The sequence below is a fragment of the Azospirillum sp. TSH64 genome (assembly GCF_003116035.1).
In the GTDB taxonomy this organism is placed as follows: domain Bacteria; phylum Pseudomonadota; class Alphaproteobacteria; order Azospirillales; family Azospirillaceae; genus Azospirillum.
Window position 1 is genome coordinate 1,225,663 of record NZ_LGQW01000015.1, and the last position, 55,564, is coordinate 1,281,226.

A 55,564-nucleotide genomic window follows, 5' to 3' on the forward strand; every position below is an offset into this window, starting at 1 on the left:
CGTAGGACATGTTCAAGAGATGGTGGGCGCACAAGGACTCGAACCTTGGACCCGCTGATTAAGAGTCAGCTGCTCTACCAACTGAGCTATGCGCCCATCTCTTGATGCGGTGAACTTGACTGATGTCTTCGCAGAAACCAGCCGACTGTTCATCGCGCCGGCCAAGCCGTTGTCCCGGCCGGTGTGGCGCGGTTTATAACGAAGGGCTTTTGACCTGTCGATAGCAAAATCGCACCCCATGTGAATTTTTTGGCGCACGCTTTTCAGTGGCCGGACTCCGCCCCTGGCAGCTACACCGGCGCTGTCGAAACGGGGCATCGGAACGGGGGATCGGGGATGGGCGGCTGGACCGAAGGCTATGTCGGCGGCATCGACTATATCCGCGCCGTCTATCGCGACTGGTCCCCGGCCATGCTTTGCTTTGCGCTGACGCTGCGCGGCTGGCGCCCGCCGGAGGCACTGCGCCGCGGCAACTTCACCATGGCGGAGCCCGGCTGCGGCCATGGCCTGACCAGCGCCCTGCTGGCCGGCGCCCATCCGGCGGCACGGTTCGAGGCAATGGACTTCAACCCCTCCCACATCGCCGGTGTCCGCCGGCTGGTTGCCGATGCCGGGCTGGCCAATGCCGAGTTCCTTGAGGAAAGCTTTGCCGAGTACGCCCGGCACGACGGGCCGATGCTGGATGCGGTCGCGCTGCACGGCGTCTGGTCCTGGGTGAGCGCCGGGAACCGGGCGATCCTGCTGGAGGTGCTGCGCCGCCGGCTGGCGCCGGGCGGCATCGTCTTCGTCAGCTACAACGCCCTGCCCGGCACGCTGGCCCATATGCCGCTGCGCCGCCTGCTGGTGGAGCGCAGCGCCGAAGGCGACGGCCCCCTGCCCGACCGTATCGCCGCCGCGGTGGAGTTCGCCGCACGGATGGCGGCGCAGGGTGGCGGCTGGTTCGCCAACACCGACGGCGTGGTGGAGCGGATCGAACAGCTTCGCCACAAATCGCCGAACTACATCGCCCATGAATATCTGAACGGCGACTGGACCGCCTTCTACCATGCCGACGTGACGCGCGAGCTGGCCTCCGCCAAGCTGGAGTTCGCCGGTGCCGCCGTCCCGATGGAGCAGTTGGACGATCTCACCCTCTCCCCCGCCCAGCAGGCGCTGGCGGGAGAAGCTCGCGACGCCGCCCAGGCCGAAACCCTGCGCGACGTGATGACCAACCGCAGCTTCCGCCGCGACCTGTTCGTGAAGGGCGGTGAGCGTCTGGGCCGGGCCGAGCGGCGTACCCTGCTGGGAGAGACCCGTTTCGCGCTTCTGGTCGCCGCCGACGACCTGCCGGAAAGCGCCTCCACCCCCGTCGGCCGCCTTTCCTTCCCCCGGACGCTGTACCAGCCGCTGGGCGAGGCGCTGGCGGAAGGACCGAAAAGCGTGGACACGCTGCTTGCCCGCCCGGCCCTGGCGGCGCAGGGCGAGGACGCGGTGCTGCGGGCGCTGATCCTGCTGACCAGCCTGTCGCTGGCGGCACCGGCGATGCCCGAGGATGGAGGCACCGAACGGAAAGTTTCCTGTGACCGCTTCAACGCCGCGGTTCTGGAGCGCCATCGCTTCGACGACACGCCGGGTCAGCTCGCCTCGCCACTGCTGGGTGCCGGGGCGCCGGTGTCGCGGATCGAGGCGCTGTTCCTACTCGCGATGCGACTGGGCGAGGAGCCCGCCGCCTTCGCTTGGCGCCACCTGTCGGCCGACGGCATCGTGCTGGGCCGCGACGGCGAACGCTGCGAGGGGGATGAGGCCAACCGTGCGGAACTGGCACGCCGGCATGCGGCCTTCATGCAGCAGCGGCTGCCGGCGCTGGAAAGGCTTGGGGTGGCCTGACGGACAGGCGGTCTGGCGGCAGAGGTGCCGAATACAGGGCCCTCAGCGCTCCGGCGCCGTCTTCGGCAGCTTCTCGGCGATCCCATAGAGCGCCTCGCGCCGACGGATCTCCGCGAACACGTCGTCGGGATGGATGTTCAGCGTCGCCCACAGGACCGAAAGATTGTAGAGCAGGTCGGCGCTTTCGTTGATGACGCCCTGACGGTCCTCGTTCATGGCGTCCAGCGCCACTTCGACCGCCTCCTCGCCCACTTTCTTGGCGATCTTCTTCGGCCCGGCGGCGATCAGCCGCGCGGTCTTGGAATGCGCCGGGTCCATCTGCTGGCGGTCGAGGATGGCGGCATAGAGGCGGATCAGGTCGTCGGTCATCAGGGAGGTATTGTCTCGTGTGCGGGTGACGAAAGCATCGTTACGCTAACGTGATCACTCCGCAACGCAATTACCATCCCCCATAGGCGCGGTGGAGCGCCGCACAACGGCCTTATGCCATGCGGCGCTCCGCTTTCAGCGGACCGGGTCGTAGGAATGATCGGCCTTGGGACGCTCTTCGAGCAGGGTCTGGCCGGTGCTGACGAAATAGACGACCTCGGCGATGTTGGTGGCGTGGTCTCCGATGCGCTCAAGGTTCTTGGCGATCATCATCAGGTGCATGTGCGCCGTGAACTGGTCCTGCGCCGCCAGAGCCGACCGTTCCACTTCCGCAACGAGGCTGGTGTAGAGTGCATCCACCTCGTCGTCTGTGCGCCAGATCCGCAGGGCGGCCTCGCCGTCATTGTCGACATAGGCGTCGATCACGGCGCTGAGCCGTTCGCGCACCAGCCGGCCGAGCTGCGGCAGACCCGCCATCGACCCGGAGTCGGGCAGGCTGAAGATGGCGACGGCACGCTTGGCGGTGTTGGCCGCATGGTCGCCGATGCGCTCAAGGTTGCCGGCGATCTTCAAGGCCGCGATCACCTCGCGCAGATCGTCGGCGACCGGCTGGCGCAGCGCCAGCAGGCGCATGCAGTGGGCTTCGATGTCATGTTCAAAGGAGTCGAGTCGGGCATCCGACTCCACGATCTCCCGCGCAAGTTCGGGGTTGCGCTGGGCCAGGCAGGTCAGGGCCTGGTCGATCTGCGTCTCCGCAGCGCCGGCCATCTGCACGATGGCGGATTTCAGCCGCTTCAGCGCGTCCTCGAACGCGGACACGATGTGCGGAGCGGAGGTCTTCATGGTCGCCAAACCCTTCCCGGCGGTCTCGTTCCAGGCCGCCACCATAGCGCCGGGACGTTACGGTACGATGACAGCGCCTATGACCTAGGGCAGCCCGCCCTCACTTCGCGCATGCGGAAGAAACTGTCCGATTGATTTTGCGGCGCAGCATTGCGACACATGGTTTCTATCCCCCTCCCCAACGACGTGCCGAAACCTGCCATGATCGAACGCCGCTTTGAACAGATCATCTTTGCCAGCCGCTGGCTGCTCGCGCCCTTCTATCTCGGGCTGGTGGTTTCACTGGCCGCGCTGCTGGTGAAGTTCACGCAGGAGATCCTGCACATGATCCCGCATGTGCTGGAGATGAGCGAAAAGGACGTGCTCCTGGGCGTGCTGACGCTCATCGACCTGTCTTTCGCCGGCAACCTTCTGCTGATGGTGATCTTCGCGGGATACGAGAACTTCGTCTCCAAGATCGACGTCGCCAATCATGAAGACCGGCCGGACTGGATGGGTAAGGTCGATTTCGGCGGGCTGAAGCTGAAACTGATCGCCTCCATCGTCGCCATCTCGGGCATCCACCTGCTGAAAGCCTTCATGAACCTGGCCCAGACCTCGCGCGACGAGCTGATGTGGCTGGTCATCATTCATATGACCTTCGTGATTTCCGGCGTTCTGCTGGCTTGCATGGACCGGCTCGAAGGTCATCACGGCCATGCTGCCAAGCCCGAGGAGAAAGTTGGGTCGAAATCCACGGCGGATCATCACTGATAAGTCACGATGTTCCTTCGTCTCGTCTGTCAAATGTCTATTGCGGCGCAGCAACGACAGGGATAGACACTTCACCGTCACGCCGGCCAGCAGGGTTTTCAGCGGATCGGAATGGGCTTTGCCGCAGGGTTTGGGCCCGTTGACGGATTATTAACCCTAACCCGCCACTGTGCCCATCACCAGACGCCATGCCGCGGCGGTCTCCGGTTCGCCGGGGACCCTGTCCACAGCAGGCATCAGGGCTGCCGGGCGCACTCTCCGCTTGAGCGTGCGGGCGCATTCGACTATGGAACCGTTGGCGGGCATGCTATGCCAGTCCGTCGGCTCGGCCGTCTCAACCGCTTTGATAGAGTTCGTCAGCTCCATGCTCTCCAAACTGCTCGGCGTGCTGTCCGCCGACATGGCGATCGATCTGGGGACGGCCAACACCCTGGTCTATGTCAAGGGCCGCGGCATCGTCCTGAACGAACCGTCTGTCGTCGCCATCGCCAACGTGCGCGGCAAAAAGCAGGTTCTCGCCGTCGGTGACGAGGCGAAGATGATGCTTGGCCGCACCCCCGGCAACATCCAGGCCATCCGGCCGCTTCGCGACGGCGTCATCGCCGATTTCGAAGTCGCGGAGGAAATGATCAAACATTTCATCCGCAAGGTTCACAACCGCCGCAGCTTCGCCAGCCCGCAGGTCATCATCTGCGTGCCGTCGGGCTCGACCGCGGTGGAACGCCGGGCGATCCAGGAATCGGCGGAGGCCGCAGGCGCCCGCCGCGTCTTCCTGATCGAGGAGCCGATGGCCGCCGCAATCGGCGCCGGGCTGCCGGTGACCGAACCGACGGGCTCGATGGTCGTCGACATCGGCGGCGGCACCACCGAAGTGGCCGTGCTGTCGCTGGGCGGCATCGTCTATTCGCGCTCGGTGCGCGTCGGCGGCGACAAGATGGACGAGGCCATCATCGGCTACATCCGCCGCAGCCACAATCTGCTGGTCGGCGAAGGCTCCGCCGAGCGGATCAAGAAGGAAATCGGCTCCGCCTGTCCGCCCGAGGATGGCGAAGGCCGCATCCTGGAGATCAAGGGCCGCGACCTGATGAACGGCGTGCCGAAGGAGTTGATCATCTCCGAGCGCCAGATCGCCGAGTCGCTGGCAGAGCCGGTCTCCGCCATCGTCGAGGCGGTGAAGGTCGCGCTGGAGCACACCGCTCCGGAGCTGGCCGCCGACATCGTCGACAAGGGTATCGTGCTGACCGGCGGCGGCGCCCTGCTGGGCAATCTGGACTTCGTCCTGCGCCACGCCACCGGCCTGCCGGTGTCGATCGCCGACGATCCGCTCTCCTGCGTGGCGCTCGGCACCGGCCGCGCGCTGGAGGAGATGAAGACGCTGCGAAACGTCTTGGTCAGCGCCTACTGATTGGTGTATCCCTGGTTGGAAGGCCTCCGGTCCCCTGCCCACCCCTGGCGGTGAGGACCGGAGACGGACCGCGTATCTGGACGGGAATTTCCTGTGAAGCCACGCTCATCCGGCTCCGTCATCCGCCTTGCCGCCCCCTTGCGGGCTCTCGCGCAGCGATTCTCCTTCCTTCTACTCGTGCTGGCCTCCATCGCGCTGATGATGGTCGGCAAGATCGAGTCCGTCTCGGTCGACAGCGCACGCGCACGTGTGACCGATGCCTTCGCCCCCATCCTGGACGCCATCTCCCGCCCCGCCGCCACCGCGGCGCGCGTGGTCGAATCCGCGGTGGAGCTTGAGAACGCCTTCGACGAGAACCAGCGGCTGAAGGCCGAGAACGCCCGGCTTCTGCAATGGAAGCAGGCCGCGTTGCGGCTGGAGTCGGAGAACAACAGTCTGCGCAGCCTGCTGCGGGTCCGCCCGGAACCGTCGGTCAACTACATCGCCGCCCGCGTCATCGCCACCCCCGGCAGTTCCTTCGTCCGCACACTGGTGGTCACCGCCGGCAAACGCGACGGAGTGCGCAAGGGTCAGGCGGCGCTCGCCGGCGCCGGTCTGGTCGGCCGGGTGATCGAGGTGGGCGAATGGTCGTCCCGCGTCCTGCTGCTGACCGACATCAACGCCCGCATTCCGGTGATCCTGTCGAACACGCGCCAGCGCTCGATCCTCGCCGGCGACAATTCCGATCAGGCCAAGCTTCTCTATCTGCCGCCGGACTCGCCGATCCAGGTGGGCGAGCGGGTGGTGACCTCCGGCGACGGCGGCCTCCTCCCGCCCGGCCTGCCGGTGGGCGTGGTGACCGCGGTCAGCGAGCGCGGCATCCGCGTCCTGCCCAGCGCCGACCTGTCACGCGTCGAGCATCTGCGTCTGGTGGATTTCGGCCTGCCGAGCACCGATCTGGACCCGTCGCCAGATTCGAAGTGAAGTGGATGTGGAAGTGAGCTGGTTTTGGACGTGAGCCGGACGGACGGTCCGCCAACCGGGGGATTGCCGTTATGACGGCGACCTTCTGGCAGAAGGTGGACAAGACCGGGCGCAATCTGGCGCCCTTCGCCGTCACGGTGATGATGGTGCTGGTCGGCATGATCCCGCTGCCGGTCCCCGGCTATGCCCCGGTCGCACCGAACCTGACGCTGGTCTCGGTCTATTACTGGACGATCCACAGGCCTGACCTGATGCGTCCGGGGGTGGCCTTTCTCATCGGACTGCTTCAGGATTTCCTGATCGGCGGACCGCTGGGCGTCAATGCCCTGCTGCTGGTCGTCGCCCAATGGGCGGTCCTGAACCAGCGCCGGGTGTTCCTGGCCAGCACCTTCGCCCTGTTGTGGTTTGGCTTCACGCTGGTGATGGCGGGTGCCGTCCTGCTGCAATGGCTGGCTTTTTCGGTGCTCGACGCCGTCACGCTGTCGATCCTGCCGGCCCTGTTCCAGGGCCTGCTGACGGTGGCGGTGTTTCCTGCGGTGGGTTGGCTGCTGATCCGCGTCCATCGCGCGTTCCTGAACGGGTAAAGGGTCGACGGGTCTCATGAGTTCGATCGATCGCGACACCGACCGTTCCCGCCTGCTGGCGCGCCGCGCCCTGGTGCTGGGCGGTATCAAGCTGGCCGGCCTGTCCGCGCTGGTCGGTCGGCTCTATTACCTGCAGGTGGTCGAATCGGCGCGCTACACCATGCTGGCGGAGGAGAACCGCATCAGCCTGCGGCTGATCGCGCCGTCCCGCGGCAACATCGTAGACCGCTTCGGCGTGCCGCTGGCGGTCAACCAGCAGAACTACCGCGTTGTCGTCGTGTCGGAGCGCACCCACAACATCCAGGAGACGCTCGACAAGATCTCCCGCATCGTGCCGCTGACCGATGGCGACCGCCGCCGCGTGCTGCGCGAGTTGCACCGCAAGCGCCGCTTCGTTCCCGTCACCGTGCGCGAGAACCTGACCTGGGAACAGGTGGCGACGCTGGAGACCAACACCCCCGACCTGCCCGGCGTGTCCATCGAGGTGGGCGAACTGCGCTATTACCCGCAGGCGGACTGGACCGCCCATATCCTGGGCTATGTCGGCGCCGTCTCGGAGTCGGAGCTGAGCGGCAACAGCGACCCCGTCCTGTCGCTGCCCGGCTTCCGCATCGGCAAGGCCGGCATCGAGAAGTTCCACGAAAAGGTGCTGCGCGGCACCGCCGGCACCAGCCAGCTGGAGGTCAATGCGGTCGGCCGCGTCATCCGCGAATTGTCCCGCGACGAGGGCCAATCCGGTCGCGAGGTGCAGCTGACCATCGATATGGCCCTGCAACGCTTCGTTCAGGAGCGGCTGTCGCAGGAGGTCAGCGCCTCGGCCGTGGTGATGGATGTCCACACCGGCGGCATCTATGCCCTGTGCTCGCACCCCAGCTACGACCCCAACCAGTTCACCATGGGCATCAGCGCCGAACTGTGGGAGGAGCTGCTGTCCAACCAGGCGACGCCGCTGAACAACAAGGCGGTGGTCGGACAATATCCGCCGGGCTCCACCTTCAAGATGATGGCGGCGCTGGCGGCACTGGAATCGGGGGTGGTCAGCAACCGGCACACGGTGTTCTGCCCCGGCCATCTGGAGCTGGGCGACCACCGTTTCCACTGCTGGAAGCGCGGCGGGCACGGCACCATCGATTTCGTCGGCGCGCTGCGCCATTCCTGCGACGTGTTCTTCTACGACGTGTCGCGGCGGATCGGCATCGACCGCATCGCCGAGATGTCCAATCGGTTCGGCCTGGGCAGCCGCACCGGCATCGACCTGCCGCACGAGCGCGCCGGCCTGATCCCGTCCATCGCCTGGAAGAAGGCGACGCTGGGCAAGAACTGGGACATGGGCGAGACGCTGGTCGCCTCCATCGGCCAGGGCTATGTGCTGACGACGCCGCTGCAACTGGCGGTGATGACCTGCCGGCTGGCCAACGGCGGCTATGCGGTCAAACCGCACCTGACCAAACAGATCAAGACGGTCAGCGGCGAGCAGACGGCCTGGCCCAGCATCGGTGTGAAGAAGGAGAACCTCGACATCGTGCTGCGCGGCATGACCGAGGTGACCAACGCCCCCAACGGCACCGCCTTCAAGTCGCGCATCACCGAGGTCGGCTATGAGATGGCCGGCAAGACCGGCTCCGCCCAGGTCCGCCGCATCACCATGGCCGAGCGCAACACCGGCGTGAAGAAGAACGAGGATCTGCCCTGGCGTGAGCGCGACCACGCGCTGTTCGTCGCCTTCGCGCCGATCCAGGCGCCGCGCTACGCCTGCGCGGTGTTCGTCGAGCATGGCGGGGGCGGCTCCACCGCGGCGGCCCCGATTGCCCGCGACATCCTGCTGGAAACCCAGAAGCGCGACCCCGGCCGCGCCGCCGTCGCCGAAACCCCGCCGACCGGCTTCGGAGAACCGCGGGGCTGAGGAGCGGATCGGCTCAGGACCGGGAGCGGACAGGGATGGTCATCGCCGCCACCCCCAGCACGACCAAGGCACAGCCGGCAATCATGGTCGGCTCCAGCGTCTCGCCCAGCATCAGAACGCCGATTCCCACCCCGATCGGCACTCGCAGATAGGCTTGCGCGGTTGTCGGAACCGATCCGATGGTGTGGACAAGCCGGAAATAGAGAACGAAGGCCAGCGCGGTCGAGAAGACCGACAGGCCGGCAAGCGCCAGCAGCGAGTCCGGTGACGGCGACAGGGTCCAGGGGCGGTCGACCGCCAGACTGACCGACAGCAGCAGCGCAGCCCCGCACAGCAACGACCCGGTGGCCGGCATGATCGGATCCAGCCCCTTGAACACACGGCCGAAGATGGCTGCTCCAGCATAGCAGATCGTGGCGAGGACGATGGCTCCTTGTGCCAGCAGATCGTGGCCGATGCCGTCGATGGCCCCCGTCCCGATGATCAGCACCGTTCCACCGAGACCGGCGAACACGCCGATCGCCTTCCGCCAGCCCACGGCCTCGTGCCGGGTCAACAGGAGGGTGAGGAGGAAGGCGAAGATCGGTGTGGTGGCGTTGAGAATCGCTGCGGACCCGGCATCGACCGTCTGTTCGGCCCAGGCAATCAGGGTAAAAGGGAGAACGCTGTTCAGACAGGCCTGAAGGAGGAACCGCTTCCACACAGCCCCTTCCCGCGGCAGGGACAGGCCGCGCCAGCGGATGACCGCCAGCAGGATGGCTCCGGCGATCAGGGTCCGCCCAGCGATGAAGGTCAGCGGCGGGATCGTCTCGACGCCGATGCGGATGAAGCTGTAGGACGCGCCCCACAAGGTCGCGAGGGCCAGCAGCAAGGAAAGCTCGACACGCAGATTGGGCCGCGAAGCTGCGGTATCGGGGGCAGGAAGACTGGTCATGATGGCTCCATCGGTCTGCAAGGGGACCACCATGACAGCCGAGCCCTTGAGAGCCCGCCGCAAACGCTTCGGCGGCGGACGAAACGTCGGCGGCTGACGGGGCCGGCGACGGGGCCTAAACTGATGGCCATGACCAGCCCGCCCTTCCCCCTCGCCTCCGCCAACGGCATCGCCACCATCGCCGCGCTGATCGGCGATCCGGCGCGGGCGAACATCCTCTCCGCCCTGATGGGCGGGCAGGCGCTGACCGCCGGCGAATTGTCCTGGCATGCCGGTGTCGGAGCGGCGACCACGAGCGGTCACCTTGCCAAAATGAGCGAGGCGGGATTGCTGGCGATGGAACGCCAAGGCCGGCACCGCTATTACCGGCTGGCCTCCCCCGACATCGCCCAGGCGATGGAGAGCCTGATGGCGGTGGCCGCCGCCGGCCCGCGGCGCCACCGGCCGCCCGGCCCGAAGGACGAGGCACTGCGGACCGCCCGCACCTGCTACGACCATCTCGCCGGACGGCTCGGCACGAAACTGGCCGACAGGCTGAACGAGCGTGGATTCGTGATCCTTGGCGACGGCGGCGCCCTGGTCACCGACGACGGCCGCGATTTCCTGGGCGGCCTGGGTCTCGCAATTCCCGACGCCGGTGGACGCCACAGGCCCCTGTGCCGGGTCTGCCTGGACTGGAGCGAGCGGCGGCATCATCTGGCCGGGCGTCTGGGCGCAGCCTTGCTGACCTGTTCGCTAGAGCGCGGCTGGATCGCACGCAGTCCCGACAGCCGCGCCGTGACGATCACCGATGCCGGCAACAGGGAGTACGCCACGATTTTCGGCATCACGCCGGAGCATCTGGCCGCCAAATAAAAAGCGCGCCCCCGAAGGGACGCGCTTTTCATCGAACCGACAGGCTTTCGCCGGATCAGTTCTTCGACTTGTCGACCAGACGGCGCTCGGCGATCCACGGCATCATGGCGCGCAGCTTCTCGCCGACCTTCTCGATCTCGTGCTCGGCGTTGCGGCGGCGGATCGCCTTAAAGGACGGCTGGCCGGCCTTGCATTCCAGCATCCAGTCGCGGACGAAGCGGCCTTCCTGGATGTCGGTCAGGACGCGCTTCATCTCGGCCTTGGTCTCGGGCGTGATGATGCGCGGGCCGGTGCGGTAGTCGCCGTATTCGGCCGTGTTGGAGATCGAGTAGCGCATGTTGGCCATGCCGCCCTCGTACATCAGGTCGACGATCAGCTTCACTTCGTGCAGGCACTCGAAGTAGGCCATCTCAGGCGCGTAGCCCGCCTCGACCAGCGTCTCGTAGCCGGCGCGGATCAGCTCGGTCAGGCCGCCGCAGAGCACGGCCTGCTCGCCGAACAGATCGGTCTCGCACTCTTCCTTGAAGGTGGTCTCGATGATGCCGGCGCGGCCGCCGCCATTGGCCGAGGCGTATGACAGGGCGATGTCCAGCGCGTTGCCCGAGGCGTTCTGGTGAACGGCGACCAGCGACGGCACGCCGCCGCCACGCTGGTATTCGCTGCGCACGGTGTGGCCGGGGCCCTTCGGCGCGATCATGAACACGTCGAGGTCGGCGCGGGCCTCGATCAGGTTGAAGTGGATGTTCAGGCCGTGCGCGAAGGCCAGGGCGGCGCCCTGCTTCATGTTCGGGGCCAGATCGTCCTTGTACAGGTCGGCCTGCAGCTCGTCCGGGGTCAGAACCATCACGACGTCGGCCCAGGCGGCGGCTTCGGCCGGGGTCATCACCGTGAAGCCGGCAGTCTCGGCCTTCTTGATGGTGGCCGAACCCGGGCGGAGCGCAATCCGCACGTCCTTCACGCCGCTGTCACGCAGGTTGTGGGCGTGGGCGTGGCCCTGGCTGCCGTAGCCGACGATGACGACCTTCTTGCCCTTGATCAGGTTGACGTCGGCATCACGATCGTAATAGACGCGCATGGAGATGGTTCCTTGAATTCACAACGAACGAAGACAGAGTGCGTTTCCTGCGGCGGATTACTCCATTGAGCAAAGCCGCGCGTCAAGAGAAACAATCGCTCGATGGAACGGCAAAATGCAAAGCTTCCTTGCGTTTTTGCCGCCCCAATCTTTCGCAGAATGCTGTTCTGCGGGAGCGGCGCCTTAAAAGGCCGCCGGCCCCTTCGACATGGCGACCACGCCGGTGCGGCTGGCCTCCACGAGTCCGAGCTGGGTCATCAGGCCGACGAAGTCGTCGACCTGCTCGGTGGTGCCGGTCAGCTCGAAGACGAAGCTGGTGAGCGTGGCGTCCACCACCTTGGCCTTGAAGATGTCGGCGAGGCGCAGCGCCTCGATCCGCTTGTCGCCGGTGCCGGCAACCTTGACCAGCGCCAACTCGCGCTCCACCGCCGGCCCCTCGTCGGTCAGGTCATGGACGCGGTGGACCGGAACCAGCCGGCTCAGCTGCGCCTTGATCTGCTCGATGATCATCCGGGTGCCGGAGGTGACGAGCGTGATGCGCGACAGGTGGTCGGCGTTGTTCACCTCGGCCACCGTCAGGCTTTCGATGTTGTAGCCGCGGCCGGAGAACAGCCCGATGACGCGGGCGAGAACGCCCGGTTCGTTGTCCACCAGCACGGCGATGGTGTGCTTTTCGATCACGTTTTCCATGAGACCCGTCCCTCCTGTTCGTTCGTCGTCAGCCGATCAGACCAGCACCATGCCGTCTTCCGGCGTGGCGTCGGACGGGCTGTCGTCCGGACCGAACAGGATCTCGTTGTGGGCCTTGCCGCCCGGGATCATCGGGAAGCAGTTCTCCTTCGGATCGACGGCGATGTCGATGATGCAGGGGCGGTCGGTGACCGCCAGCATCTTCTCGATCACCTGATCGACCTCGGCCACCGTGGTGGCGCGCAGGCCGACGCAACCCCAGGATTCCGCCAGCTTCACGAAGTCCGGCAGGGCTTCGGAGTAGCTCTGGGAATAGCGCGATCCGTGCAGCAGTTCCTGCCACTGGCGCACCATGCCCATATACTGGTTGTTCAGGATGAAGATCTTGACCGGCGCGCGGTACTGCACGGCGGTGCCGATCTCCTGCATGTTCATCAGGAAGCTGGCTTCGCCCGACACGTCGACGACGATGGCGTCAGGGTGGGCCAACTGGGCGCCGATGGCGGCCGGCAGGCCGTAGCCCATGGTGCCGAGCCCGCCCGAGGTCATCCAGCGGTTGGGCTGGTCGAAGGGCAGGAACTGGGCGGCCCACATCTGGTGCTGGCCGACTTCCGTCGTGATGTAGTGGTCCTTGCCGCGCAGGGCCTCGCGCAGGCGCTCCAGCGCATATTGCGGCTTGATCACCGATTCGGTGCGGTTGTAGTTCAGGCAGTTGCGGGCGCGCCAGCCCTCGATCTTGCCCCACCACTCCTTCAGCGCGGCCTTGTCCGGCGACTTGGCGCGCGCCTTCCAGATGCGCAGCATGTCTTCCAACACGGCGCCGCAGTCACCGACGATCGGAATGTCGACCGCGACGTTCTTGTTGATCGAGCTGGGGTCGATGTCGACGTGAATCTTCTTCGAGCCCGGCGAGAAGGCCGAAAGCTTGCCGGTCACGCGGTCGTCGAAGCGGGCGCCGATGTTGATCATGACGTCACATTCGTACATGGCGAGATTCGCCTCGTACGTGCCGTGCATGCCAAGCATGCCCAACCACTGGTTTTCGGACGCCGGGAAGGCGCCCAGGCCCATCAGGGTGGAGGTGATCGGGAAACCGGTGGTCTTGACGAACTGGGTCAGCAGCTTGGCGGCGAAGGGGCCGGCGTTGATCACGCCGCCGCCGGTGTAGAAGACCGGCCGCTTGGCGTTGGCGATCAGCTCGATCGCCTCTTCGATGCGGGCGATCTCCGGCTTCACCTGCGGACGATAGGTCTTGTGCTTGACCTCCGTCGGCGGGACGTAGGTGCCGTCGGCGAACTGCACGTCCTTCGGGATGTCGACCAGCACCGGGCCGGGACGGCCGCTGCGCGCGACATAGAAGGCCTCGTGCAGGGTGCGGGCCAGATTGTCGACGTCCTTCACCAGGTAATTGTGCTTGGTGCAGGGACGGGTGATGCCGGTGGTGTCGGCTTCCTGGAAGGCATCGTTGCCGATCAGGTGCGTCGGCACCTGGCCCGACAGGCAGACCAGCGGGATGCTGTCGCACAGCGCGTCCAGCAGGCCGGTCACCGCGTTGGTGGCGCCGGGGCCGGAGGTCACCAGCACGCAGCCGACCTTGCCGGTCGAGCGCGCGTAACCCTCCGCCGCGTGAACCGCGGCCTGCTCGTGGCGTACAAGGACATGGCGGAGGTCGTTCTGCTGGAACAGCGCGTCGTAGATGGGAAGTACGGCGCCGCCGGGATAGCCGAAGATGATGTCAACGCCCTGATCCTTCAGGGCCTTGATGACGATCTGGGCGCCGGTCAGTTTCTGTTCGGACATCGCTCACGACCTTCTCATGTGGGCGCCTCCTCTAAGGCACCCGGTTCCTTGGACTTGTCACCGGCCGAGGCTGCTGGGCTATGCCGCCGGAACAACGGCTTAGCCCCGATGGCGGGGGCCGGGAGCGGCAAATTAGTCAAAAGCCCGGTCTCAGGTCAACCCATTTTGCGAATGTTCGCAAAGTTTTTTTGCCGCAGTTTTTCCAAATGTTGCGCATTGGCTTTGCAACATCGGCTCAGCGCCGCTTCGCTCCCACCGGATACGGAAACGGCGGCCGCACCGAAGCGCGGCCGCCGTTCCGAAGAGGCGACGATGAAAAGCCGAAGCCGTCAGGCGGCGGTCTTCAACAGCCCGCACAGGCGGCGGATGCCCTCGCGGATCTGGGCCGGCTTGGTGACGGAGAAGGCCAGCCGCAGGGTGTTCTTGCCCGACCGGTCGGCGTGGAAGGCCGAGCCGGGCACGAAGGCGACATTGGCCTCCTTGATGGCGCGGGCCAGCAGTTCGGTACCGTCGACCCCCTCCGGCGCCTCGATCCAGACGAACAGGCCACCCTCCGGCTTGGTCCAGGTGACGCCCGGCGGGGCGTATTCCTCAAGCGCCGCCAGCATGGCGTCGCGGCGCTCCTTGTACTGGGTGCGCAGCAGCTTGAGGTGGCTGTCGAAGATCTGCGAGACGACGTCGTGCATGACGATCTGATTGATCGTGCTGGCATGCAGGTCGGCGGCCTGCTTCATCAGGACCAGCCGGTTCACCACCTCGGGCGCCGCGTTGACCCAGCCGACGCGCATCGCCGGCACCATCGTCTTGGAGAAGGTGCCGCCGAAGATGACGTTGGTCAGCTTGCCGCCGTTGCGCTCGCAATCCAGCGCCGCCAGCAGCGGCAGATGCTCGCCGTCATAGCGCAGCTCGCAATAGGCGGTGTCCTCGATCACCGGCACGCCGGCCGCCTCGCAGGCGTCCAGGATGGCGTGGCGGCGGGCCAGCGTCACCGTGGTGCCGTTGGGGTTCTGGAAATCGGGGACGAGGTAGAAGAACTTCGGCTTCTGCGCCAGCGCCTCGGTCAGCGCCGTCATCTCCGGTCCCTCCTCGTCCATCGGGATCGAGAGATAGGTCGGCTCGTAGGGCGAGAAGGCCTGGAGCGCGCCGAGATAGGTCGGGCGGGTCACGACGATCTTGTCGCCGGGGCCGATCAGCAGCTTGCCGACGAACTCCAGCACCTGCTGCGAGCCGTTGGTGATGAGAACGCCGTCCAGCCCGATGTTGACGCCCTTGCCGCCCATGTAGTCGCAGATCCACTCCCGCAGCGGCGTGTAGCCTTCGGTGATGGAGTATTGCAGGGCGGCGCCGGCACCGGAGTTGGACTGGAAGATCTTCTCGTAGGCGCGGGCGATGGCCGAGCTGGGGAACAGGTCCGGATCGGGGATGCCGCCGGCGAAGGAGATGATCTCCGGACGATCGATCAGCTTCAGCAGTTCCCGGATTTCGGACGCCGTCATGCCGCCCACGCGGCCCGCGAACACATGACCCCAATCAACCGACACGGTGCTTCTCCTTCGGATCAGTAATTTAGTATCGTTCTCAGGCGGTCGAGCATTGCATTTCGTACCGCAAGCGAACAAGGCAGATCGATGGTATGGCAGCTATGCTGTCCTGTATGACTTACCAGCATATCGGGTGATTTGCCAACAATCTGATGCCGGAACCACGTGACCTGCCGTTTGGCATAGCGGCGGGTCGATTGCTGGGCCAGCGCAATGGCCTCGTCGAGCGGGATTTCGCCGTGCAGAACGCGGCGGAGTTCGGGTACTCCCAGGGCTTTCAGCACCGGCAGGTCGGGGGCGAGGGCCTGTTCGCGAGCCAGAGCGTCCAATCGCCGCACCTCCCCCAGCGCCCCCTGCTCCATCATCATATGGAAGCGCCTGTCGCACTGGGCATAAAGGTCGGCCCGCGGCGGATCGAGCACGAGAATGGTGAAGCGCAGATCGGCCGGCGCGCCCTGGGCGGTCCGGCTCTGCCAGTGCGACAATGGATGACCGGTGGCCTCCAGCACTTCCCAGGCGCGGGTCAGACGGGTGGTGTCGCCGGGGTTCAGCTTTGCCGACGCCGGGTCGCGGGCGACCAGTTCGGCGCGGAAGGTCTCGCCGCCGATGGCGGCCAACCGGGCATGGGCGGCGGCACGCACCTCGTCGGGGATAGGCGGCACTTCGCTCAACCCCTGCATCAGCGCGCGCAGATAGAGGCCGGTGCCGCCAACCACCACCGGCAGCCGGCCCTCGACCCTGGCGGCGGCGATCTCCGCCAGAGCCATGTCGCGCCAGCGCGCCGCCGATCCGCGTTCCGCCGCCGGCAGCACGCCGTAGAGCCGGTGGGGCGCCCGCGCCAGATCCTCGGCCGGCGGCCGGGCGGTCAGTACATCCAGGTCGGCGTAGAGCTGCATGCTGTCGGCATTGATGACGGTGCCGCCGAACGCCTCGGCGATGGCGAGCGCCAGCCCCGACTTTCCCGACGCGGTGGGGCCGCCGATGACGATGACGTCAGTCAGAGAGGTGGTCAAAGGGGCGGTGAGGTCGCTCATCGCCCTTGCATGGCGTTCCGGCGCCCGCTTTGCAACACCCAACCGCATGCCCCAACCGCAAGCCGACGCCGAAGCTTCGTTGGACCCGGCCCCCTTGGCTGTGGTAGGCAGCGCGCAAAGGCCCTCTTTTCCTCGGGATACCCGCCGATGAACGCCGTCGCCACGCTGATCGCCCCCCGCACCGCCACGCTCGACGAGGCCGCCGTCCAGACCGCAAAGGCGGCGCTGGTCGGGCTGGGCGCCGATGCCGGCGCACCGGACTGGCTGGCGCCGGGCACCGCCTGCGACCTGCCCTTCGGCAATCTGGCACCCGAACAGGCGGAGGCGGCGATCCGCCATGCCCTGACGGCGAATGGGACCGGCGTGGCGCTGGACATCATCGCCCAGCCGGCGGCGACGCGGCGCAAGCGGCTGCTGGTCGCCGACATGGAATCGACGATCATCGAGCAGGAGATGCTGGACGAGCTTGGCGATTATGTCGGGCTGAAGGACCACATCGCCGACATCACCGCCCGCGCCATGAACGGCGAGATCGACTTCAAGGACGCGGTGCGCGAGCGGGTCGCCCTGTTGAAGGGGTTGAGCGAGACGGTGATCGACGAGGTGTGGCAGCGCGCCACCCTGATGCCGGGTGCCGCCCAGTTGGTCGGCACCATGCGCGCCAACGGCGCCGTCTGTGTCCTGGTGTCGGGCGGCTTCCGCTGCTTCACCGGCCGGGTGCGCAACTGGATCGGCTTCGACGACGATCGCGGCAACGAGCTGGAGGTCGTCGACGGCGTGATGACCGGCAAGGTGATCGAGCCGATCCTCGACAAGGACAGCAAGCTCCAGGCGCTGATGGCCTATGCCGGCGAGCATCGCGTGCCGGTGGCGGAAACCATGGCCGTCGGCGACGGCGCCAACGACCTGCCGATGCTGTTGGCCGCTGGGCTGGGCGTGGCCTTCCATGCCAAGGCGGTGGTCGCCGCCGAGGCCCGCGCCCGCGTCGATCACGGCGATCTCACCGCCCTGCTCTACGCCCAGGGCTACCGGGCGGCGGAGTTCGTGGGGTAAGGGTCCTCTCCTCCCCCCTCACGCCCACACGCCACGCACATAGGGCGTCAGCTGCGTGTCCATCAGGATGATGTGGCGGACCAGCCAGTCGGCGGTGAATTTGTAGAGCTGCTCCGCATTCTCGTGGGTAGGGTCGATCGAAAAGCGGTTGGACAGCTCGCTGACCATCTTCACCGCGGCACGGTGCATGGCGACGTGCTCCTCGAATTTCGGGTAGTGTACGATCTGCATGATCCGCTCTTCGCGGGCGAAATGCTCCTTGGTGTATTCCAGCAGCTTGACCAGGATCTTGGCGACGCGGACCGGCTGGAACCGCTCAGCAGCCAGCGCTGCGTCGAGTTCATTCAGATACTCGATCAGATGCTTGTGATCGTCGTCGATGGACGGTTGGCCGACGCTCAACTGCCGTCGCCACGTTATGGCGCCCATGACCCTGCCGCCTCCCCCCTTGCCGGCACCCCGTTAGCCCGGATTATGGCTGGTGTCACCATTGCGCCAAAACAGCCGGCGGCGTCACACGGCAATATGACGCACCCGCCAGGAGACGGGCGGAGGGGAGGCCCGGAACGAAACAGGGCGGATGCGTCGCCGCACCCGCCCCATCATGCAATCCGATCCCCGCCGCCATCGGGCGGGGATCGGGATCTGCCATCGTCAGCCGACGATGGAATAACCGCAGTCGACATAGGTGGTGTCGCCGGTGATGCCCTTCGCACCATCGGTGGCGAGGAAGGCGGTGGTGTAGCCCACCTCCTCGATGGTGACCAGACGGCCTTCCGGCGCACGCTCGGCGGCCTTGTTCATCAGCTCGTCGAAATGGGCGATGCCGGAGGCGGCGCGGGTCTTGATCGGGCCGGGGGAGATGGCATGGACACGGATGCCCTTCGGGCCCAGCTCGGCCGCCAGATAGCGGACGCTGGCTTCCAGGGCGGCCTTGACCGGACCCATGACGCCGTAATTGTCGATGACGCGGTTGGCGCCGAAATAGGACATGGTGAACAGCGACCCACCGTCCTTCATCAGCGGCTCGGCATACTTGGCCATGCGGATGAAGGAGTGGCAGGAGACGTCCATCGCCTGCTGGAAGCCCTCGCGCGAGCAATCGACGACGCGGCCGTGCAGATCCTCCTTCGGGGCGAAGGCGATGCTGTGCAGCGCGAAGTCGAGCTTGCCCCACTTCTCGCCGATCTTGTCGAAGATGGCCTTCAGCTCGCCCTCGCCGGTGACGTCCACCGGTTCGAAGATCTCGGCCTCGAGCTGCTGAGCCAGCGGCTCGACGAACTTCTTGGCCTTGTCGTTCAGATAGCTGACCGCGAGGTCGGCACCCATCGCGCGGAAGGCGCGGGCGCAGCCCCAGGCGATCGACTGGTCGTTGGCGATGCCAAGAACGAGCCCCTTCTTGCCTTCGAGCGTGGCGGCGGCGGGAATGATCGTGGTCATGCGGACTGTCCTGCGGTCGATGTGACGGGAGGAGCGGCCGCAACCGTGGCGGCCTTTCGCCGGGTGCACAGACGCGGCGTTCCTTGTGCAGTGCACCATAAACGAACCGCCGCGGGTCCGCAACGTGCAATGGGCGCGAACCGCACATGCGTCTCAATCATTGCGCAGCATTGCCGCAGGCACGATCAGTAAAAGCCGAAGTCGTCCGAATTCTGTCTTTCATTGATCCATATCAAAAACGGCCTGCCAGCGTGGGACTGGCAGGCCGTTTCTTGATGACATTTCTGTTATGGCATCAGGCCGCTTGGCTGATTGCCCGCTTACCGCGCAACACCCGGGCTGAAGGAGGGCGGATCGCTCGCCGGGAAGGATTCCTGGGAAGCCTCGTCGACGATCTCCTCCTCGCAGCTCTCCTGATAGATGTCGCCGGGATGGCGGGAATAGGGGTCGATGCCATGCTCGACATCCTGCGCTGGAAACGCGGCCCGGTCATTGTGCGACCAGTCGGCCAGCATCGCCTTGCCGGGGCAATAGCCGGTCAGGCCGCGCGCGACCAGGGCACCGCCGGCCAGCGCCATGGCGGCGCCGGTCCAGTTGGGCCGGCGCAGGCCCAGCACCGCCAGCACCACGCCGCCGGCCAGCGACGCCAGCCGTTCATTGTGGCCGACATTGATGCCGTGGCTGCCGGTGGGTCCGGGCAAGCGGTCGGCCATGGTGTCGGCAATGCCGCGCAGGTTGCGCTGGGCCGTATCGGTGATCGAAGAGAGTTCCATGTCGGTCCTCCTGAATGCGGGTCCCGGTCAGACGGGTCCCAATCGGGGATCGTCCGCCATCGGATCGTTAACGCGTCACTGTTGGGAAACCGGCGGCTGGGGGCTGCCGTTCCCGGACGGCGTCTGCACGGCGGCATCCGGCGCCGCCTGTGGCGCACCGCCCTGCCCCATTCCGGCACCGGGCGTCGCCCCGCTGGAACCGGCGGCGCCGCGCGCCTGCTGCAATTCGCCATTCAGCCGCGCCACTTCCTGCGACAGGCGCTGCACCTCCTGGCGCAGCGGTGCCGCCGAGATATCGCCATTCCCGCCGGCGGCGCCGGCAATGGCGGCCAGCGTAGCGGAATCGCGCATCCAGTAGGGGGCGACGCCATAATAGGTGTGAACCGCCATCGCCCACTGGCGGTCGTTCATGTTCGGGCGGTTCTTGTCGTCGAAACGCGGCGCGTTGGTCAGCTTGTCCTTCGGCACATTCAGGACATAGCCCTCGCCCGACGGGGCGAACAGCGCCCACGGAACCGCGAAGTCGGCCTCGCCGATGCCAAGGAAGCCGCCCAGCTCGACCACGGCATAGGCGACGCGCCCGGTGCCGGGATCGATGATCAGTTCGGAGATGCTGCCGAGATCCTTGCCGTCCGGGCTGCGCAGCTTGGCATTCTCAAGATCGTCGGCCGCGATGGCGCGCGGACGGGCGATGGAATCCTGCAATGCCGTCGCCTCGCCCAGGATGGCTTGGCAGGCGGGGGCGTTGCCCTTCTGCGCGGCGGCCTGGGCCGCCTGCTGAAGCGCGCGCAGCTGGGCGGTTTCCTGCTGGGTCACCGGTGCGGCGGAGCCGGGGCCGGCAGCCTCGAGAGCCGCCGCCTGCTGTCCCAGCCGGTCGAGCCCGGCCGCGCAGTCGTCGGCCGCCAATGCGGGCGCGGCGAAGGACAGGGTTCCCAGCGCGGCCAGCAGCAGGGCCGTTGCAGGGGTGGGGCGCGTCATCAGGGCATCCTCCGGCTTGGATCGTCTCATGCTGCATGAACAGCATGGTCAAGCCGGAGGTTCCATCGGCCAGAGAATCCCGGGCGCCGATCTTCCCCCAGTTGTGAACGGTCAGCCCGGAAGGGGCAATCCACCGCGCTGGACGATGAAGGACTGGATGGCATCGACCCCCTCGCCCGCCTTTACGTTGGCGAAGACGAAGGGACGGTCGCCGCGCATCTTACGGGCGTCGCGGTCCATCACCTCCAGGCTGGCGCCGACCATCGGGGCGAGATCGGTCTTGTTGATGACCAGCAGGTCCGACCGGGTGATGCCCGGCCCGCCCTTGCGCGGGATCTTGTCGCCGGCCGACACGTCGATGACGTAGATGGTGATGTCCGCCAGTTCCGGCGAGAAGGTCGCCGCGAGGTTGTCGCCACCCGATTCGATGAAGATCAGGTCGAGGTTGGGGAACTTGACGTTCATCTGGTCGACGGCGGCGAGGTTGATCGAGGCGTCCTCGCGGATCGCGGTGTGCGGGCAGCCGCCGGTCTCCACCCCCATGATCCGTTCCGGCTTCAGCGCGCCGGAGCGGGTGAGGAACTCCGCGTCCTCCTTGGTATAGATGTCGTTGGTGATCGCCGCGACCTCCCAATCCTCGCGCATGCGCTTGCACAGCGCGTCGGTCAGTGCGGTCTTGCCGGAGCCGACGGGACCGCCGATGCCGACGCGAAGCGGGCCGGCGTGGCTCTTTTCGATAGCGGGGAGAGCGCTCATGAGCGGAACAGCCTCGTATATTGGGTTTCGTGGATCATCGAGGTCCAATCGACGGCCATCGCCCGGCCGCCGAGATCGTCGAGCGGGGCCGCCAGCGCCGCGTCGGCCGCCCGGTGGGTGATGGGGTCGAGGGCGGCCAGCGCCCGCTGTCCGTCGGTCTGGCCCAGCGGCACCAGCCGCACGCCGGCCGAAACGAGGTTGGCGGAGAAGGCATGCAGATAAGCGGTCAGCGCCGGCCCTTCGGCCACACCGATCAGGGATGCCGCCAGCGCCACCGCAACCGCATAGGCGACAGGCCGTCCGGTGGAAGCGATCACCGTATCCCAGCGCGCCAGCCCGTCGAGCGGCCATGCGGCGCGGATCGCCAGCAGGAAGGCCTGCCCCTGTGCCCGCGATTCCAGCCCCATCTCGGCCGACGCACGCAGGATGTCGGCCCGCTCCACCGCCCAGGCGAAACCGGCCTCGTCGCCGGCCAGCACGGCCCGGTGGGCGGCGGCGAACAGCATGCCGTCGGTCCGTCCGGCGCCATGGCGCAGGATGCCGTCGAGCCAGACGATCATCGTCGCCCGGTCGCGCACCAGCCCCTGCTCCACCGCCGCCTCGATGCCATGGCTGTAGGAAAAGCCGCCGACCGGAAAGCTGGGCGACAGCCACGCCAGCAGGCGCGTCAGGGCGTGGGTGGAGACGCCATCCACGTCAGTGCGAATGACCATGCCCGCCGCCATGCGAATGCCCGCCATAGGCGCCGCCTTCCGGCATGAAGGGTGCCGACACGTCGCGCACCTCGGCCCCCAACCCGCGCAGCATGTCCTCGATCACATGATCGCGGCGCAGCCGGATGGTGTCGCCGACGATCTGCACCGGCAGGTGGCGGTTGCCGAGATGCCAGGCGACGCGGGCGAAGGCCTCGACCGGGCCGGGGACACGGACTTCCATCAACTCCTCAGGCGCGGCGACCACGCGGAGGAAGCTGCCGTCGCCCAGTTCCAGCCCGTCACCGTCGTCCAGCGCCACCGCCCGCGGCAGGTCGAGCAGGAAGGCGCCGCCGGCATCGTCGGTCATCGCCATGCGGCGGCGGAAACGGTCGTCGAAGGCGAGCGTCACGGTGCCGGCCGCCTGCTCGACCGGCCAATGGCCGCGGGCGTGGACTCGGGTGGCACGGCGGGCGGGATCGGTCATCAGATAAGCCGTTCAAAGGGGGTCGGGTGGCCGAAGAAGCGGCCGGCCAGTTCGCTGACCAGCGCCGCGTCTCCGGTGGTGAAGAATTTCAGGCCACGCTCGGCCGGGTCAGGGCGGTATTCGGGGTGGCGGTCGAGATACTGCTCCAGCGAACGGGCGGTCAGCGTCGGCTGGCACAGCACTTCCACCCCCGGCGGCAGCGCACGGGCGAACAGGTGGCGGACCAGCGGGTAATGGGTGCAGCCCAGCACCACCGTGTCCAGCGGCTGGCTGCCCATCTTGTCCAGCAGGACGCGGACATAGTCGTTCACCGCCGGCTCGATCTCGTCGTCCGACGCGCCGCGCTCGATCAGCGGCACCAGATTGGGGCAGGCCTGCTGCACGACGCGGACGGACGGCGCCCGCTTGCCGATCTCCCGCGGGAAGGAGCCGGAGTTGACCGTCGCCGCGGTGGCGAAGATGCCGACGCTGCGCGGTTCGGCGAGATGGTCGGGCGGAACGGTGTCGATCATCCACGGCACGCGGGTGATCGCCTCCACCATCGGCACCAGCACGCCCAGCACGTTGCGGCCGGGATGGGCGGACGGCAGCCATTCCTGCTGGAGCCGGCGCAGCGCGACGGCCGCGGCGGTGTTGCAGGCGATGATGATCAGCCGGCAGCCCTGGTCGAACAGACGATCCATCCCGGCGATGGTCAGCCGGTAGATGTCGTCCTCGCTGCGCGGGCCGTAGGGAGCGGCGGCATGGTCGCCGAGATAGACGAAGGGCCGACCGGGTGCCGCATCCACCAGGGTGCGCAGCACCGTCAATCCGCCATGTCCTGAATCGAATACACCGATCAACTGCTTGAGCCCTACCGAAAACCCCTTCTCCCCCTGGGGAGAAGGTTGGGATGAGGGGGTTCGGCGCAGCCGAAAGAGTCCGGCCTGCGCATCCCCCTCACCCTAACCCTCTCCCCGGGGGGGAGAGGGGATAAAAAAATACGCTTCAGAACAGGAAATAGCGCTGGGCCATCGGCAGGATTTCCGCCGGTTCGCAGGTCAGCAGCTGTCCGTCCGCCCGCACCTCGTAGGTCTCCGGGTCCACTTCGATGTGCGGGGTGGCATCGTTGTGGATCATGTCCTTCTTGCCGACGGTGCGGGTACCCTTGACGGCGATCAGCTCGCGGTGCAGGCCAAGCTGGCGGCCGACGTCCAGCTCCAGCGCCTTGGCGCTGACGAAGGTCACGCTGCTGGCCTGCATCGCCCGGCCGAAGGCGCCGAACATCGGACGGTAATGCACCGGCTGCGGCGTCGGGATCGAGGCGTTGGGATCGCCCATCAGCGCGGCGGCGATGGTGCCGCACTTGATCACCATGTCCGGCTTCACCCCGAAGAAGGCAGGCGACCACACCACCAGATCGGCCAGCTTGCCGACCTCGACCGAGCCGACGACATGGCCGATGCCGTGCGACAGCGCCGGGTTGATGGTGTATTTGGCGATGTAGCGCTTGACCCGGAAATTGTCGTTGTCGCCGGTCTCCTGCGGCAGACGCCCGCGCTGGAGCTTCATCTTGTGCGCGGTCTGCCAGGTGCGGATCACCACCTCGCCCAGCCGGCCCATCGCCTGGCTGTCCGACGAGATCATGGAGAAGACACCCAGATCGTGCAGAATGTCCTCCGCTGCGATGGTCTCGCGCCGGATGCGGCTTTCGGCGAAGGCGACGTCTTCCGGAATGCGCGGGCTGAGGTGATGGCACACCATCAGCATGTCGAGATGCTCGTCCACCGTGTTGATGGTGAAGGGCCGCGTCGGGTTGGTCGAGCTGGGCAGCACGTTGGCAAGGCTGGCCACCCGGATGATGTCCGGCGCATGTCCACCGCCCGCCCCTTCGGTGTGGAAGGTGTGGATGGTGCGGCCCTTGAACGCCGCGATGGTGTCCTCGACGAAACCCGATTCGTTCAGCGTGTCGGTGTGGATCGCCACCTGGACGTCCAGCTGGTCGGCCACCGTCAGGCAGGTGTCGATGGAGTCGGGCGTGGTGCCCCAATCCTCGTGCAGCTTCAGGCCGCAGGCGCCGGCGGCGATCTGCTCCAGCAGCGCGTCGGGACGGCTGGTGTTGCCCTTGCCGAAGAAGCCCAGGTTGATCGGCAGGCCTTCGGCGGCCTGGAGCATCCGCTCCATGTGCCACGGCCCCGGCGTGCAGGTGGTGGCCGAGGTGCCGGCGGCCGGGCCGGTGCCGCCGCCCAGCATGGTGGTGACGCCGCTGTTCAGCGCCTCGTCCACCTGCTGCGGGCAGATGAAATGGATGTGGGCGTCGATGCCGCCGGCAGTGACGATCTTGCCTTCGCCGGCGATCACCTCGGTGCCCGGACCGATGATGATGTCGACGCCGGGCTGGATGTCGGGGTTGCCGGCCTTGCCGATGGCGGCGATGCGCCCGCCGGTGATGCCGATGTCGGCCTTGACGATGCCCCAATGGTCGATGATCAGGGCGTTGGTGATGACGGTGTCGACGGCTCCCTGGTGACGCGAGCGCTGGCTTTGTCCCATGCCGTCGCGGATCACCTTGCCGCCGCCGAACTTCACCTCCTCGCCATAGACGGTGTGGTCGCGTTCGACCTCGACGATCAGGTCGGTGTCGGCCAGCCGGATGCGGTCACCGGTGGTCGGGCCATAGAGGGCCGCATATTCGGCCCGGTCGATGCGGTGCGCCATTGTCGTTCGCCCTTCCTGTCGGCCCGTCAGAGGGCGCCGTTGACCTTGCGGTTGAAGCCGATGACTACCCGGTCGCCGTCATAGGCGACCAGCGTCACGCGCCGGGTCTGGCCGGGCTCGAAGCGCACCGCCGTCCCGGCCGGAATGTCGAGCCGGAAGCCCCTGGCCTGCTCGCGGTCGAAGGTCAGCGCGCTGTTGGTCTCGTAGAAATGGTAGTGCGAACCGACTTGGATCGGGCGGTCGCCGGCATTGGCGACGTCGAGTTCGACGGTGGCACGGCCGTCGTTCAGCACGATCTCGCCGGCCGCCGGGAAGATTTCACCGGGTTTCATCGGGCATCCCCTCTCAACGGATCGGCTGGTGGACGGTGACGAGCTTGGTACCGTCGGGGAAGGTCGCCTCGACTTGGATGTCGTGGATCATCTCGGGGATGCCCTCCATCACCTGATCGCGGGTCAGCACGGTGGCACCGTCCCGCATCAGTTCTGCCACCGTGCGGCCGTCTCGCGCACCCTCCACCACGTAATCGGTGATGAGGGCGACCGCCTCCGGGTGGTTCAGCTTGACGCCGCGCTCCAGCCGCCGCCGCGCCACCATCGCCGCCATCGCGACGAGCAGCTTGTCCTTCTCGCGCCCTGTCAGGTTCATCGGGGGATTGCCCTTTCGCCGCCCTGTTCGTTGCCGGCGATTATGCCACGCCGGGACGGCACGCCAAGTGCGTCGTATGACGTAGAGGGTTGAAAGTGCTGGCGCCAAAGCTCGGGCAGCGCCTCACACCTCCCACAGCCGCGGCAGGCGGGTGGGCAGACCCGCGGCTTCGGCGCGCAGGCCCGACCACAGCGCCGCATAGGCGCGCCGCACGGTGCGGGCATCGCCGCCGAGGATGCGGACGATCAGCAGGCCGTCCAGCGCGGTGGCGCCGATGCGGGCGCCCTCGATCGGCTCGGCCAGCGCGCGGACCGCATCGAGGTGGCGGGCGGCGTCGGGAGCGGCATGGAGAAGGGTGGCGCAGGCGGCGGCGCCACCGAAGCCGGCGGGATGGGCCAGCGCCTCGGCGATGTCGTCGTCCAGATGCAGGGCGTCGGCCCAGACCAAGCGGCCGTCGCGGGCAACCTCCCAGGCGTCGCGGATCAGGCCGCGGGTGACCGTCTCGCCGAAGGCGGCGCGGCCGAAGACCAGCATCTCGCCGGCGATGGCGCGGCCGTCGCCCGACAAATCGATCCGGGTCAGGCGGCGCAGGCGGGAGCCTTCGAAGACGATGGCTTCCTGCGGCATCCATTCCAGCCAGCCGCCCTCCTCCACCGACAGGGCGGTGTCGATGCGGCAGTCTGCGCCGGTGGAGCGATAGACCTTCTCGGCCGCCTGGGTGGTGATCAGCGCCCTGGCGCCGGCCCCGACGGACAGGGCGATGTCCATGCGGTCGCCACCGACCATTCCGCCCGAGGTTGTGGCGAGCACCGCGATGGGAAGGTCGTCCCGGCGCGGCGTCGGCATCAGCACCCGCAGCGGGTCATGGTGGTAAAGCGTCGCCAGCCGGGTCTCGCCGTGGCGATGCTCGAAGCGGACGGTGGCGGCGCCATGGACGGCGACCTTCTTTTCCTCGCGCGCCGTTTCTCCGCCCGCCGACTCTTCCGGCCTGTCGGCCACCGCCACCTGAACCAAGCGCCCGCTCCTCACTGGATCATAGGGTCGCCAGTCTGCCGGAAGCGGGGCCGTTCAGGCAATGCGGACTCTTCAGCCTTCTCCGGTGAAGCAGCCGTTGCGGGCGGCGACCACCGCCACCTGGGTGCGGTTGCGCACGCCGAGCTTCTGCATGATGGCGCGCACATGCACCTTCACCGTGCCTTCCAGCACGCCAAGGCCGCGGGCGATCTCCTTGTTGGAGTGGCCGGCCAGCAAAAGCTCGAACACGTCGCGCTGGCGGTCGGTCAGCCGGTCCAGGATGTCGTCGTTGCCGCGCGGCCCCTCGGCCAGCGCCCCGTTCAGCACGGCACGCGGCAGCGGCAGGAAGATGTCGCCGCTGAGCGCCAGCGAGATGGCATGCTCCAGCACCTCCGGCGGGCTGGTCTTCAGCACATAGCCGCGGGCGCCCATGCGGACGCTGTCGACGATGTCGGCCACCTCGTCGGAGTTGGTCAGGATCAGGACCGGTACCTCGCCCAGAGCCTCCTTCAGACGGCGCAGTCCGGCGATGGCGCCACCGCCCGCGTCATCCTCATCCACGCGCGGCGGGCCGGGGTCGTACAGGACAAGGGCCAGCTCGGGAGTCTGGCGGCCGATGTTCAGCGCTTCATCCAACGACCCGGCCTCCAGCACGCGCGTCCCAGGACAGATCTCGCCGATGGACAGCGCGAAGCCATGGCGGACCATCGGCTGCTCGTCGACCACCAGAAAAATCCGCGTGGGATTGCCCGCGCTACGCGAACCACCGCGCGCTTGAAGCTCGAACTCCATCGTGTCCCCTTATTCTCAGCGGACCGCTCCTCAGTTAGGGCCAAGAACACCAAAAAGCCCCAATGGGAAAGCGGTTCATTCGCGCCGCTCCTTGGCGCAGCTACCCCTAAATATCGAATGAATGGATCTACGATCATTTTCACCGCAAATCCGATCTATTGGCTGTGACTTTCCTGTTCTCACCTTGCGCTGTTGGTTAATGAACCGTATAAATCATCGCAGCATGAAGCGTAAAGCCCGCTGTTCCGAACAATATTGTTCTAATTTTCTATGTTCGGAGTCCGTGCGGACCGGGCCAACCGGTCCGGTCCTTTTCCTGGACCTTCAGGCACGGAACAAAAGGGGGGATCGCCGCTGCCCGGAAAAAGGGCGGCTCAGCGGAGGATGATCGATGACGACATGGACTGTAATGCTGGTCGACCACGACCGGCTGTTTTCTGCGGCACTGGCAACGCTGATCGGCGGCGGCCCCTTCCGGGTCAGCACCCACGCGGCCAGCGCCGACGACGCGCTCGACCTGATTGCCGACGGCGAGGAACCCGACCTGATCGTGCTGGCGCTGCAGGATGGCATGCCGGAGGAGATTGCCGGCATCCGGAGGTTGCGTGACGGCACCTCCGCCCGGATTGCCGTGCTGGCCGATACCATCGCCGACCGCAGCCTGTCGCAGTCGCTGAAGGCCGGCGCCGACGCCTATCTGAACAAGAGCATGTCGAGCGAGAGCCTGCTGCGCTCCCTGCGGCTGGTGATGCTGGGCGAGGTGGTCTATCCCACCCATGTCGCCGGCCTGCTGATGGCCGCCGCCAACGAACGGCCGCAGCACAACCCCATCCCGATCACCATGCCGCCCAGCGGCGACCTGTCGAAGCGTGAGGTCCAGATCCTGCGTTGCCTGCTGGCCGGCCAATCGAACAAGGCCATCGCGCGCAACCTGCACATCACCGAATCGACGGTGAAGATGCATTTCAAGAATGTGATGCGGAAGATCAACGCACAGAACCGGACGCAGGCCGCGGTGTGGGCCATCCAGAACGGCTTGTCGCCGCTGGTGACGGCGTAGGTTCTGGTTGGGGGAGGAATTCCCCCTCCCTTCCCATGTTTCGCATGGGCTCCTTCCCTCCCCCGCATCGCGGGAGAGGGATAGGCAGGGAGCAAATCTGCGCCCTTACTCCGCCGCGTGGCGATGACCGGCGTGGCGGCCTTCGCTGAACTCCTCGATCATCTTGCGGCAGAAGGCCGGAATGTCGTCCGGCTTGCGCGACGTAACCAGCCCGTGGTCGGTCACCACCTGCTCGTCCACCCAGTTGGCGCCGGCGTTGCGCAGGTCGGTCTGCAAGGACGGCCAGGAGGTCATGCGCTTGCCGCGCACGCCGCCGGCATCGATCAGCGTCCAGGGGCCGTGGCAGATCGCGGCGATGGGGCGGCCGGTCTCCACGAAGCTCTTCACGAATTCGATCGCCTTCGGCTCCAGCCGCAGCGAATCCGGGTTCATCACCCCGCCCGGCAGCAGCAGCGCGTCGTAACGTCCGGCATCGGCCTGATCGAGCGCGACGTCGACATCGACCATGTCGCCGCGGTCATGGTGATTCCAGCCCTGAATCTGCCCGCTCTTGGGGGCGACCACATGAACGGTGGCGCCGGCATCGCGCAGCGCCTTCACCGGTTCGGTCAGTTCCACCTGTTCAAAGCCGTCGGTGGCGAGCACGGCAACGGTCTTTCCATCGAGTTTCTGAGCCATCGAGGCACGTCCTTCACTGAGGGTCATGCCGCACAAACCGGATTACCCCTGGATGGTTCCCTGGGAACCGTTCCGCAATTCCCATGTTGATTGTGACATACGAGACACACATCAGCGATGGGAGCCGAAATCATGAGGTTCCAGACCCTGTTGGCCGGCCTTGCGCTGGCGGCAACCCTGCCATTCGCCCATATCGAGTCGGCTCAGGCCGCGGATCCGCGCGGCGGCGACGACCTCGTCGGGCTCGAAGTGACCGGTCTGCTCGGCGAGGAGCTGGGCCAGATCGTTTCCGTTTCGCCCAGCGCCGACGGCAAGGACACCAGCATCCTGGTCGAGGCCAGCGGCATGCTGGATGTCGGCCACCGGTTCTTCACCGTCCGCCGCTCGCAGCTGTCGGCTGGCGAGGACGAGGACACGGTGACCTACAAGAAGACCGCGCAGGATGTGATTCGCCGTCTTCACACCGACACCCAGGTGGCGGAGCGCTGAACACCTGCGCTCCGGACCAGCCGCGAAGCGGTCAGGCCGGTTCGTCGGGGTGACAGGGTTTGCAGCCGGTGGGCCAGGGCTCGCCCAGATCCTCCACCATCACGCGCCAGGACGGCGCATCCAGCCGGACGCAGCCGCCGCCGGCGAAATGCAGGGCGACACCGCCCTCCACTGTCTCCATCGACAGCAGTTCCATGATGCGGCCGCGCTCCTTCAGGTCGAAGCCGCGCAGCTTGGCACCGGTGACCCCCTCCACCCGCAGGCCGCAATGGACCCGCTCGTAGGGGGCCAGATCGTCATCATCGGCGGACGGGCCGGGGCGCGGACTGTCGGCGGCCTCCCAGCGGAAGCGGTTGACGACCATGACGAACCGCTTCTCGTCGGGCTGGAAGCACATGTCGCCGACCGGCAGGATGGCGTCCTGCAGGCAGGCGGAGACGACCTTCAGATCCTCCTCGTCTTCGGCGCGCAGGCGGATCGGGGTCATGGCTGGGGCCGTCATGTTCGGGGGCACCTCTCGGGAAAGGCCAACCTCAGGGGATGGCGGGAGGGGCGCCCCCGCCATTTACTCGTCGCCGCCGTGGATGCGCTCGATCTCCGCACCGCAGGCAGCCAGCTTCTCCTCCACCCGCTCATAGCCGCGGTCGAGGTGGTAGACGCGGTTGACCGTCGTCTCCCCCTCCGCCGCCAGCCCGGCGAGCACCAGCGACACCGAAGCGCGCAGGTCCGTCGCCATCACGGGCGCGCCGGTCAGCCGCTCCACGCCGCGCACCAGGGCCGACGAGCCGTGGACCGTGATCCGCGCGCCCATGCGGGTCAGCTCCGGCGCGTGCATGAACCGGTTCTCGAAGATCGTTTCCGTGATCATCGCGGCCCCCGTCGCCGTGCACATCAGGGCCATCATCTGGGCCTGAAGGTCGGTGGGGAAGCCGGGGAACGGCTCGGTCATCACATCGACGCCATGCAGTTCGCCGTTCGCGCGCGACACGCGGATCCCGTTCTCGATCTCCTCGAAGGCGACGCCGGCCGGAGCCAGCGCCTTGACCGCCGCTTTGATCAAATCGAGACGGGTGTTCATGATGTCAAGACGGCCACCGGTGATGGCGGCGGCCATGGCGTAGGTGCCGGTCTCGATGCGGTCGGCCACCACCATGTGGCGGGCGGCATGCAGCCGGTCGACACCCTCGATCACCAGCCGGTCGGTGCCGATGCCGGTGATCTTCGCCCCCATCTTGACCAGGCATTCGGCGAGGTCGGTCACCTCCGGCTCGCGCGCGGCGTTGACCAGGATGGTGGTGCCCTTGGCGAGCGTGGCCGCCATCAGCAGGTTCTCGGTCGCACCGACCGACACCTTGGGGAAAACGTATTCCGCACCGCGCAGACCGCCCGCCGGGGCCTTGGCGACGATGTAGCCGGCATCGATCCGGATGTCGGCGCCCATCGCCTCCAGACCCTTGATGTGCAGGTCCACCGGACGCGCGCCGATGGCGCAGCCGCCGGGCAGCGACACCTTGGCCTCGCCGCAGCGGGCCAGCAGCGGACCCAGCACCAGCACGCTGGCGCGCATCTTGCGCACCAGATCGTAGGGGGCGGTGGTGTTGGTGATGTCGCGCGCGGTGAAGTCCACGGCGCGGCCGGCGCAATCGCCGCCCGCCCCGGCCATGTGGATCGCCACGCCGTGCTGCAGCAGCAGATTGCACAGCGTGTTGATGTCGGCCAGGATCGGCAGGTTGGTCAGCGTCAGCGTCTCGTCGGTGAGAAGAGACGCCGTCATCAGCGGCAGGGCGGCGTTCTTGGCGCCACCAACGGTGATGGAGCCGTTCAGCGGGCGGCCGCCGCGGATGCGGATCTTGTCCATGGACCTGTTTCTTTCGCGGATACGCTTTTGAAGGCGTTCAGAGAGGAGTGCTCAGAGCCGGGGCAGCGTGACGCCCTTCTGCCCCATGTATTTGCCGGACTTGTCGGCGTAGGACACCTCGCACACGCTGTCGCCCTTCAGGAACAGGAACTGGCACAGTCCCTCGTTCGCATAGACCTTGGCGGGCAGCGGGGTGGTGTTGGAGATCTCCAGCGTGACGTGTCCTTCCCACTCCGGCTCCAGCGGGGTGACGTTCACGATCAGGCCGCAGCGCGCGTAAGTGCTCTTGCCCAGGCAGATGACCAGGACGTCGCGCGGGATGCGGAAATATTCCACCGTGCGGGCCAGCGCGAAGCTGTTCGGCGGGATGATGCAGACCTCGGTCTTGCGGTCGACGAAGCTCGAATCGTCGAAGCGCTTCGGGTCGACGATGGCGTTGTCGACGTTGGTGAAAATCTTGAACTCGTCGGCGACCCGGGCGTCGTAGCCGTAGGACGACACGCCGTAGGAAATCACGCCTTCGCGCTTCTGGGTCTCGACGAAGGGCTCGATCATGCCCTTGGTCTCGGCCATCTCGCGGATCCAGCTGTCCGGCATGATGCCCATCGCGGGGGTACTCCTTGGCGTATCGATTGGATGGAGGGGTCGTGAAGGCTGGTTTGTAGCCGAGCACGCGGCGGCGCTCAAGGAAAGGTGGGCCGCTTGGCGCGCATGGACGGTTCTTTATCACGGCGCTGGTCTTCGCCGCCGCGGCGTCTAAGCTCGGCATCCATGAGCCAGAACTTCATCCTGTCCGTGACGGACACCCCCGCCCCGGCCGACCTGGCCGGAATCTACGAGGGCCTGCGCGCCTACAACGAGGCGTCGCTCGGCCGCGCCTATGACCGCCGCGATCTGGTGGTTGCCGCCCGCGACACGGACGGCGCGTTGAAGGGCGGTCTGGTCGGCTACACCAACTGGGACTGGCTGTATGTCGACCTGCTGTGGGTGGACGACTCCACGCGCGGCAGCGGTCTCGGCGGCCGGTTGCTGGCCGCGGCGGAGGCGGAGGCCAAGGCCCGCGGCTGCCGCTGGTCGCGGCTCTACACCTACGATTTCCAGGCGCCCGGCTTCTACCCGAAGCAGGGCTACGAAGTCTGGGCGGAGATGGAGGGTTATCCGCCGGGGCACAGGCAGATCTGGTTCAGGAAGGATTTGGCCTGAACGGTTTGGCCTGGGCGGAATCGTCCCTCCCCCCAAGCACGGGAGAGGGACGATTCCGGGAGAGGGACTATTCCCCCCGCTGCCGCGCCTGTTCCTTGCGCTTGCGCAGGTTCTCGCGCAGGCGGGCGGCAAGGCGTTCGTCGCGGCCCGATGCCGCCGGCTTCGGCTTCACCGGGGCCGGCGGCGGGGCCGAGGTTTCGGCGGTGTCGTCCATCGGCGCGGCTCCGCCCCGGATGTCAGTGGTCGGAATGGTGCAGGATCTGGTCGCGCAGCCCGGTGTCGTACTCGACGCCGGCAGCCGTCAGGATCGCGGCGGCGGGCGTGCGCTTCACGATGCCCTTGCGCTCCAGGATGGTCCAGACCGCGTCGTTCTGCAGGCCGGTGGCGTCCTTGGCGGCGACCACGGCATGGCCGAGATGGAAATGGTTGCCGTGGGCATGCGGCAGCGAGGTGATCTGGAAACCACCCTCCTCGTCCTCGGCCGGCTTGTTCTCCAGGCGGGCGATCTCCTGCAGCAGGGTCAGGGTGCGCAGTTGCAGCGGGTTCAGGTTCAGCGGATTCTTCTTCGGGGGCATCGATCGTCCCATCGGTCCTGATGTGTCGCGGTCGCGCAGTAGACCGGCAGGGCGGATGGGCTGTCAAGCGTGCGAACCGGTCACCGGAGGCCCGTGGATGGAGGCTGGCGCGCCAACCTCCGCTGGGGCATAAGACCGACGGACTATCTTCATAAGGGTGTCGGACCATGACCATCCTCGTCACCGGGGCCGCCGGCTTCATCGGATCGCATGTCGCGGCTGCGCTGCTGGACCGCGGGGAGAGCGTTCTCGGCATCGACAACCTGAACGGCTATTACGCGGTGGCGCTGAAGGAGGCGCGGCTGGCCCGGTTGACCGGCCGCGACGGATTCCGTTTCATCAAGGCCGACATCTCCGACCGCGCGACGGTGGAGGGTCTGTGGCCGCAGCTCAATGATGTGACCGGCGTCGTCCATCTGGCAGCACAACCGGGCGTACGTTACTCCATCGAGAACCCCTATGCCTATGTCGACGCCAACGTCACCGGTCAGGTGACGCTGCTGGAGGCGGCGCGGCGCATGCCGGGCTTGCGGCATTTCGTCTATGCGTCGACCTCGTCGGTCTATGGCGCCAACCGCAAGATGCCCTTCTCGGTGGAGGACCGCGTCGACAGCCCGGTCTCGGTCTATGCCGCCACCAAGAAGGCGGCGGAAATGCTGGCCTTCACCTACAGCCATCTCTATCAGCTGCCGATGACCGGTCTGCGCTTCTTCACGGTCTACGGTCCGTGGAGCCGCCCGGACATGGCGACATGGCTGTTCGCCGACGCCATCACCGCCGGCCGGCCGATCCGCGTCTTCAACGACGGCAAGATGAAGCGCGATTTCACCTACATCGATGACATCGTCGCCGGCGTGCTGGCCGCCCTCGACCGCCCCGCCCCGGTGGATGCGGAAACCGGCGCCCCGCACCGCGTCTTCAACCTCGGCAACAACCGCTGCGAGGAATTGATGCGCTTCATCGGCGTGCTGGAGCAGGCTTTGGGCCGCGAGGCGGTGAAGGTGATGGAGCCCATGCAGGCCGGTGACGTGCACGAGACCGCCGCCGACATCGAATTGAGTCGCCAACTGCTTGGCTTCGAGCCCAAGACCCCCATTGAGATCGGCCTGCCCCGCTTCGTGGAGTGGTACAAGGGCTACCACAAGCTCTGACCGTCCCCTTTCCTCCACCATCCGAGCCACCATGACCTCCACCGCCTATTCGACCGCGCTGATCGGTGTCTTCCTGCTGTGTCTGGCCGTCGGCTGGTATCTGTCGACGCGGGTGCTGCGCTATCTCCTCGCCAGCAGCATCCTGGACATCCCGAACGAACGGTCGAGCCATCAGGCCCCCACCCCGCGCGGCGGCGGATGGGCGGTGATGCTGACCGTGGTGCCGGTCTTCGCCATCGCCGGACTCGTCCTGGGGCGGCCGCTGGAGACCGGGGCCGTTCTGCTGGGCACGCTGGCCCTGATGGGAGTGTCGTGGATGGACGACCGGCGCACCTTGTCGCCGCTGCTGCGGCTGGCGGTGCAGGCGCTGGCGGTGGCATTTGGGCTGCTGACGCTGCCTGCCGACCAACTGGTCTGGCAGGGCTGGCTGCCCTGGGGCCTGGACCGGGCGGCGACTGCCTTTCTGTGGCTGTGGTTCGTCAATCTCTACAATTTCATGGACGGCATCGACGGGCTGGCCGGCAGCGAGACCATCCTGATCGGCGGCGGCGTTGCGCTGGTGTCGCTGGTCATGGGCGATTTCGGCCTGACCGGGGTTGCCGGGGCGGCGCTGGCCGGAGCCGCGGCAGGCTTCCTGACCCACAACTGGCGGCCGGCGCGCATGTTCATGGGGGATGTCGGCAGCATCCCGCTCGGCCATATCCTCGCCTTTCTTCTCACCTCGCTGGCGGCGCGCGGCGACTGGGCGGCGGCGCTGATCCTGCCGGCCTATTACCTGACCGACGCCACCATCACGCTGCTGCGCCGCCTGCTGCGCGGCGAGAAGATCTGGCAGGCCCACCGCGAGCATTTCTATCAGAAGGCCGCCAAGGGCGTGGGCCGGCACGACCGTGTGGTGTTGACGATCATCGCCTACAGCCTCGTCCTGGTCGCCGCAGCACTGGCCGCCGGCAGCTTTGGCGCCTGGACGCTGGCACCGGGGGCGGTCGCCGTCGCACTGCTGCTGGCGACGCTGACCCGAATGGCGAAGGCGTGATCCGATGAGCAGCGCTTTCCTTGACCTGTCCGTCGTCCTCTACCATCCCGATCCGGAACTGCTGGCCCGCTCGCTCGGTACCATCGGTGCCGCCGCCGACCGGCTGGAGCAGGGGGCCGGCGTGCGGACCCGGCTGTGGATCGTCGACAATGGCGCGCCGGAGGGTAGCGACTCAGGCCCCAACCCATTCAAGGCGCTGCTCGACCGCTATGCGGAGACCGGCCGGCCGCCGGTGACGCTGATCGCCGGACACGGCAATGTCGGCTACGGCGCCGGCCACAATCTGGCGATCCGGCAGGGCGACGCGCCTTACCACCTGATCCTCAACTACGACATCCTGCTGGAGCCGGACGCGCTGCTGGCCGGCTGGCGCTACATGGAGGCGCATCCGCGCACCGTGCTGCTGACGCCCAAGGTGTTCGGCCCGTCGGGCGAGCAGGAGTTCCTGTGCAAGCGACGGCCGACCGTCCTGGATCTGGGGCTGCGCGCCTTCGCACCCGGATCCGTGAAGCGGATGTTCGCCCGGCGGCTCGACCGCTACGAGATGCGCGACATCACCCGCGACGCTGTCGTGACCGGGCTGGAGCAGGTCAGCGGCGCCTTCATGCTGTTCCGGCGCGAGGCGCTGACCCGGCTGGGCGGCTTCGACGACGGCTATTTCCTGTATTTCGAGGATTTCGACCTGTCGCGCCGGGCGATGGCGCTGGGAGAGATCGCCTATGTGCCGGATGTCCGCATGGTGCATTTCGGCGGCAAGGCGGCGCGCAAGGGCGGCGCGCACATCCGGATGTTCGCCCGCTCCGCCCTACGCTTTTTCAACACCCACGGCTGGCGGCTGGTCTGACCGGCGCGACAGCCGGCATCCCGGCCGGCCACGCGTCTTCAGCAGCAGCGGGTTCCAGGCGATCATGCGGGCAACCTGCCCAAGCGTCGCCTTGCGGTCGTGCTGGATGGCACGGCGCTTGGCGATCATCCCCGGCAGTCCGCGCAACGCGTCGCGGATGCCGCGGCCGATGGCGCCGGTGCGCCCGCTGCCCAGGCTGCGGAAGACCAGATAGACCACCAGCAGCGAATGGCCGAGGAAGGCCAGCGGCAGCAGCGGCAACGGCATGTTCTTCACCATCGTCCACACCAGGTTGCGGACGCCGTGATACTGGGCGAAGGTGCCGTACTGCTTGGACACGCCGCTGCTGACATGCTCGACCACCGCGTCGCCGACCTGCACCGCCGGTCCGCCGCTGAGCCGGATGCGGAAGCCGAGGTCGACATCCTCGCAATAGCAGAAGAAATCCTCGTCGAAACCGCCGACCGCCTCGAAATAGTCGCGCCGGTACATCGCCGCCGCGGCACAGGGCGAGAAGACCGCTCCGCTGTAATAGGGTGGCTTCAGCATGCGGCGGTAGTTGACCCGCCAGGCGAAGCCGAAGATCGAATACTGGTCGCCTTCGCCGTCGATCATCCGGGGATCGTGCGAGAAGAGCTGGGTCGAGCCGAACATCGCCACATCGGGCTGCGCATGGGCGGCGGCCTGCAGCCGCTCCATCCAGTCGCGGCGCGGAAAGGCGTCGGGGTTCAGCGTGACGATCCAGGGGACGGTGGCGCCGGCAGCACCGACATTGTTCGCCTTGGCGAAGCCGACATTCGTGTCCATCCGCACCATGCGAAAGCGCGGATCGGCGGGCAAGGCAATGCCGTCGACATCCTTTGAGGCATTGTCGACGATCACCACCTCGAAGGCGGGATCGGTCTGGTCGAGCAGACAGCCAATGACGCGATTGACGAAGTCTGCGCAATTAAAGCTGACGATGATGATCCGGCTGTGCCGATCATTTGCACCGTCGACGGTATGTGACATGTCTTGGTAGCGTCCTTATTCACGCGTCCCTCTCCAGCTTATAGCCATTCCGATCCCCGACCGAAAGCTGGAAAAGGGTCTTGGGGCTTTGTGCCGTGGCACCACCCGGCCAAACCGGATACTAAGGCATGCTTGACTGCACCAACCGAATCCAGCCCGGACCGTCCTTCCCATGCGCGTTCTCCTGACCGGCGCCACCGGCTTCGTCGGCCGCCACACCATCCCGCTGCTGGCCGCCCACGGGCACAGGGTGCGCGCCGCCCTGCGCACCCAGCAGGAGGGGCCATGGGAGCCGGCGGCGGTGGGCGACATCGGCCCCGGCACCGACTGGACCGCGGCGCTGGCCGGCATCGACGCGGTGATCCACATGGCGGCCCGCGTCCATGTGATGCGCGACAAGGCCGCCGAACCCCTGGCGGAGTTCCGCCGCGTCAACACCGCCGGCACGATCCGGCTGGCGGAGCAGGCGGCGGCGGCCGGGGTAAGGCGCTTCGTCTTCCTCAGCAGCATCAAGGCGATGGTGGATGAAAGCCGCCCCGCCCCGCTGGACGAGGCGACGATGCCCGATCCCCACAGCCCTTACGGCATCTCCAAGCTGGAGGCCGAACGCGGGCTGGCGGCGATCTCCGCCCGCACCGGCATGGAGGTGGCGGTGATCCGGCCGCCTCTGGTCTATGGCCCAGGCACGGCCGGCAACATGCGCGCCCTGGTCAAGCTGGTGGCGACCGGCCTGCCGCTGCCGCTGGGTGGCATCCACAACCGGCGCAGCCTGATCTATGTCGGCAACCTCGCCGACGCGGTGGTGACGGTGTTGGAACACCCCGACGCCGCCGGCCGGACCTTCCTGGTCCAGGATGGGGAGCCGGTTTCGACCGCCGATCTGGTGCGCGCCATCGCCGAAGCGCTCGGCCGACCGGCGCGGCTGGTCCCGGTGCCGCGCGGACTGATGGCGCTGGGAGCGGCGTTGACCGGCACCCGGGCGGTGTTCGACCGGCTGGCCGGCACGCTGACGGTGGATGACGGCCCCATCCGCGAAAGGCTCGGCTGGCGCCCGCCCCATGACCTTGCGTCCGGGTTGCGCGCCACCGCGGAATGGTTCAAAGCTTCCCGCGGCTGATTTCCGGGCTGGAACAGCCATGGCCGTTCCAGCCCGCCGGTTTCCACGGCCGAACGAATGAACAAGGTTTAGCGGCATGCGCATCCCGTCCGCACGGGCTTCCCTGGTTTTCCTGCACGATCTGGTGATGACCGGGGTCGCGTTGGTCGTCGCTCTCTACCTGCGGGTGGGCGGGTCCGCCTTCGGCCTGTATTTCGACGCCCTGACCATCGCGCTGCCGGTGCTGGTCGGCGTCTCGGCGGCGGTCTTCCTGCTGTTCGGGCTGTACCGCGGCATCTGGCGCTACGCCTCTATTCCCGATCTGATCCAGGTGGTGCGCGCCGTCACGGTGGCGGTCCTGTGCTTCGTGCTGGCGATGTTCCTGCTGACGCGCGCCGAACTGCTGCCGCGCTCCCTGCCGCCGATCCTGTGGCTGGTTCAGATGCTTCTGCTCGGCGGGCCGCGCTTCGCCTACCGTTTCCTGAAGGACCGCCGCTTCAGCTGGGCCGAGGCGGTGGAGGGCGTGCCGCGCATTCCCGTCCTGCTGCTGGGCGTCGGCGACGCGGCCGAGCTGTTCATCCGCTCGCTCGACCAGCCGGGCCAGTCGGCCTATCGCGTGGTCGGCATCCTCGACGACAAGGGACGGCGGGTCGGCCATGCCGTGCGCGGCGTGCCGGTGCTGGGCGGTCCCGACGATCTGGAGCAGGTGGTCCAGACGCTGGAGCGCAAGCACGAGCGGCCGCAGCGGCTGATCGTCACCAAGGGCAATGCCGAGCTGAAGGGATCGACCCTGCGCAGCCTGCTCGACCGGGCGGAGGCGCTGGGGCTGGTCCTGTCGCGCCTGCCCAGCCTGACCGAGTTCAAGTCGGCGCTCGGCGAGGGCAAGGGTGTCGAGGTTCGACCCATCGCGCTGGAGGACCTGCTGGGCCGGCCGCAGGCGGTGCTGGACCGCGGCGCCATTTCCGGACTGGTCGGCGGTCGGCGGGTGATCGTCACCGGCGCCGGCGGCACCATCGGCAGCGAGCTGGTCCGCCAGATCGCCGCGTTGGGGCCGGAACGGCTGATCCTGCTCGATGCCGGGGAGTTCAACCTCTACAGCATCGAGATGGAGGTGCGGGAGAGGTTCCCCGACCTCGATCCGCGCCCGGTGATCGCCGACGTGCGCGACCGCGACCGCATCATGCGCCTGTTCCAGGAGGAGCGCCCTGCCCTGGTCTTCCACGCCGCGGCGCTGAAGCATGTGCCGCTGGTGGAAGCCAACCCGTGCGAGGGCACGCTGACCAACGTCATCGGCACCCGCAACGTGGCCGATGCGGCGCGCGCCGCCGGCTGCCTCGCCATGGTGCTGATCTCCACCGACAAGGCGATCCGCCCGACCAGCGTGATGGGGGCGGCCAAGCGCTTCGCCGAGACCTATTGCCAGGCATTGGACGTGCTGCCGCCGCGCGACGGGACGGATCATGCTACCCGCTACATGACCGTGCGCTTCGGCAATGTGCTGGGTTCTTCGGGCTCGGTGGTGCCGCTGTTCACCCGGCAGTTGGCGAAGGGCGGTCCGCTGACCGTCACCCATCCCGACATGCGCCGCTATTTCATGACGGTGCGCGAAGCGGTGGAGCTGGTTCTGCAGGCCTCCGCCCATGGCGCCACCCGGGCGGAGGATCGCGGCAAGATTCTGGTGCTGGACATGGGCGAGCCGGTGAAGATCGCCGACCTTGCCCGCCAGATGATCCGGCTGGCCGGCTACCGCCCCGGAGTGGACATCGAGATCGCCTATACCGGCCTGCGTCCCGGCGAGAAGCTGTTCGAGGAAATCCTGACCGCGGCGGAGGCGCCGAGCCGCACCGAGGCCGACGGCGTCTTCCTCGCCTCCCCCCGGCTGATCGACTATGCGCTGATCAACCGCGCAGTGGGCGAGCTGGAAGCGGCTGCGCGGGCGGGAGATGGTGAACGTGTTCTGTCGATCCTCGGCACCGTCGTGCCGGATTTCCGCGCCGAAGCGGTGCTTCCGCCGGCCGCGACGCAGGCTTGATCCGGGCACTTGTTTCGGGCGCGAAAAAAAGTGAGTGGCGAAGTGATTTTAAGCGCTTGCATCCCTAAAAGGCCTGTGGCATAACCCGCGCCACTTCGGGGGGCGGTCAAGCCTGAACGCCTCACCCGGACGCATCGCCCCAGCGATGATCGGTTATCGGAGCTGCCGTAGCTCAGTGGTAGAGCACTCCCTTGGTAAGGGAGAGGTCGAGAGTTCAATCCTCTCTGGCAGCACCATTTCTCCGATCTTGCCACAAGGCGCCTGCATCTGGCGCTGCCGTAGCTCAGTGGTAGAGCACTCCCTTGGTAAGGGAGAGGTCGAGAGTTCAATCCTCTCTGGCAGCACCATTCCCCTCTTTTAAAAACCCCCTTAAAAATCAGCGCATCGCTTCCTTGACCTTGTCGCCGAAAGGCCGCAAGAAATCCGCGCAAATAGACGCTACGTCATTGATCCGCGCGGGTTCGTTTCGGGAGGATGTCACCATGGCCGGCAACAGCTTCGGCACGCTTTTCCGCTTCACCACTTGGGGCGAAAGCCACGGCCCGGCCATCGGCGTCGTCGTGGACGGCTGCCCGTCGCTGCTCGACCTCGTGGCGGAAACGGACATCCAGCCCTGGATGGACAAGCGTCGGCCCGGCCAGTCGCGCTACACCACCCAGCGCCAGGAACCCGATCAGGTGAAGATCCTGTCCGGCGTGTTCGAAGGCAAGACGACCGGCACGCCCATTTCGCTGCTGATCGAGAACACCGACCAGCGTTCCAAGGACTACAGCGACATCGCCGGCAAATTCCGCCCCGGCCATGCCGACTACACCTACTGGCAGAAATACGGCATCCGCGATTACCGCGGCGGCGGCCGCTCCTCGGCGCGGGAAACCGCCTGCCGGGTCGCTGCCGGCGCGGTGGCACGCAAGGTGCTGGGATCCGCCATCCAGGTGCGCGGTGCGCTGGTGCAGGTCGGCCCGCACAAGATCGACCACAGCCGCTGGGACTGGGCGGAGATCGACAATAACCCCTTCTTCTGCCCCGACCCGGTCGCCGCCACCCAGTGGGCCGAATATCTCGACGGCATCCGCAAGAGCGGCTCTTCGGTCGGCGCGGTGGTCGAGCTGGTGGCCTCCGGTGTGCCGGTGGGGCTGGGCGACCCGCTCTATGACAAGCTCGACAGCGACCTCGCCTGCGCGATGATGACGATCAACGCGGTCAAGGGCGTGGAGATCGGCAATGGCTTCGCCGCCGCCGAACTGACCGGCGAGGACAACGCCGACCAGATGCGCATGGGCGCCGACGGCCAGCCGCAGTTCCTGACCAACAATGCCGGAGGCATCCTGGGCGGCATCTCCACCGGGCAGGACATCGTCGTGCGTTTCGCGGTCAAGCCGACCAGCTCGATCCTGACGCCGCGCCAGACGGTGGACACCGCCGGCAACGACACCGACATCCTGACCAAGGGCCGTCACGACCCCTGCGTCGGCATCCGCGCCGTGCCGGTGGGCGAGGCGATGATGGCCTGCGTCCTGGCCGACCATCTGCTGCGCCGGCGGGCGGAACGACGGGAGTGACCATCCGATGCCCGGCCAGATGCCCGGACGCCGCCACGGACAGCGCCTGATCACAGCCCTGGCGATGTTGGCCGCCATCGCCGCTGCCGCTCCGGCGGCGATGGCGGAAGGCAAGCCGTTCCGGGAGTTCGACGAGAGCTTCAAGAGCTGGAAGCTCTACTGTCAGCTCTGGTCCGGCACACGGCAGGTCGAGTGCGAGCTGTCCGCCCGCGGCGTCAACGACCGCACCGCCCGGCTGGTCTGGCTGCGCTCGACCGAGCGCTGGCGCGAGGGGCTGCGCTTCCGCGTCTCCCCTGAATCGCTGGATTTGGACAGGCTGGTCCGCATTTGGGCCGACCGGGCGGTGTTCAAGCCCGATTCCCCCTGCAAGCCCTTCCGCTTCGAAACCAACACCTGCGCCATGACCGATCCCGACCTGAACCGCCGCATGGTGGAAAAGATCGCCCCGGCACCGGAGGTTTCCATCGTCGGCCAGTCGCCGGCCGGGGAGAAGACGGAGGTCCGCTTCCCGCTGGCGGGATTCCGCGAGGCGCTGGAGCGCAGCGACGCCATCCGGGCGATGGTCGGCCGCAGCTGGGCGACGAGCCTCGGCGGCGATTGATCCCTATATAGCCATACCTGCGACAAGAACCGACGGACCCCCCGCCCAGTGACCGACAGCCATTTCCCCAGCAAGGACGCCATCCTCGCCTTCATCCGGTCCAGCACCACCCCCGTCGGCAAGCGCGAGATCGCCCGCGCCTTCAAGCTGTCCGGATCGGCCGACCGGGAAACGCTGAAGGATCTGCTGCGGAGGCTGGAGGCGGACGGGACGGTGGAGCGCGGGCGCAACAAGCGCATGGCCCCGCCGCAGTCCCTGCCCGCCGTCGCGGTTCTGCTGGTCACCGGGGTCGATGCGGACGGCGAGCTTGCCGCCCGGCCGCTGACCTGGACCGGCGAGGGCAACCCGCCGCGCATCTTCCTTCTGCCGGAGAAGAAGTCGCGGGGAGAGGAAAAGCCGTTGGCGGTCGGCGACACGCTGCTGGCGAAGCTCGCCCGCATCAACGACCGCCTCTACGAAGCCCGCGTTATCCGCCGCATAGATGGGGAACGCGAAGGCCGCATCCTCGGCGTCTACCGGCCGAGCGCCGATGGCGGGCGCATCCTCCCGACCGACCGCCGCCACAAGACCGAGTTTTTGGTGCTGCCGCCCAACCGCGGCGATGCCGAGCCGGGCGACCTCGTCTTCGCCGACATCCTGCCGGCCGGACGCGCCGGCCAGCCGCAGGCCCGTGTGGTCGAGCGGCTGGGCTCCACCGACGAGCCGCGCGCCTTCAGCCTGATCGCCATCCACGCCCACGGCATCCCCACTGTCTTCCCGCACGCAGCCTTGCGTGAGGCGGAACTGGCGGCGGTGCCGGCGCTGATGCAGCGGGAGGATCTGCGCGACATCCCGCTGGTGACCATTGACGGCGCCGACGCCCGCGATTTCGACGATGCCGTGTGGGCGGAGGCCGACGGCGATCCGGAGAATCCGGACGGCTGGCACCTGATCGTCGCCATCGCCGACGTGTCCTATTATGTGCGCCCCGGATCGGCGCTGGACCGCACCGCCTACGAGCGCGGCAACTCCGTCTATTTCCCCGACCGCGTCGTGCCGATGCTGCCGGAGGCGCTGTCGAACGGCCTGTGTTCGCTGCGGCCGGGAGAGGATCGCGCCTGTCTGGCCTTTCACCTGTGGATCGACCGCAACGGTGTGCTGGTCCGGCATCGTCTGGTGCGCGGATTGATGCGGTCGGCGGCACGGCTGACCTATGAACAGGTGCAGGACTGCCATGATGGCCGGCCGGACGAGGTGACGGGGCCGCTCGCCGACGGCGTGATCGCCCCGCTGTTCGGCGCCTATGCCCGGCTCGCCGCCGCCCGTGCCAAGCGCGGCACACTGGAGTTGGACCTGCCCGAGCGCCGGGTCCACATCGACGAGCGCGGCCGGGTCGCCGAGATCGTCAGGCGCGAGCGCCACGATAGCCACCGGCTGATCGAGGAGTTCATGATCGCCGCCAACGTCGCGGCGGCGGAGGTGCTGGAGCGGCGCACCATGCCCGGTCTCTTCCGCATCCATGACCGGCCCTCGATGGAGAAGATGGAGGCGCTGCGTGGTTTCCTCGCCGGGATCGGCCACCCGCTGACCAAGAGCGCCGACCTGACGCCCGACCACTTCACCCGCATCCTGCGCAAGGTGGAGGGGACATCGCACGCACCGCTGGTCAGCGAGGTGGTCCTGCGCGCCCAGGCCCAGGCCGCCTACAGCCCGGACAACATCGGCCATTTCGGGCTGGCCCTGCACCGTTACGCCCATTTCACCTCGCCGATCCGCCGCTATGCCGACCTGATCGTCCACCGCGCGCTGATCCGCACGCTGGGGTTGGGCGTCGGCGGGCTGGACGACGAGACGCTGGGCCGGCTGGCGGAGATCGGGGACCATCTGTCAGGCACCGAGCGCCGCGCCGCCACCGCCGAGCGCGACGCGGTGGACCGCTACACCGCCGCCTTCCTGGCCGACCGCATCGGAGAACGCTTTAGCGGCCGCATCTCCGGCGTCAGCCGCTTCGGGCTGTTCGTGCGGCTGGACGAGAGCGGCGCCGACGGGCTGGTTCCGGCCAGCAGCCTGCCCGACGACCGGTACGACCATGACGAGGCCGCACACACCCTGGTCGGGCAGCGTACGGGGCGCACGTACCGCCTCGGCAACCCGGTCAAGGTGGTGCTGGTGGAGGCCGATCCGGTCAGCGGCAGCACGCTTTTCCGTCTGACAGACTGAAGCCTGACTTGAGGGCCATTCCAGACCCGTTGCAGAATGGCAACGCTTGAGCCGGGATGCCGTCCAGGGGGCGACTCGTGGGCAGGCCAAGGTTCCGTGGCACCCGCGCCATACAAGCGTGGCCTTGGCGACACAGGATTGGACAATCCGCAACATTGTGGTGCGGCCCGCAATTTTGTCCCGCCCGCCCTCCTGAACGAAGGTGTATCTATCACCCATCCGGGATCGGGAACATCCTCCTCCGGTCCGGCTGCAGGAAAGGGAGGCCGCGGTTCGCCCCATGGCCCAGTTCGATCACAACGTGTGCGATCACGGCGTGTGCGACCAGAATGCACCGTCCCACGTGCCGTCTTTTCGGATCCCCGTCCTATCGGGCACCCTGATTTCAGGTGTGGCGCGCCGCTTCAGCCGCCCGCTTCGTCATCTGGCCTTCCAGTTTTCCGCCGCAGCCCTTCTCGCCACCACCGCTCTCGCCGGAACCCCGCAGGCCGCGAGCACCGCGCCGCAGCCGGTGACGGAACAGGTTTTCTCCGTCGGCTTCTCCAAGATCGCCGAAGTCTATCTGGAGCCGGTGTCCTTCAACCGCCTGGGAATTGACGGGTTGAAGGGGCTGACCGCGCTCGACCCCTCGGTGACGGTGGAGCATGCCGGCAGCACCGTACGCCTGTACGTGTCGGGCGCCCTGGCGGCGGAGTACGGCACCGCCGCCGATGGCGACGCCGCCGGCTGGGCGGTTCTGACCACCCGCATCATCGACCGCGCCCGCGTCTATTCCCCCACCCTGGCGAAGGCGACGCCGGAGCGGCTGTATCAGGTGGTGTTCGACGGCGTCACCGCCGATCTCGACGGCTATTCCCGCTACACCGGCGTCCAGCGCGCCAGCAACGAACGCGCCCAGCGCGAGGGGTATGGCGGCGTCGGCCTGTCGTTGGACACCACATCCAATGGTCGCGTCATCGTGCATGACGTGATGCCGCACAGCCCGGCCGAGCGCGTCGGCATCGTCGACGGCGACCAGCTTCTCGCCATCGACGGCGACCTGACGACGCGAATGAGCGCGGCGGACATGCGCGAGCGGCTGCGCGGTCCCACCGGCACGCTGGTCACGCTGACCGTCGCCCGCGACAATGGCGCCCCCCGCCGGCTGCCGCTGCGCCGCGAGCGGGTGGTGCCGAACACCGTCACCTATTCGCTGTCCGGCGACGTCGGCATCGTCAAGCTCGACCGCTTCAACGCCACCACGGCCTCCAGCCTGCGGTCGGCGGTGACATCCATCCGTCAGGCGGCGGGGCCGACGCTGCAAGGCATGGTTCTCGACCTGCGCGGCAATCCGGGCGGGCTGCTGGACCAGGCTGTCGCGGTCGCCGACCTGTTCATGCGCCGCGGCCGGATCATCTCCACCGAGGGGCGCAACCCCGAAAGCCGCCAGCGCTTCGACGCCAACCCCGACGACCTGCTCGACGGGCTGCCGCTGGTGGTGCTGGTCGACGGCCGCTCCGCCTCGTCGGCCGAGGTGGTGGCGGCGGCACTGCAGGACTCGGGCCGCGCGGTCGTGGTCGGCGCCTCCAGCTATGGCAAGGGCAGCGTCCAGACGGTCAACCGCCTTCCCAACGATGGCGAGCTGTTCCTGACCTGGAGCCGCATCTACACCCCGGCCGGCTATACCCTGCACCGCCAGGGCGTCCAGCCCACCGTCTGCACCAGCCGGGCCGGCCAGACCGACCCGGAAGCCCTGCTGTCCGACCTGCGTGAGGGGCGTCTGCGCCCGGCGCAGGTGGCGAGCTGGCGGTCCAAGGCGGCCGACGACGAGCATGCGCTGAGCGCCCTGCGCGAAGCCTGCCCGTGGAAGGAGCACGAGCCGGAACTGGACCTGAAGGTCGCCATGCGCCTGCTGGCCGAGCCGGGGCTGTACCAGCGCGCCGTCGCCACCGCCGTGGTCAACACGGTGGCGGAGCGCTGACACCGGTTTCGGGGACGTCGCTGTGGCAATCGCCGTCGGACGCCAGATTCACCGCCCATAGGGCTTGACATTGCGGCGTCAGACGGTATTTTCCGCCGCTAACGACGCCGCCCCCGCCGGGCCGGCGGGGCACGGATTTTTTGTCGGGATCGAGATCATGGCCAAGCAGAACACCGTCCTCATCAAGCTGGTGAGCACGGCTGACACCGGTTTCTTCTACGTGAAGAAGAAGAACCCGAAGAAGACCACCGAGAAGCTGTCGTTCCGCAAGTACGACCCGGTGGCGCGCAAGCACGTCGAGTTCAAGGAAGCCAAGATCAAGTAAGTCTTGTCCGACACTGAGCTGTGCTTCGAGTGAACAAGGCCGCCTTCCGGGCGGCCTTTTCGTTTTTGGCCCCATGCGTCGCCGGTGCCATTCATCGGCCATTCCAGATGCGGCGTCCGGTCGCAGCCGCTATTTGCGGTGACCGTTCCACCACGGATGCATGCATTCCAAAAGGGGCGTTCCGGGTGGACACTCTCCGAAGAGATCCGGATTTCGGAGGGACCGCCCGTGCCCGACACACATCCCATCCCGAGCGCAGGTCCGACCGCCGCGCATCTCCTCACCGAACGCCGGCAGTCCCTCGCAACCCGCTTTCAGAAGGCGCGTGCCCGCACCGCCGAACTGGTCGCCACCCTGTCGCCGGAAGACCAGATGGTGCAGACCGTTCCGGACGGCGCGCCGGCGAAATGGCATCTTGCCCACACCAGCTGGCTGTTCGAGGTGGCGGTGCTGATTCCCTTCAGCCCCGGCTACCGGCCGGCGGATCCGGCCGTCCTCGACCTGTTCGCCGCCAACAGCAACAGCGGTGCCCCGCCCACCCGCGTTCTGTCGCGCCCGACGGTGGCCGAGATCATGCGGCACCGCGACCAGATCAACGCCGCGGTGCTGCACCTGATCAACGGCATCGACGACAGACTTTGGGACCCGGCCGAGTCGGCATTGATGATGGCCATCGCCCACGAGCGGCGCCATCAGGAACGCATGCTGCTGCACATCAAGCATGCCCTGTGGAGCAACCCGCTGCGTCCGGCCTACGAGCAGGCGCCCGACCATCCGCATCTGGGTGCCCCACCCGACGGATGGCTGGAGCAGCCCGGCGGCCTCGTCGAGGTCGGCCGGCCGATGCCGTTGCCCGGATTCGACCATGAAAGCCCACGCCACCGCGTCTGGCTGGAGCCCTACCGGCTGGCCGCCCGCCCGGTGACCTGCGGCGACTATCTTTCCTTCATCGAGGCTGGCGGTTACGGCGACCGCTCCCTTTGGCTGTCCGACGGTTGGGAGATCGCAAAGGCCGAAGGTTGGAGCGCCCCACTCTACTGGCAGCGCGGCGACTCCGAGTCGGGCAGCCGCTGGCAGGTCTTCACCCTCTATGGCATACAGCCGCTCGATCCCGACGAGCCGGTCTGCCATGTCAGCTGGTACGAGGCCGATGCCTATGCCCGCTGGGCCGGCAAGCGCCTGCCGCGGGAGGCGGAATGGGAAGCGGTCGCCGCCGGCTGCGACAGCATGGGCAACCTGTTGGGCACCGGCCACCGCCATCCGCGCGCCGGCACCTGCCACGGGACCGGCCCCTGGCAGATGTGCGGCGACGTGTGGGAATGGACCGCCGACGCCTTCACGACCTATCCCGGCTACCTCCGCCCCCACGCCGGGAACAAGGCGGCTCTGGACGAGGCGGTCAACGGCCGGCTCGCCAGCAACCGCATGGTGCTGCGGGGCGGCAGTTGCCTTACCCCCTTCGACCATGCCGGTCCGTGGACGCGCCATTACCTGCGCCCGCAGACCCGGCTGTCGATGAGCGGGTTCAGGCTGGCGGAGGATATGCCGGCGACAGTTGCGCGTCGCCGCCGGCGACCAGCCCCCGTGCCTGCCCCTGGGTGACGACTCCGCGTTCCGTCAGGCGGGAGAGCAGCGCCACGGCAAGCTCGGCCTGGGCCAGCGCCTCGCCCTGGGGACCGTTGCGCGGGTGGCGGGGCAAGGCGAAGGCCTCCGCCAGACGGTCGGCCGATGCCCCGGCCAGGGCAGGGTCCAGCGCAGCCGCCAGCGCGCCGAGGTCGAGCGTCGGCGGCAGCGCCGGTTCGGCAATGCCGGCCAGGGCTGCCGACCGCGCCAGCGCGGCCACCGCCGAGTCGATGCCGATCCCGACCGCGATGCAGTTGTGCAGTGCCTCCTGGATCGCCGGCCACACCGCGGCGAAGGGGCGTTCGCCCGCCACCATGGCGGTGCCGATGCCGTGACGGGCCGTCGCCTCGGCCGGCACCGGTTCGACGGGGTCGATCAGCAACGCAAGCGACACCGTCCGAAAGATGCGCGACCCGACCAGCCGGACGGTACCGACCGCGATCGCCGGACCGCTGCCCGCCTCCATCCCCGCCGTCGCCACCCAAAGCGCAACGAACGGCAGGGCGGCCAACGGCTCCTCATCGCCGAGGGGGGTGGCGGGCTGGGCCGGGCGCAGGCTGAGCGTGCGCTTGCCGCTGAGGCCGGCGGCATGGGCCATGCCGCGGGCAGGGAAAGAGAGCAGAACACCGGCGCCGAGCCCAAGATCGGCCACACGCGCCGACAGCTCGCCGTCTTCGGTCCGGCGCAGCACGGCGGTGACGGGAACACCGCCGCCGCGCGCCCGCTCCATGGCGCGGGCCAGATCGTCACGCAGCAGCGACTTGCCGATGTCGGCCCCCTCCTCCACACCCAGCAGGCGGGCCGCGGCAGGGTTCAGCTGCTCCACCCGCCCCTGCTCGTCGAGGATCAGAAGGGGATCCTCGGACAGGGCCAGAGCCGCCCGCAAGGCCCGGTCGATGCGGCCGCCGCCCAGCGGACCATGACCGAATGGCCCATGACCGAGTGGGGTGCCGCCCAGCGGCCCCTCACCCAACCCGCGCTCGCCGCCGCGGGCAAGACTGACCGCCTCGGCCAAGCGCGCCAGTTCGCCGGACATCGGTTCGAGATCGACCCGGTTGCGGGCGCCCGACAGCCTGCCGGACAGGCGGTCGAGGTCGCGGAAATGGCGCGACAGTCGCGAGAAGACGAACCATACCGACAAAAGTCCGAGCCCGCAGATCGCCAGACCGCGGGTGAAGGCCGTTCGGTCGTCCGCCGCCAGCTGTGTGATCTCCACGCCCAGAAACACCAGCGCGGCCGCCGTCACGGCCAACCCCAGCATCACCACACGCCAAACGCCGCCCCTCATCGGGCCGTCTCCCCATCATTGCGCCCGGAGTCTAGCGGGCAGACGGGAAACGGAGAAGCCGCCCGCGTGTTCAGTGCATCAGGACGATGGTGCAGGCACCCTCACCTCGGCCATCAGGCCGGCCGGCAGAAGCGCCACCGCCGCAACAGCCGGCGCAATGTCCAGGAGCGACCGGGCCGGCCAGAGTCCCGTGGAACGGTCACGGGCAGGAGACGGAAAAGACGGCGTCGGCGGCTCCGGCCTGGAGGGACTTGGACCTGCCCAACCTGCCAACGGCGATGACGAACAACCCCTTAACGCGGCGCCCGAGGGCACCGCTTGGCTCACCTTTGACTCGGCACAGCTACGAATCACGGTGGTTTTTAAAGTCGAGACAGCGCTTCCCGCCCCTTGCTGCGGGCTTTACCCTTTGCCGCCGCGTCCGCGAATTTGGGTTACCGCCTTTGCGTAAAATACATAACAACTTGCGCCGCGATTTTTGCTGTCCTTCACCTGCATTTCTTGGTTTGCCTGCTTGTCGGATGATGCTAAGAGTGATGCATCCAATCAAAACACTCCTTTCCGCATAGGCAATTGCTTGGGAGGCCGGCAATGACTTTGGTCTATCGTCCCCTGCCCTATGGCGGGCACGAAGACCGGCGGACGGGTCGTCACCTGCTTCTGGTGGTCGCCCTGATCCTTGCCATTCCGACCGCGCTGGGCGCCGGTTGCACCGTCGATGCTCTGCGCAGCTATGCGGTGGAAGCCCGGCTGTCGCAGGCCGTCGATGCCGCCGCGCTGGCCGGCGGGCGCGTGATGTTCGACTCGCAGCGCGACGGACACATCCGCAGCTTCTTCGACAAGGCCTTTCCCAACGGCTTCCTCGGATCGAACCTGTCGCCCCTGACGATTGCCGAGGATGCCGCCGCCGGCACCCTGACGGTCAGCGCACACGCCACCGTCAACGCCATCTTCCTGCGCCTGTTCGGCAAGAAGGAAGTGACTGTGGAAGCGCAGTCCATCGTCCGCCGCGGCCAGCACGTCCGCAGCAAGCTGCAATAACCTCCCCACTTTCTGAACGGGCCTCATCGTCGATTCGCGACGCTCGCATTCGCGGAATGCAGCCCGGCGACTTCGCAACTGCGGTAGAAGGGACCCACAGCACCCCTTCCACCGGAGTCCGCGATGCTCGGAACCCTGACGCTCCTCCTGCTCTGCCAACTCGCCGGTGAACTGGCCGCCCGCCTGCTGCATCTGCCGGTTCCCGGCCCGGTGCTGGGCATGCTGCTGCTGTTCGCCGGGCTGCTGCTGCGCGGCGGCGTGCCGGACACGGTGCAGGACACGGCGGGCGGGCTCCTGCGCCACCTGTCGCTGCTGTTCGTGCCGGCCGGTGTCGGGGTGATGGTCCATGTCACCCGCCTTGAGACCGAGGCGCTGCCCATCGTCGCCGCCCTGTTCGGCAGCACCCTGTTCGGCATCGCGGTGACGGCAAAGCTGATGGCCTTCCTGTTGAGCCGCACCGATCCGCGGCTGGAAGAGGAGCCGGGGGCAGGGGAGCAGGTGAAGGGAGATCGGGCATGAGCGCCGATCTTCACCAGATCTGGGTCTATCTGTCCGCCAGCCCGCTGGCCGGGCTGACGCTGACGCTGGTCGCCTATCAGATCGGCCTGTGGGTCTTTGAAAAGCTGGGACGGCGCCCGGTGCTGAACCCGGTGCTGATCGCCGTCGTCCTGATCGCCGGCACGCTCAGCCTGTCCGGCATCGATTACCGCACCTATTTCGACGGCGCGCAGTTCGTCCATTTCCTGCTCGGCCCGGCCACGGTGGCGCTCGCCATTCCGCTCTATAACCAGTTCCAGGAGGTCCGCCGCTCGGCCCTGGCTCTGGTGGTGGCACTGCTGGTGGGGTCCGCCGCCTCGGCGTTGAGTGCCGTGGCGCTGGTCTGGGCGTTCGGAGGCAGCAAGGCGACCATCCTGTCGATGGCACCGAAATCCGTCACCTCCCCCATCGCCATGGGCGTGTCGGAGCAGATCGGCGGCCTGCCGTCGCTGACCGCGGTGTTCGTCATCATCACCGGCATCGTCGCCGCCAGCCTCGGCACCTGGGTGCTGAACCTTGTGCGGGTGAAGGACTGGCGCGCCCGCGGCTTCGGCATGGGCGTGGCGGCGCACGGCATCGGCACCGCGCGTGCCTTGCAGGTCAACGAGGTGGCGGGTGCCTTCGCCGGGCTGGGCATGGGGTTGAACGGGCTGGCAACGGCGTTGCTGCTGCCGACGCTGTACCACCTGATCTGGGGCTGACGCGTGAGGATGGGAAGGATGGAAGGAGCGCCGATGGTTGGTGCATCCCGCAGTCCGTTTTTCGCCAATCCGGGCTTGACAGCCATGCCGCACCTGCGCACAGTGCGCCCCATGAACACCATCGACCTGCAGAACGCCCTTCTTCGACTTCTCGGCCCGGCGCTTTAAGCGTCCGGGTTTGTCGCGTTCGCACACCAATTCCATCGGTCGAAGTGTCTGTTCCATGAGCGATGTTTTCAAAGGCGCCGGTATCGGCGTCGCCCGGCCGGGGCCGGGACTGCGACTTACCGACGGTCGCTGAGCCACATCCGGCGGCTCCGCGGCCGTACCCATCGCCGGTCCCTCCGCCTTTCAAAATCCGATCCGCCGCCCCCGCCCGCACAGAATACCGGGCCCCGGGGGCCGCCACTGGAGCCGAACGACGCCATGAGCACCGCGACCCAAACCAACACCGCGACCAACATTCCAGCTCTGCCGAAGTCCCCGTCCAAATACGCCCCCTTCCCCCAGGTGAAGCTGACCGACCGCCAGTGGCCGTCGCGCACCCTGGACAAGGCGCCGATCTGGTGCTCGGTCGACCTGCGCGACGGCAACCAGGCGCTGATCGAGCCGATGGGGCCGGACCGCAAGCGCGCGATGTTCGACCTGCTGCTGCGCATGGGCTTCAAGGAGATCGAGGTCGGCTTCCCCGCCGCGTCGCAGACCGATTTCGACTTCTGCCGCGAGATCATTGACGGCAACAAGATCCCCGACGGCGTCACCATCCAGGTGCTGACCCAGGCGCGCGAGGAGCTGATCCGCCGCACCTTCGAGGGCATCAAGGGGGCCAAGCGCGCCATCGTGCATCTGTACAACTCCACCTCGGAGCTGCAGCGCCGCGTCGTGTTCGGGTTGGACCGCCAGGGCATCGTCGACATCGCCGTCCAGGGTGCCAAGCTGATCAAGCAGTTGGCCGACGAGACCCCGGAAACCGAAATCGTCCTGCAATATTCGCCGGAGAGCTTCACCGGCACCGAACTGGACTTCGCCGTCGAGATTTGCGAGGCGGTGATGGAGGTCTGGCAGCCGACGCCCGAGCGCAGGATCATCCTGAACCTGCCCTCGACGGTCGAGATGTCGATGCCGAACGTCCATGCCGACCAGATCGAGTGGTTCTGCAAGACGATGAAGAACCGCGAGTCGGCGATCATCTCGCTGCACCCGCACAATGACCGCGGCACCGGCGTCGCCGCGGCCGAGCTGGGGCTGCTGGCCGGCGCCGACCGCGTCGAAGGCACGCTGTTCGGCAACGGCGAGCGCACCGGCAACGTCGACGTCGTCACGCTGGCGCTGAACATGTTCACCCAGGGCGTCGATCCGGAACTGAACATCGACGACATCAACGAGATCGTCCGGGTTTCCGAATACTGCACGCAGCTGCCGGTCCATCCGCGCCACCCCTATGCCGGCGAACTGGTGTTCACCGCCTTCTCCGGCTCGCACCAGGACGCGATCAACAAGGGGCTGAAGGCGCTGACCAAGTCCAACACCGGCAAGTGGGAGGTCCCGTACCTGCCCATCGACCCGCAGGATTTGGGCCGCAGCTACGAGGCGGTGATCCGCATCAACAGCCAGTCCGGCAAGGGCGGCATCGCCTATGTGCTGGAGAAGGACTACGGCCTGCAGATCCCGCGCCGCCTGCAGATCGAATTCTCCAAGGTCGTGCAGCGCGTCGCCGACGAGACCGGCAAGGAACTGTCGCCCGCCGACATCCACGCCGCCTTCCAGGCCGAGTATCTGGACGCCGACAGCCCGCTGGAGCTGGTCGAGCATTCGACCGAGCCGCGCGGCCCGAACTCCGGTGCCCGTGCCATGAGCGTGGTGATGCGCCGCAACGGCGAGATCATCACCACCAAGGGCAAGGGCAACGGCCCGATCGACGCCTTCCTGGACGCCCTGCGGCAGGGTTGCGGCACTGACCTGCATGTCGTCGATTACCGTGAGCACGCCATCGGCTCCGGCGAGGACGCCCAGGCCTGCGCCTATGTCGAGGTGAAGACCGGCGACAGGACGCTGTTCGGCGTGGGCATCGACGCCGACATTGTCACCGCCTCGCTGCGGGCCCTGGTCAGCGCCGCGAACCGCGCGACGCGGTAAGGGCTCATCGTTGCGGCCCCCTCCTTCCCGCTCCTGCAAGCGGGCGGTGGGGGGCCATTGACTTGCTCCCACCGCCCCACCCGCCTATAAGTCCCCACGAAACGCGTCGAGCAACAGCGGACAGCGCTATGATCGTGGTCACCGGCGGGGCCGGCTTCATCGGGTCCAACCTTGTCGCGGCTCTGGCTGCGCGCGGCATCACCGACGTGGCGGTCGTCGACCGCTTCCGTGACGGCGAGAAGTGGCAGAATCTCGCCAAGCGTGAGGTCGCGGCCCTGGTGCCGCCCGAGCAGACGCTGGCCTTTCTCGACCAGCATGCCGCCGAGATCGACACCGTCTTCCATCTCGGCGCCATCTCCGCCACCACCGAGCGGGACGTCGACAAGATCGTCGCCAACAACGTCGCGCTGACGCTCGATTTGTGGCGCTGGTGTTCCTGGCGCGGATGCCGGCTGATCTACGCCTCCTCCGCCGCAACCTATGGCGATGGCTCCGCCGGTTTCGACGATGACGGCTCCTGCGACGGGCTGGCGCGGCTGCGGCCGCTGAATGCCTATGGCTGGTCCAAGCATCTGGTCGACCGCCGCATCGCCCGCGCCGTCGCCGGCGGCGA

At 67.4% G+C, this 55,564-nt stretch carries 56 protein-coding genes and 3 tRNA genes (1 of these 59 cut by a window edge); 29 read left to right on the top strand and 30 right to left on the bottom strand.

All coding sequences use genetic code 11. From position 1 onward, the window contains the following. Window positions 1–20: 20 nt before the first annotated feature. Window positions 21–96, bottom strand: a tRNA-Lys gene (locus TSH64_RS07055). Between the two features lie 240 nt (window positions 97–336). On the opposite strand from TSH64_RS07055, the gene TSH64_RS07060 reads away from it, so the two are divergent. Continuing rightward, the gene (locus TSH64_RS07060) at window positions 337–1,866 is read left to right on the top strand and encodes a class I SAM-dependent methyltransferase (protein WP_109096136.1); all 1,530 of its coding nucleotides are present in this window, start codon (window positions 337–339) and stop codon (window positions 1,864–1,866) included. 42 nt (window positions 1,867–1,908) lie between these two features. Here TSH64_RS07060 and hisE read toward each other — a convergent pair whose 3' ends face one another. Next, window positions 1,909–2,235 (bottom strand): phosphoribosyl-ATP diphosphatase, encoded by a 327-nt coding sequence (hisE, locus tag TSH64_RS07065; protein ID WP_109096137.1) that lies wholly within the window; start codon window positions 2,233–2,235, stop codon window positions 1,909–1,911. Window positions 2,236–2,370: 135 nt separating this feature from the next. After that, complete coding sequence (phoU, locus tag TSH64_RS07070) at window positions 2,371–3,078, bottom strand: phosphate signaling complex protein PhoU (RefSeq protein WP_109452377.1); 708 nt, start codon at window positions 3,076–3,078, stop codon at window positions 2,371–2,373. A 201-nt stretch (window positions 3,079–3,279) separates the two neighbouring features. On the opposite strand from phoU, the gene TSH64_RS07075 reads away from it, so the two are divergent. From TSH64_RS07075 to mrdA, 5 genes are all read left to right on the top strand, one after another. Further along, entirely contained in the window at window positions 3,280–3,831 is a 552-nt protein-coding gene (locus tag TSH64_RS07075) for a TIGR00645 family protein (RefSeq protein WP_109096138.1), read from the top strand. Between the two features lie 364 nt (window positions 3,832–4,195). Then, complete coding sequence (locus TSH64_RS07085; RefSeq protein ID WP_012974729.1) at window positions 4,196–5,236, top strand: rod shape-determining protein; 1,041 nt, start codon at window positions 4,196–4,198, stop codon at window positions 5,234–5,236. A 93-nt stretch (window positions 5,237–5,329) separates the two neighbouring features. Continuing rightward, entirely contained in the window at window positions 5,330–6,199 is an 870-nt protein-coding gene (gene mreC, locus TSH64_RS07090; RefSeq protein WP_109096140.1) for a rod shape-determining protein MreC, read from the top strand. Between the two features lie 71 nt (window positions 6,200–6,270). Then, on the top strand, window positions 6,271–6,783 hold the full coding sequence (gene mreD, locus TSH64_RS07095; RefSeq protein ID WP_109050854.1) for a rod shape-determining protein MreD: 513 nt from the start codon (window positions 6,271–6,273) through the stop codon (window positions 6,781–6,783). A gap of 16 nt (window positions 6,784–6,799) precedes the next feature. After that, window positions 6,800–8,686 carry a penicillin-binding protein 2 gene (mrdA, locus tag TSH64_RS07100; RefSeq protein ID WP_109096141.1) on the top strand — a complete coding sequence of 629 codons (1,887 nt, stop codon included), beginning with the start codon at window positions 6,800–6,802 and terminating at the stop codon, window positions 8,684–8,686. 13 nt (window positions 8,687–8,699) lie between these two features. Here the strand turns inward: mrdA and TSH64_RS07105 are convergent, their stop codons facing one another. Then, a complete protein-coding gene (locus tag TSH64_RS07105) occupies window positions 8,700–9,620 on the bottom strand; it encodes an EamA family transporter (protein WP_109452379.1) in 921 nt (306 codons plus the stop codon). Between the two features lie 123 nt (window positions 9,621–9,743). Here TSH64_RS07105 and TSH64_RS07110 point away from each other — a divergent pair, with 123 nt between their 5' ends. Further along, window positions 9,744–10,475 (top strand): helix-turn-helix transcriptional regulator, encoded by a 732-nt coding sequence (locus TSH64_RS07110; protein ID WP_109096142.1) that lies wholly within the window; start codon window positions 9,744–9,746, stop codon window positions 10,473–10,475. A gap of 55 nt (window positions 10,476–10,530) precedes the next feature. Here the strand turns inward: TSH64_RS07110 and ilvC are convergent, their stop codons facing one another. The 5 genes from ilvC to miaA all read right to left on the bottom strand — a co-directional run bounded on the left by ilvC (window position 10,531) and on the right by miaA (window position 16,615). After that, the gene (ilvC, locus tag TSH64_RS07115) at window positions 10,531–11,550 is read right to left on the bottom strand and encodes a ketol-acid reductoisomerase (protein WP_098739341.1); all 1,020 of its coding nucleotides are present in this window, start codon (window positions 11,548–11,550) and stop codon (window positions 10,531–10,533) included. Window positions 11,551–11,733: 183 nt separating this feature from the next. After that, on the bottom strand, window positions 11,734–12,240 hold the full coding sequence (gene ilvN, locus TSH64_RS07120; protein WP_109096143.1) for an acetolactate synthase small subunit: 507 nt from the start codon (window positions 12,238–12,240) through the stop codon (window positions 11,734–11,736). A gap of 36 nt (window positions 12,241–12,276) precedes the next feature. After that, the gene (locus TSH64_RS07125; protein WP_109096144.1) at window positions 12,277–14,040 is read right to left on the bottom strand and encodes an acetolactate synthase 3 large subunit; all 1,764 of its coding nucleotides are present in this window, start codon (window positions 14,038–14,040) and stop codon (window positions 12,277–12,279) included. A gap of 329 nt (window positions 14,041–14,369) precedes the next feature. Further along, window positions 14,370–15,581: a PLP-dependent aminotransferase family protein gene (locus TSH64_RS07130; protein ID WP_098739338.1), complete on the bottom strand. Its 1,212-nt coding sequence runs from the start codon at window positions 15,579–15,581 to the stop codon at window positions 14,370–14,372. Window positions 15,582–15,598: 17 nt separating this feature from the next. Beyond that, on the bottom strand, window positions 15,599–16,615 hold the full coding sequence (miaA, locus tag TSH64_RS07135) for a tRNA (adenosine(37)-N6)-dimethylallyltransferase MiaA (RefSeq protein WP_109096145.1): 1,017 nt from the start codon (window positions 16,613–16,615) through the stop codon (window positions 15,599–15,601). 147 nt (window positions 16,616–16,762) lie between these two features. Between miaA and serB the strand changes: the two genes are divergently transcribed. After that, window positions 16,763–17,668, top strand: coding sequence for a phosphoserine phosphatase SerB (serB, locus tag TSH64_RS07140; protein ID WP_109096146.1), 906 nt, complete (start codon window positions 16,763–16,765; stop codon window positions 17,666–17,668). A gap of 18 nt (window positions 17,669–17,686) precedes the next feature. Here serB and TSH64_RS07145 read toward each other — a convergent pair whose 3' ends face one another. The 13 genes from TSH64_RS07145 to TSH64_RS07205 form a co-directional block, all read right to left on the bottom strand. Beyond that, window positions 17,687–18,097 (bottom strand): bacteriohemerythrin, encoded by a 411-nt coding sequence (locus TSH64_RS07145; RefSeq protein ID WP_109096147.1) that lies wholly within the window; start codon window positions 18,095–18,097, stop codon window positions 17,687–17,689. 225 nt (window positions 18,098–18,322) lie between these two features. Continuing rightward, on the bottom strand, window positions 18,323–19,108 hold the full coding sequence (gene fabI / locus TSH64_RS07150; protein ID WP_109050864.1) for an enoyl-ACP reductase FabI: 786 nt from the start codon (window positions 19,106–19,108) through the stop codon (window positions 18,323–18,325). Window positions 19,109–19,428: 320 nt separating this feature from the next. After that, entirely contained in the window at window positions 19,429–19,881 is a 453-nt protein-coding gene (locus TSH64_RS07155) for a DUF2892 domain-containing protein (RefSeq protein WP_109096148.1), read from the bottom strand. A 75-nt stretch (window positions 19,882–19,956) separates the two neighbouring features. Beyond that, a complete protein-coding gene (locus TSH64_RS07160; RefSeq protein ID WP_247872797.1) occupies window positions 19,957–20,859 on the bottom strand; it encodes a PRC-barrel domain-containing protein in 903 nt (300 codons plus the stop codon). A 111-nt stretch (window positions 20,860–20,970) separates the two neighbouring features. Then, entirely contained in the window at window positions 20,971–21,615 is a 645-nt protein-coding gene (ureG, locus tag TSH64_RS07165) for an urease accessory protein UreG (RefSeq protein ID WP_109096150.1), read from the bottom strand. Next, window positions 21,612–22,328, bottom strand: coding sequence for an urease accessory UreF family protein (locus TSH64_RS07170; protein ID WP_247872798.1), 717 nt, complete (start codon window positions 22,326–22,328; stop codon window positions 21,612–21,614). Before TSH64_RS07170 ends, ureG begins: the two co-directional genes overlap by 4 nt. Beyond that, on the bottom strand, window positions 22,312–22,794 hold the full coding sequence (locus TSH64_RS07175) for an urease accessory protein UreE (protein ID WP_109096152.1): 483 nt from the start codon (window positions 22,792–22,794) through the stop codon (window positions 22,312–22,314). Before TSH64_RS07175 ends, TSH64_RS07170 begins: the two co-directional genes overlap by 17 nt. Further along, a complete protein-coding gene (murI, locus tag TSH64_RS07180) occupies window positions 22,794–23,636 on the bottom strand; it encodes a glutamate racemase (protein ID WP_109096153.1) in 843 nt (280 codons plus the stop codon). Before murI ends, TSH64_RS07175 begins: the two co-directional genes overlap by 1 nt. Before the next feature lie 145 nt (window positions 23,637–23,781). Continuing rightward, a complete protein-coding gene (gene ureC, locus TSH64_RS07185) occupies window positions 23,782–25,491 on the bottom strand; it encodes an urease subunit alpha (protein ID WP_109096154.1) in 1,710 nt (569 codons plus the stop codon). A gap of 26 nt (window positions 25,492–25,517) precedes the next feature. Beyond that, window positions 25,518–25,823, bottom strand: a complete 306-nt coding sequence (locus tag TSH64_RS07190; RefSeq protein ID WP_109096155.1) for an urease subunit beta — start codon at window positions 25,821–25,823, stop codon at window positions 25,518–25,520. 13 nt (window positions 25,824–25,836) lie between these two features. Continuing rightward, entirely contained in the window at window positions 25,837–26,139 is a 303-nt protein-coding gene (locus tag TSH64_RS07195; RefSeq protein WP_014248459.1) for an urease subunit gamma, read from the bottom strand. Window positions 26,140–26,262: 123 nt separating this feature from the next. Next, complete coding sequence (locus tag TSH64_RS07200; RefSeq protein ID WP_247873356.1) at window positions 26,263–27,144, bottom strand: urease accessory protein UreD; 882 nt, start codon at window positions 27,142–27,144, stop codon at window positions 26,263–26,265. An 81-nt stretch (window positions 27,145–27,225) separates the two neighbouring features. Continuing rightward, entirely contained in the window at window positions 27,226–27,879 is a 654-nt protein-coding gene (locus TSH64_RS07205) for a response regulator transcription factor (RefSeq protein ID WP_247872799.1), read from the bottom strand. 457 nt (window positions 27,880–28,336) lie between these two features. Between TSH64_RS07205 and TSH64_RS07210 the strand changes: the two genes are divergently transcribed. Further along, entirely contained in the window at window positions 28,337–29,005 is a 669-nt protein-coding gene (locus TSH64_RS07210; protein ID WP_109096158.1) for a response regulator transcription factor, read from the top strand. Between the two features lie 105 nt (window positions 29,006–29,110). On the opposite strand, the gene TSH64_RS07215 is transcribed toward TSH64_RS07210, so the two are convergent. Further along, window positions 29,111–29,683, bottom strand: a complete 573-nt coding sequence (locus TSH64_RS07215) for a type 1 glutamine amidotransferase domain-containing protein (protein ID WP_109096159.1) — start codon at window positions 29,681–29,683, stop codon at window positions 29,111–29,113. Between the two features lie 132 nt (window positions 29,684–29,815). Here TSH64_RS07215 and TSH64_RS07220 point away from each other — a divergent pair, with 132 nt between their 5' ends. Next, window positions 29,816–30,172 carry a hypothetical protein gene (locus tag TSH64_RS07220; protein WP_109452382.1) on the top strand — a complete coding sequence of 119 codons (357 nt, stop codon included), beginning with the start codon at window positions 29,816–29,818 and terminating at the stop codon, window positions 30,170–30,172. 31 nt (window positions 30,173–30,203) lie between these two features. On the opposite strand, the gene TSH64_RS07225 is transcribed toward TSH64_RS07220, so the two are convergent. From TSH64_RS07225 to dcd, 3 genes are all read right to left on the bottom strand, one after another. Continuing rightward, window positions 30,204–30,674, bottom strand: coding sequence for a DUF2948 family protein (locus tag TSH64_RS07225; RefSeq protein WP_109096160.1), 471 nt, complete (start codon window positions 30,672–30,674; stop codon window positions 30,204–30,206). A gap of 63 nt (window positions 30,675–30,737) precedes the next feature. Further along, window positions 30,738–32,030 carry a UDP-N-acetylglucosamine 1-carboxyvinyltransferase gene (gene murA / locus TSH64_RS07230; protein WP_098739320.1) on the bottom strand — a complete coding sequence of 431 codons (1,293 nt, stop codon included), beginning with the start codon at window positions 32,028–32,030 and terminating at the stop codon, window positions 30,738–30,740. Window positions 32,031–32,081: 51 nt separating this feature from the next. Continuing rightward, window positions 32,082–32,636: a dCTP deaminase gene (dcd, locus tag TSH64_RS07235; RefSeq protein WP_109096161.1), complete on the bottom strand. Its 555-nt coding sequence runs from the start codon at window positions 32,634–32,636 to the stop codon at window positions 32,082–32,084. A gap of 165 nt (window positions 32,637–32,801) precedes the next feature. On the opposite strand from dcd, the gene TSH64_RS07240 reads away from it, so the two are divergent. Continuing rightward, a complete protein-coding gene (locus TSH64_RS07240; RefSeq protein WP_109096162.1) occupies window positions 32,802–33,233 on the top strand; it encodes a GNAT family N-acetyltransferase in 432 nt (143 codons plus the stop codon). A 67-nt stretch (window positions 33,234–33,300) separates the two neighbouring features. Here TSH64_RS07240 and TSH64_RS35800 read toward each other — a convergent pair whose 3' ends face one another. Both TSH64_RS35800 and TSH64_RS07245 read right to left on the bottom strand, forming a co-directional pair. Next, window positions 33,301–33,447: a hypothetical protein gene (locus TSH64_RS35800; protein ID WP_199237498.1), complete on the bottom strand. Its 147-nt coding sequence runs from the start codon at window positions 33,445–33,447 to the stop codon at window positions 33,301–33,303. A gap of 22 nt (window positions 33,448–33,469) precedes the next feature. After that, window positions 33,470–33,808: a hypothetical protein gene (locus TSH64_RS07245; RefSeq protein WP_109096163.1), complete on the bottom strand. Its 339-nt coding sequence runs from the start codon at window positions 33,806–33,808 to the stop codon at window positions 33,470–33,472. Between the two features lie 167 nt (window positions 33,809–33,975). On the opposite strand from TSH64_RS07245, the gene TSH64_RS07250 reads away from it, so the two are divergent. Genes TSH64_RS07250 through TSH64_RS07260 form a run of 3 tightly spaced genes read left to right on the top strand, consistent with a single transcriptional unit; the run spans window position 33,976 to window position 36,839 of the window. Continuing rightward, on the top strand, window positions 33,976–34,959 hold the full coding sequence (locus tag TSH64_RS07250) for an NAD-dependent epimerase/dehydratase family protein (RefSeq protein ID WP_109096164.1): 984 nt from the start codon (window positions 33,976–33,978) through the stop codon (window positions 34,957–34,959). Between the two features lie 31 nt (window positions 34,960–34,990). Beyond that, complete coding sequence (locus tag TSH64_RS07255; RefSeq protein WP_109096165.1) at window positions 34,991–35,995, top strand: glycosyltransferase family 4 protein; 1,005 nt, start codon at window positions 34,991–34,993, stop codon at window positions 35,993–35,995. 4 nt (window positions 35,996–35,999) lie between these two features. Beyond that, window positions 36,000–36,839 carry a glycosyltransferase family 2 protein gene (locus TSH64_RS07260; RefSeq protein WP_109096166.1) on the top strand — a complete coding sequence of 280 codons (840 nt, stop codon included), beginning with the start codon at window positions 36,000–36,002 and terminating at the stop codon, window positions 36,837–36,839. Here the strand turns inward: TSH64_RS07260 and TSH64_RS07265 are convergent. Then, window positions 36,801–37,850, bottom strand: a complete 1,050-nt coding sequence (locus TSH64_RS07265; RefSeq protein WP_109096167.1) for a glycosyltransferase family 2 protein — start codon at window positions 37,848–37,850, stop codon at window positions 36,801–36,803. The two genes, TSH64_RS07260 and TSH64_RS07265, sit on opposite strands and share 39 nt — an antisense overlap. A gap of 172 nt (window positions 37,851–38,022) precedes the next feature. Between TSH64_RS07265 and TSH64_RS07270 the strand changes: the two genes are divergently transcribed. The 10 genes from TSH64_RS07270 to egtB all read left to right on the top strand — a co-directional run bounded on the left by TSH64_RS07270 (window position 38,023) and on the right by egtB (window position 49,227). Beyond that, window positions 38,023–38,967 carry an SDR family oxidoreductase gene (locus TSH64_RS07270; RefSeq protein ID WP_109096168.1) on the top strand — a complete coding sequence of 315 codons (945 nt, stop codon included), beginning with the start codon at window positions 38,023–38,025 and terminating at the stop codon, window positions 38,965–38,967. A gap of 76 nt (window positions 38,968–39,043) precedes the next feature. Then, complete coding sequence (locus TSH64_RS07275; protein WP_109096169.1) at window positions 39,044–40,978, top strand: nucleoside-diphosphate sugar epimerase/dehydratase; 1,935 nt, start codon at window positions 39,044–39,046, stop codon at window positions 40,976–40,978. A 161-nt stretch (window positions 40,979–41,139) separates the two neighbouring features. Beyond that, window positions 41,140–41,214 (top strand) — tRNA-Thr (locus tag TSH64_RS07280). Window positions 41,215–41,250: 36 nt separating this feature from the next. Beyond that, window positions 41,251–41,325, top strand: a tRNA-Thr gene (locus TSH64_RS07285). 135 nt (window positions 41,326–41,460) lie between these two features. Beyond that, entirely contained in the window at window positions 41,461–42,540 is a 1,080-nt protein-coding gene (aroC, locus tag TSH64_RS07290) for a chorismate synthase (RefSeq protein ID WP_109096170.1), read from the top strand. A 7-nt stretch (window positions 42,541–42,547) separates the two neighbouring features. Then, window positions 42,548–43,141, top strand: a complete 594-nt coding sequence (locus tag TSH64_RS07295; RefSeq protein ID WP_247872800.1) for a hypothetical protein — start codon at window positions 42,548–42,550, stop codon at window positions 43,139–43,141. A 48-nt stretch (window positions 43,142–43,189) separates the two neighbouring features. Next, on the top strand, window positions 43,190–45,340 hold the full coding sequence (rnr, locus tag TSH64_RS07300; protein WP_109096171.1) for a ribonuclease R: 2,151 nt from the start codon (window positions 43,190–43,192) through the stop codon (window positions 45,338–45,340). 391 nt (window positions 45,341–45,731) lie between these two features. Continuing rightward, the gene (locus TSH64_RS07305) at window positions 45,732–47,300 is read left to right on the top strand and encodes a S41 family peptidase (RefSeq protein WP_247872801.1); all 1,569 of its coding nucleotides are present in this window, start codon (window positions 45,732–45,734) and stop codon (window positions 47,298–47,300) included. Between the two features lie 157 nt (window positions 47,301–47,457). Next, a complete protein-coding gene (gene rpmG, locus TSH64_RS07310) occupies window positions 47,458–47,625 on the top strand; it encodes a 50S ribosomal protein L33 (protein WP_012974790.1) in 168 nt (55 codons plus the stop codon). 228 nt (window positions 47,626–47,853) lie between these two features. Then, window positions 47,854–49,227 carry an ergothioneine biosynthesis protein EgtB gene (gene egtB / locus TSH64_RS07315; protein WP_109096172.1) on the top strand — a complete coding sequence of 458 codons (1,374 nt, stop codon included), beginning with the start codon at window positions 47,854–47,856 and terminating at the stop codon, window positions 49,225–49,227. Here the strand turns inward: egtB and TSH64_RS07320 are convergent. Beyond that, on the bottom strand, window positions 49,151–50,536 hold the full coding sequence (locus TSH64_RS07320; protein WP_109096173.1) for a PAS domain-containing protein: 1,386 nt from the start codon (window positions 50,534–50,536) through the stop codon (window positions 49,151–49,153). The genes egtB and TSH64_RS07320 overlap by 77 nt on opposite strands. Window positions 50,537–51,127: 591 nt before the next feature. On the opposite strand from TSH64_RS07320, the gene TSH64_RS07330 reads away from it, so the two are divergent. The 5 genes from TSH64_RS07330 to rfaD all read left to right on the top strand — a co-directional run. Beyond that, window positions 51,128–51,577, top strand: a complete 450-nt coding sequence (locus TSH64_RS07330; RefSeq protein ID WP_098739305.1) for a YceI family protein — start codon at window positions 51,128–51,130, stop codon at window positions 51,575–51,577. A gap of 123 nt (window positions 51,578–51,700) precedes the next feature. Beyond that, the gene (locus TSH64_RS07335) at window positions 51,701–52,096 is read left to right on the top strand and encodes a CidA/LrgA family protein (RefSeq protein WP_109096175.1); all 396 of its coding nucleotides are present in this window, start codon (window positions 51,701–51,703) and stop codon (window positions 52,094–52,096) included. Further along, entirely contained in the window at window positions 52,093–52,815 is a 723-nt protein-coding gene (locus tag TSH64_RS07340; protein WP_098739303.1) for an LrgB family protein, read from the top strand. The genes TSH64_RS07335 and TSH64_RS07340 overlap by 4 nt, the downstream gene beginning before the upstream one ends. A gap of 471 nt (window positions 52,816–53,286) precedes the next feature. Next, window positions 53,287–54,951 (top strand): 2-isopropylmalate synthase, encoded by a 1,665-nt coding sequence (gene leuA / locus TSH64_RS07345; RefSeq protein WP_199237760.1) that lies wholly within the window; start codon window positions 53,287–53,289, stop codon window positions 54,949–54,951. Window positions 54,952–55,079: 128 nt separating this feature from the next. Beyond that, window positions 55,080–55,564 carry the 5' end (the start) of an ADP-glyceromanno-heptose 6-epimerase gene (gene rfaD, locus TSH64_RS07350; RefSeq protein ID WP_109096177.1) on the top strand. It continues 502 nt past the right edge of the window, so 485 of the gene's 987 nt are visible here — the first part of the coding sequence; it begins with the start codon at window positions 55,080–55,082; the stop codon falls past the right edge of the window.

Bases quoted from the DNA above. Each gene is read 5' to 3' on its own strand.
- TSH64_RS07275 (WP_109096169.1), top strand. From the start codon at position 39,044: ATGCGCATCCCGTCCGCACGGGCTTCCCTGGTTTTCCTGCACGATCTG.
- aroC (WP_109096170.1), top strand. From the start codon at position 41,461: ATGGCCGGCAACAGCTTCGGCACGCTTTTCCGCTTCACCACTTGGGGC.
- TSH64_RS35800 (WP_199237498.1), bottom strand. From the start codon at position 33,447: ATGGACGACACCGCCGAAACCTCGGCCCCGCCGCCGGCCCCGGTGAAG.
- fabI (WP_109050864.1), bottom strand. From the start codon at position 19,108: ATGACCACGATCATTCCCGCCGCCGCCACGCTCGAAGGCAAGAAGGGG.
- mreD (WP_109050854.1), top strand. From the start codon at position 6,271: ATGACGGCGACCTTCTGGCAGAAGGTGGACAAGACCGGGCGCAATCTG.
- ilvC (WP_098739341.1), bottom strand. From the start codon at position 11,550: ATGCGCGTCTATTACGATCGTGATGCCGACGTCAACCTGATCAAGGGC.
- ilvN (WP_109096143.1), bottom strand. From the start codon at position 12,240: ATGGAAAACGTGATCGAAAAGCACACCATCGCCGTGCTGGTGGACAAC.
- phoU (WP_109452377.1), bottom strand. From the start codon at position 3,078: ATGAAGACCTCCGCTCCGCACATCGTGTCCGCGTTCGAGGACGCGCTG.
- TSH64_RS07240 (WP_109096162.1), top strand. From the start codon at position 32,802: ATGAGCCAGAACTTCATCCTGTCCGTGACGGACACCCCCGCCCCGGCC.
- TSH64_RS07295 (WP_247872800.1), top strand. From the start codon at position 42,548: ATGCCCGGCCAGATGCCCGGACGCCGCCACGGACAGCGCCTGATCACA.
- TSH64_RS07210 (WP_109096158.1), top strand. From the start codon at position 28,337: ATGACGACATGGACTGTAATGCTGGTCGACCACGACCGGCTGTTTTCT.
- TSH64_RS07215 (WP_109096159.1), bottom strand. From the start codon at position 29,683: ATGGCTCAGAAACTCGATGGAAAGACCGTTGCCGTGCTCGCCACCGAC.
- TSH64_RS07335 (WP_109096175.1), top strand. From the start codon at position 51,701: ATGCTCGGAACCCTGACGCTCCTCCTGCTCTGCCAACTCGCCGGTGAA.
- TSH64_RS07330 (WP_098739305.1), top strand. From the start codon at position 51,128: ATGACTTTGGTCTATCGTCCCCTGCCCTATGGCGGGCACGAAGACCGG.
- TSH64_RS07255 (WP_109096165.1), top strand. From the start codon at position 34,991: ATGACCTCCACCGCCTATTCGACCGCGCTGATCGGTGTCTTCCTGCTG.
- TSH64_RS07340 (WP_098739303.1), top strand. From the start codon at position 52,093: ATGAGCGCCGATCTTCACCAGATCTGGGTCTATCTGTCCGCCAGCCCG.
- TSH64_RS07175 (WP_109096152.1), bottom strand. From the start codon at position 22,794: ATGACCGATCCCGCCCGCCGTGCCACCCGAGTCCACGCCCGCGGCCAT.
- hisE (WP_109096137.1), bottom strand. From the start codon at position 2,235: ATGACCGACGACCTGATCCGCCTCTATGCCGCCATCCTCGACCGCCAG.
- TSH64_RS07125 (WP_109096144.1), bottom strand. From the start codon at position 14,040: ATGTCCGAACAGAAACTGACCGGCGCCCAGATCGTCATCAAGGCCCTG.
- rpmG (WP_012974790.1), top strand. From the start codon at position 47,458: ATGGCCAAGCAGAACACCGTCCTCATCAAGCTGGTGAGCACGGCTGAC.
- ureG (WP_109096150.1), bottom strand. From the start codon at position 21,615: ATGAGCGCTCTCCCCGCTATCGAAAAGAGCCACGCCGGCCCGCTTCGC.
- murA (WP_098739320.1), bottom strand. From the start codon at position 32,030: ATGGACAAGATCCGCATCCGCGGCGGCCGCCCGCTGAACGGCTCCATC.
- TSH64_RS07225 (WP_109096160.1), bottom strand. From the start codon at position 30,674: ATGACGGCCCCAGCCATGACCCCGATCCGCCTGCGCGCCGAAGACGAG.
- TSH64_RS07260 (WP_109096166.1), top strand. From the start codon at position 36,000: ATGAGCAGCGCTTTCCTTGACCTGTCCGTCGTCCTCTACCATCCCGAT.
- TSH64_RS07075 (WP_109096138.1), top strand. From the start codon at position 3,280: ATGATCGAACGCCGCTTTGAACAGATCATCTTTGCCAGCCGCTGGCTG.
- TSH64_RS07060 (WP_109096136.1), top strand. From the start codon at position 337: ATGGGCGGCTGGACCGAAGGCTATGTCGGCGGCATCGACTATATCCGC.
- TSH64_RS07160 (WP_247872797.1), bottom strand. From the start codon at position 20,859: ATGACGCGCCCCACCCCTGCAACGGCCCTGCTGCTGGCCGCGCTGGGA.
- TSH64_RS07195 (WP_014248459.1), bottom strand. From the start codon at position 26,139: ATGAACCTGACAGGGCGCGAGAAGGACAAGCTGCTCGTCGCGATGGCG.
- TSH64_RS07145 (WP_109096147.1), bottom strand. From the start codon at position 18,097: ATGGGCGCCATAACGTGGCGACGGCAGTTGAGCGTCGGCCAACCGTCC.
- dcd (WP_109096161.1), bottom strand. From the start codon at position 32,636: ATGGGCATCATGCCGGACAGCTGGATCCGCGAGATGGCCGAGACCAAG.
- TSH64_RS07245 (WP_109096163.1), bottom strand. From the start codon at position 33,808: ATGCCCCCGAAGAAGAATCCGCTGAACCTGAACCCGCTGCAACTGCGC.
- TSH64_RS07170 (WP_247872798.1), bottom strand. From the start codon at position 22,328: ATGGTCATTCGCACTGACGTGGATGGCGTCTCCACCCACGCCCTGACG.
- mrdA (WP_109096141.1), top strand. From the start codon at position 6,800: ATGAGTTCGATCGATCGCGACACCGACCGTTCCCGCCTGCTGGCGCGC.
- TSH64_RS07220 (WP_109452382.1), top strand. From the start codon at position 29,816: ATGAGGTTCCAGACCCTGTTGGCCGGCCTTGCGCTGGCGGCAACCCTG.
- TSH64_RS07190 (WP_109096155.1), bottom strand. From the start codon at position 25,823: ATGAAACCCGGTGAAATCTTCCCGGCGGCCGGCGAGATCGTGCTGAAC.
- TSH64_RS07320 (WP_109096173.1), bottom strand. From the start codon at position 50,536: ATGAGGGGCGGCGTTTGGCGTGTGGTGATGCTGGGGTTGGCCGTGACG.
- miaA (WP_109096145.1), bottom strand. From the start codon at position 16,615: ATGAGCGACCTCACCGCCCCTTTGACCACCTCTCTGACTGACGTCATC.
- serB (WP_109096146.1), top strand. From the start codon at position 16,763: ATGAACGCCGTCGCCACGCTGATCGCCCCCCGCACCGCCACGCTCGAC.
- TSH64_RS07250 (WP_109096164.1), top strand. From the start codon at position 33,976: ATGACCATCCTCGTCACCGGGGCCGCCGGCTTCATCGGATCGCATGTC.
- TSH64_RS07085 (WP_012974729.1), top strand. From the start codon at position 4,196: ATGCTCTCCAAACTGCTCGGCGTGCTGTCCGCCGACATGGCGATCGAT.
- TSH64_RS07105 (WP_109452379.1), bottom strand. From the start codon at position 9,620: ATGACCAGTCTTCCTGCCCCCGATACCGCAGCTTCGCGGCCCAATCTG.
- TSH64_RS07265 (WP_109096167.1), bottom strand. From the start codon at position 37,850: ATGTCACATACCGTCGACGGTGCAAATGATCGGCACAGCCGGATCATC.
- TSH64_RS07110 (WP_109096142.1), top strand. From the start codon at position 9,744: ATGGCCATGACCAGCCCGCCCTTCCCCCTCGCCTCCGCCAACGGCATC.
- ureC (WP_109096154.1), bottom strand. From the start codon at position 25,491: ATGGCGCACCGCATCGACCGGGCCGAATATGCGGCCCTCTATGGCCCG.
- TSH64_RS07270 (WP_109096168.1), top strand. From the start codon at position 38,023: ATGCGCGTTCTCCTGACCGGCGCCACCGGCTTCGTCGGCCGCCACACC.
- TSH64_RS07155 (WP_109096148.1), bottom strand. From the start codon at position 19,881: ATGGAACTCTCTTCGATCACCGATACGGCCCAGCGCAACCTGCGCGGC.